Source organism: Flavobacterium sp. (genome assembly GCF_039930565.1).
Taxonomy (GTDB): domain Bacteria; phylum Bacteroidota; class Bacteroidia; order Flavobacteriales; family Flavobacteriaceae; genus Flavobacterium.
Window position 1 is genome coordinate 1 of sequence record NZ_JBDTTP010000020.1, and the last position, 53,244, is coordinate 53,244.

At 34.1% G+C, this 53,244-nt stretch carries 55 protein-coding genes and 2 tRNA genes; 16 read left to right on the forward strand and 41 right to left on the reverse strand.

What is annotated here, in order from left to right; all coding sequences use genetic code 11:
• The 3 genes from ABI657_RS07115 to rpoN form a co-directional block, all read left to right on the forward strand.
• The coding region (locus ABI657_RS07115; RefSeq protein WP_348096551.1) for an amino acid--tRNA ligase-related protein at positions 1 to 185 on the forward strand (185 nt) is incomplete at its 5' end.
• 215 nt (positions 186 to 400) lie between these two features.
• Positions 401 to 796, forward strand: a complete 396-nt coding sequence (locus tag ABI657_RS07120) for a GxxExxY protein (protein ID WP_348096552.1) — start codon at positions 401 to 403, stop codon at positions 794 to 796.
• Positions 797 to 886: 90 nt separating this feature from the next.
• Positions 887 to 2,347 carry an RNA polymerase factor sigma-54 gene (gene rpoN, locus ABI657_RS07125; RefSeq protein WP_348096553.1) on the forward strand — a complete coding sequence of 487 codons (1,461 nt, stop codon included), beginning with the start codon at positions 887 to 889 and terminating at the stop codon, positions 2,345 to 2,347.
• Between the two features lie 76 nt (positions 2,348 to 2,423).
• On the opposite strand, the gene ABI657_RS07130 is transcribed toward rpoN, so the two are convergent.
• Positions 2,424 to 2,867, reverse strand: coding sequence for a hypothetical protein (locus tag ABI657_RS07130; RefSeq protein ID WP_348096554.1), 444 nt, complete (start codon positions 2,865 to 2,867; stop codon positions 2,424 to 2,426).
• Between the two features lie 30 nt (positions 2,868 to 2,897).
• Positions 2,898 to 3,488 (reverse strand): thymidine kinase, encoded by a 591-nt coding sequence (locus ABI657_RS07135; protein ID WP_039115440.1) that lies wholly within the window; start codon positions 3,486 to 3,488, stop codon positions 2,898 to 2,900.
• 235 nt (positions 3,489 to 3,723) lie between these two features.
• Here ABI657_RS07135 and ABI657_RS07140 point away from each other — a divergent pair, with 235 nt between their 5' ends.
• The 6 genes from ABI657_RS07140 to ABI657_RS07165 all read left to right on the forward strand — a co-directional run bounded on the left by ABI657_RS07140 (position 3,724) and on the right by ABI657_RS07165 (position 9,589).
• Entirely contained in the window at positions 3,724 to 4,734 is a 1,011-nt protein-coding gene (locus ABI657_RS07140; RefSeq protein ID WP_348096555.1) for a hypothetical protein, read from the forward strand.
• Positions 4,735 to 4,768: 34 nt separating this feature from the next.
• Positions 4,769 to 5,491 (forward strand): 16S rRNA (cytidine(1402)-2'-O)-methyltransferase, encoded by a 723-nt coding sequence (gene rsmI / locus ABI657_RS07145; protein ID WP_348096556.1) that lies wholly within the window; start codon positions 4,769 to 4,771, stop codon positions 5,489 to 5,491.
• 189 nt (positions 5,492 to 5,680) lie between these two features.
• A complete protein-coding gene (locus ABI657_RS07150; RefSeq protein ID WP_348096557.1) occupies positions 5,681 to 6,025 on the forward strand; it encodes a HopJ type III effector protein in 345 nt (114 codons plus the stop codon).
• Positions 6,026 to 6,110: 85 nt separating this feature from the next.
• The gene (gene recJ, locus ABI657_RS07155) at positions 6,111 to 7,811 is read left to right on the forward strand and encodes a single-stranded-DNA-specific exonuclease RecJ (protein WP_348096558.1); all 1,701 of its coding nucleotides are present in this window, start codon (positions 6,111 to 6,113) and stop codon (positions 7,809 to 7,811) included.
• On the forward strand, positions 7,801 to 9,081 hold the full coding sequence (locus ABI657_RS07160; RefSeq protein WP_348096559.1) for an MFS transporter: 1,281 nt from the start codon (positions 7,801 to 7,803) through the stop codon (positions 9,079 to 9,081). The genes recJ and ABI657_RS07160 overlap by 11 nt, the downstream gene beginning before the upstream one ends.
• A 151-nt stretch (positions 9,082 to 9,232) precedes the next feature.
• On the forward strand, positions 9,233 to 9,589 hold the full coding sequence (locus ABI657_RS07165; RefSeq protein WP_348096560.1) for a hypothetical protein: 357 nt from the start codon (positions 9,233 to 9,235) through the stop codon (positions 9,587 to 9,589).
• On the opposite strand, the gene ABI657_RS07170 is transcribed toward ABI657_RS07165, so the two are convergent.
• The 3 genes from ABI657_RS07170 to ABI657_RS07180 form a co-directional block, all read right to left on the reverse strand.
• Entirely contained in the window at positions 9,586 to 10,329 is a 744-nt protein-coding gene (locus ABI657_RS07170) for a UDP-2,3-diacylglucosamine diphosphatase (protein ID WP_348096561.1), read from the reverse strand. The genes ABI657_RS07165 and ABI657_RS07170 overlap by 4 nt on opposite strands.
• A gap of 105 nt (positions 10,330 to 10,434) precedes the next feature.
• Positions 10,435 to 10,884 carry a 6-carboxytetrahydropterin synthase gene (locus ABI657_RS07175; protein WP_348096562.1) on the reverse strand — a complete coding sequence of 150 codons (450 nt, stop codon included), beginning with the start codon at positions 10,882 to 10,884 and terminating at the stop codon, positions 10,435 to 10,437.
• Positions 10,885 to 11,049: 165 nt separating this feature from the next.
• The gene (locus ABI657_RS07180) at positions 11,050 to 11,814 is read right to left on the reverse strand and encodes an enoyl-CoA hydratase/isomerase family protein (RefSeq protein ID WP_348096563.1); all 765 of its coding nucleotides are present in this window, start codon (positions 11,812 to 11,814) and stop codon (positions 11,050 to 11,052) included.
• A 106-nt stretch (positions 11,815 to 11,920) separates the two neighbouring features.
• On the opposite strand from ABI657_RS07180, the gene ABI657_RS07185 reads away from it, so the two are divergent.
• Positions 11,921 to 11,994, forward strand: a tRNA-Ala gene (locus tag ABI657_RS07185).
• 324 nt (positions 11,995 to 12,318) lie between these two features.
• The gene (locus ABI657_RS07190) at positions 12,319 to 13,215 is read left to right on the forward strand and encodes a hypothetical protein (RefSeq protein ID WP_348096564.1); all 897 of its coding nucleotides are present in this window, start codon (positions 12,319 to 12,321) and stop codon (positions 13,213 to 13,215) included.
• A gap of 358 nt (positions 13,216 to 13,573) precedes the next feature.
• On the opposite strand, the gene ABI657_RS07195 is transcribed toward ABI657_RS07190, so the two are convergent.
• The 5 genes from ABI657_RS07195 to ABI657_RS07215 all read right to left on the reverse strand — a co-directional run bounded on the left by ABI657_RS07195 (position 13,574) and on the right by ABI657_RS07215 (position 17,307).
• Positions 13,574 to 13,750: a hypothetical protein gene (locus ABI657_RS07195; protein WP_348096565.1), complete on the reverse strand. Its 177-nt coding sequence runs from the start codon at positions 13,748 to 13,750 to the stop codon at positions 13,574 to 13,576.
• Between the two features lie 266 nt (positions 13,751 to 14,016).
• Complete coding sequence (locus ABI657_RS07200; protein ID WP_348096566.1) at positions 14,017 to 14,346, reverse strand: YegP family protein; 330 nt, start codon at positions 14,344 to 14,346, stop codon at positions 14,017 to 14,019.
• A gap of 135 nt (positions 14,347 to 14,481) precedes the next feature.
• The gene (locus tag ABI657_RS07205) at positions 14,482 to 15,438 is read right to left on the reverse strand and encodes a lipid A deacylase LpxR family protein (RefSeq protein ID WP_348096567.1); all 957 of its coding nucleotides are present in this window, start codon (positions 15,436 to 15,438) and stop codon (positions 14,482 to 14,484) included.
• The gene (mtgA, locus tag ABI657_RS07210) at positions 15,428 to 16,195 is read right to left on the reverse strand and encodes a monofunctional biosynthetic peptidoglycan transglycosylase (protein WP_348096568.1); all 768 of its coding nucleotides are present in this window, start codon (positions 16,193 to 16,195) and stop codon (positions 15,428 to 15,430) included. The genes ABI657_RS07205 and mtgA overlap by 11 nt, the downstream gene beginning before the upstream one ends.
• Complete coding sequence (locus ABI657_RS07215; protein WP_348096569.1) at positions 16,195 to 17,307, reverse strand: FAD-dependent oxidoreductase; 1,113 nt, start codon at positions 17,305 to 17,307, stop codon at positions 16,195 to 16,197. The genes mtgA and ABI657_RS07215 overlap by 1 nt, the downstream gene beginning before the upstream one ends.
• Positions 17,308 to 17,453: 146 nt before the next feature.
• On the opposite strand from ABI657_RS07215, the gene ABI657_RS07220 reads away from it, so the two are divergent.
• A complete protein-coding gene (locus tag ABI657_RS07220; protein WP_348096570.1) occupies positions 17,454 to 19,355 on the forward strand; it encodes a S9 family peptidase in 1,902 nt (633 codons plus the stop codon).
• Between the two features lie 118 nt (positions 19,356 to 19,473).
• A complete protein-coding gene (locus tag ABI657_RS07225; RefSeq protein WP_348096571.1) occupies positions 19,474 to 21,912 on the forward strand; it encodes a hybrid sensor histidine kinase/response regulator in 2,439 nt (812 codons plus the stop codon).
• Here the strand turns inward: ABI657_RS07225 and ABI657_RS07230 are convergent.
• From ABI657_RS07230 to pdxA, 16 genes are all read right to left on the reverse strand, one after another.
• A complete protein-coding gene (locus tag ABI657_RS07230) occupies positions 21,909 to 23,249 on the reverse strand; it encodes a sigma-54 dependent transcriptional regulator (protein WP_348096572.1) in 1,341 nt (446 codons plus the stop codon). The genes ABI657_RS07225 and ABI657_RS07230 overlap by 4 nt on opposite strands.
• Positions 23,250 to 23,370: 121 nt before the next feature.
• The gene (locus tag ABI657_RS07235) at positions 23,371 to 23,667 is read right to left on the reverse strand and encodes a hypothetical protein (protein WP_348096573.1); all 297 of its coding nucleotides are present in this window, start codon (positions 23,665 to 23,667) and stop codon (positions 23,371 to 23,373) included.
• An 18-nt stretch (positions 23,668 to 23,685) separates the two neighbouring features.
• A complete protein-coding gene (locus tag ABI657_RS07240) occupies positions 23,686 to 23,985 on the reverse strand; it encodes a PepSY-like domain-containing protein (protein WP_348096574.1) in 300 nt (99 codons plus the stop codon).
• Between the two features lie 97 nt (positions 23,986 to 24,082).
• Positions 24,083 to 24,373: a hypothetical protein gene (locus ABI657_RS07245; RefSeq protein ID WP_348096575.1), complete on the reverse strand. Its 291-nt coding sequence runs from the start codon at positions 24,371 to 24,373 to the stop codon at positions 24,083 to 24,085.
• Between the two features lie 27 nt (positions 24,374 to 24,400).
• The gene (locus ABI657_RS07250; RefSeq protein ID WP_348096576.1) at positions 24,401 to 24,697 is read right to left on the reverse strand and encodes a hypothetical protein; all 297 of its coding nucleotides are present in this window, start codon (positions 24,695 to 24,697) and stop codon (positions 24,401 to 24,403) included.
• A gap of 45 nt (positions 24,698 to 24,742) precedes the next feature.
• Positions 24,743 to 25,039, reverse strand: coding sequence for a hypothetical protein (locus tag ABI657_RS07255; RefSeq protein ID WP_348096577.1), 297 nt, complete (start codon positions 25,037 to 25,039; stop codon positions 24,743 to 24,745).
• Between the two features lie 78 nt (positions 25,040 to 25,117).
• On the reverse strand, positions 25,118 to 25,414 hold the full coding sequence (locus tag ABI657_RS07260; protein ID WP_348096578.1) for a hypothetical protein: 297 nt from the start codon (positions 25,412 to 25,414) through the stop codon (positions 25,118 to 25,120).
• Positions 25,415 to 25,765: 351 nt separating this feature from the next.
• Positions 25,766 to 26,668: a leucine-rich repeat domain-containing protein gene (locus ABI657_RS07265; RefSeq protein WP_348096579.1), complete on the reverse strand. Its 903-nt coding sequence runs from the start codon at positions 26,666 to 26,668 to the stop codon at positions 25,766 to 25,768.
• A 54-nt stretch (positions 26,669 to 26,722) separates the two neighbouring features.
• Complete coding sequence (locus ABI657_RS07270) at positions 26,723 to 28,888, reverse strand: alkaline phosphatase PhoX (protein ID WP_348096580.1); 2,166 nt, start codon at positions 28,886 to 28,888, stop codon at positions 26,723 to 26,725.
• A 129-nt stretch (positions 28,889 to 29,017) separates the two neighbouring features.
• A complete protein-coding gene (locus ABI657_RS07275; RefSeq protein ID WP_348096581.1) occupies positions 29,018 to 30,850 on the reverse strand; it encodes a cytochrome c peroxidase in 1,833 nt (610 codons plus the stop codon).
• Positions 30,851 to 31,010: 160 nt separating this feature from the next.
• Positions 31,011 to 32,360: an acetyl-CoA carboxylase biotin carboxylase subunit gene (accC, locus tag ABI657_RS07280; RefSeq protein ID WP_348096582.1), complete on the reverse strand. Its 1,350-nt coding sequence runs from the start codon at positions 32,358 to 32,360 to the stop codon at positions 31,011 to 31,013.
• Between the two features lie 97 nt (positions 32,361 to 32,457).
• Positions 32,458 to 32,943: an acetyl-CoA carboxylase biotin carboxyl carrier protein gene (gene accB, locus ABI657_RS07285; protein WP_348096583.1), complete on the reverse strand. Its 486-nt coding sequence runs from the start codon at positions 32,941 to 32,943 to the stop codon at positions 32,458 to 32,460.
• 23 nt (positions 32,944 to 32,966) lie between these two features.
• Positions 32,967 to 33,965 (reverse strand): beta-ketoacyl-ACP synthase III, encoded by a 999-nt coding sequence (locus tag ABI657_RS07290; RefSeq protein ID WP_348096584.1) that lies wholly within the window; start codon positions 33,963 to 33,965, stop codon positions 32,967 to 32,969.
• Between the two features lie 173 nt (positions 33,966 to 34,138).
• The gene (rpmF, locus tag ABI657_RS07295; protein ID WP_031455170.1) at positions 34,139 to 34,333 is read right to left on the reverse strand and encodes a 50S ribosomal protein L32; all 195 of its coding nucleotides are present in this window, start codon (positions 34,331 to 34,333) and stop codon (positions 34,139 to 34,141) included.
• Positions 34,334 to 34,342: 9 nt separating this feature from the next.
• Entirely contained in the window at positions 34,343 to 34,912 is a 570-nt protein-coding gene (locus ABI657_RS07300) for a DUF177 domain-containing protein (RefSeq protein ID WP_348096585.1), read from the reverse strand.
• 105 nt (positions 34,913 to 35,017) lie between these two features.
• On the reverse strand, positions 35,018 to 36,067 hold the full coding sequence (pdxA, locus tag ABI657_RS07305) for a 4-hydroxythreonine-4-phosphate dehydrogenase PdxA (protein WP_348096586.1): 1,050 nt from the start codon (positions 36,065 to 36,067) through the stop codon (positions 35,018 to 35,020).
• A gap of 57 nt (positions 36,068 to 36,124) precedes the next feature.
• On the opposite strand from pdxA, the gene ABI657_RS07310 reads away from it, so the two are divergent.
• Positions 36,125 to 36,715, forward strand: coding sequence for a riboflavin synthase (locus ABI657_RS07310; RefSeq protein ID WP_348096587.1), 591 nt, complete (start codon positions 36,125 to 36,127; stop codon positions 36,713 to 36,715).
• 30 nt (positions 36,716 to 36,745) lie between these two features.
• Here the strand turns inward: ABI657_RS07310 and ABI657_RS07315 are convergent, their stop codons facing one another.
• From ABI657_RS07315 to ABI657_RS07335, 5 genes are all read right to left on the reverse strand, one after another.
• A complete protein-coding gene (locus ABI657_RS07315) occupies positions 36,746 to 36,961 on the reverse strand; it encodes a hypothetical protein (protein WP_348096588.1) in 216 nt (71 codons plus the stop codon).
• Positions 36,962 to 37,128: 167 nt separating this feature from the next.
• A tRNA-Ile gene (locus tag ABI657_RS07320) sits at positions 37,129 to 37,202 on the reverse strand.
• 144 nt (positions 37,203 to 37,346) lie between these two features.
• On the reverse strand, positions 37,347 to 37,751 hold the full coding sequence (mce, locus tag ABI657_RS07325; protein WP_348096589.1) for a methylmalonyl-CoA epimerase: 405 nt from the start codon (positions 37,749 to 37,751) through the stop codon (positions 37,347 to 37,349).
• 26 nt (positions 37,752 to 37,777) lie between these two features.
• Entirely contained in the window at positions 37,778 to 40,132 is a 2,355-nt protein-coding gene (locus ABI657_RS07330; RefSeq protein WP_348096590.1) for a hypothetical protein, read from the reverse strand.
• Positions 40,092 to 40,967: a hypothetical protein gene (locus ABI657_RS07335; protein ID WP_348096591.1), complete on the reverse strand. Its 876-nt coding sequence runs from the start codon at positions 40,965 to 40,967 to the stop codon at positions 40,092 to 40,094. Before ABI657_RS07335 ends, ABI657_RS07330 begins: the two co-directional genes overlap by 41 nt.
• A 308-nt stretch (positions 40,968 to 41,275) precedes the next feature.
• On the opposite strand from ABI657_RS07335, the gene ABI657_RS07340 reads away from it, so the two are divergent.
• Entirely contained in the window at positions 41,276 to 42,967 is a 1,692-nt protein-coding gene (locus ABI657_RS07340) for an Ig-like domain-containing protein (RefSeq protein WP_348096592.1), read from the forward strand.
• Here ABI657_RS07340 and ABI657_RS07345 read toward each other — a convergent pair.
• From ABI657_RS07345 to ABI657_RS07360, 4 genes are all read right to left on the reverse strand, one after another.
• Entirely contained in the window at positions 42,964 to 43,731 is a 768-nt protein-coding gene (locus ABI657_RS07345; RefSeq protein WP_348096593.1) for an amidohydrolase, read from the reverse strand. The genes ABI657_RS07340 and ABI657_RS07345 overlap by 4 nt on opposite strands.
• 743 nt (positions 43,732 to 44,474) lie before the next feature.
• Positions 44,475 to 45,221 (reverse strand): succinate dehydrogenase/fumarate reductase iron-sulfur subunit, encoded by a 747-nt coding sequence (locus tag ABI657_RS07350; protein ID WP_348096594.1) that lies wholly within the window; start codon positions 45,219 to 45,221, stop codon positions 44,475 to 44,477.
• Positions 45,222 to 45,298: 77 nt separating this feature from the next.
• A complete protein-coding gene (locus ABI657_RS07355; RefSeq protein WP_348096595.1) occupies positions 45,299 to 47,299 on the reverse strand; it encodes a fumarate reductase/succinate dehydrogenase flavoprotein subunit in 2,001 nt (666 codons plus the stop codon).
• An 11-nt stretch (positions 47,300 to 47,310) separates the two neighbouring features.
• Positions 47,311 to 47,979: a succinate dehydrogenase cytochrome b subunit gene (locus tag ABI657_RS07360; protein WP_348096596.1), complete on the reverse strand. Its 669-nt coding sequence runs from the start codon at positions 47,977 to 47,979 to the stop codon at positions 47,311 to 47,313.
• Positions 47,980 to 48,338: 359 nt separating this feature from the next.
• On the opposite strand from ABI657_RS07360, the gene ABI657_RS07365 reads away from it, so the two are divergent.
• Complete coding sequence (locus ABI657_RS07365; RefSeq protein WP_348096597.1) at positions 48,339 to 49,700, forward strand: hydroxymethylglutaryl-CoA synthase; 1,362 nt, start codon at positions 48,339 to 48,341, stop codon at positions 49,698 to 49,700.
• An 88-nt stretch (positions 49,701 to 49,788) separates the two neighbouring features.
• On the opposite strand, the gene ABI657_RS07370 is transcribed toward ABI657_RS07365, so the two are convergent.
• The 6 genes from ABI657_RS07370 to ABI657_RS07395 form a co-directional block, all read right to left on the reverse strand.
• Positions 49,789 to 50,526, reverse strand: a complete 738-nt coding sequence (locus ABI657_RS07370; RefSeq protein ID WP_348096598.1) for an SDR family oxidoreductase — start codon at positions 50,524 to 50,526, stop codon at positions 49,789 to 49,791.
• A 77-nt stretch (positions 50,527 to 50,603) separates the two neighbouring features.
• The gene (locus tag ABI657_RS07375) at positions 50,604 to 51,173 is read right to left on the reverse strand and encodes a Crp/Fnr family transcriptional regulator (protein ID WP_348096599.1); all 570 of its coding nucleotides are present in this window, start codon (positions 51,171 to 51,173) and stop codon (positions 50,604 to 50,606) included.
• Between the two features lie 54 nt (positions 51,174 to 51,227).
• A complete protein-coding gene (locus ABI657_RS07380) occupies positions 51,228 to 51,410 on the reverse strand; it encodes a hypothetical protein (RefSeq protein ID WP_348096600.1) in 183 nt (60 codons plus the stop codon).
• A 75-nt stretch (positions 51,411 to 51,485) separates the two neighbouring features.
• Positions 51,486 to 51,857, reverse strand: coding sequence for a hypothetical protein (locus tag ABI657_RS07385; RefSeq protein WP_348096601.1), 372 nt, complete (start codon positions 51,855 to 51,857; stop codon positions 51,486 to 51,488).
• A gap of 88 nt (positions 51,858 to 51,945) precedes the next feature.
• Positions 51,946 to 52,419 (reverse strand): SRPBCC family protein, encoded by a 474-nt coding sequence (locus ABI657_RS07390; protein ID WP_348096602.1) that lies wholly within the window; start codon positions 52,417 to 52,419, stop codon positions 51,946 to 51,948.
• A 120-nt stretch (positions 52,420 to 52,539) separates the two neighbouring features.
• Entirely contained in the window at positions 52,540 to 53,094 is a 555-nt protein-coding gene (locus ABI657_RS07395; protein WP_348096603.1) for a hypothetical protein, read from the reverse strand.
• Between the last annotated feature and the right edge of the window lie 150 nt (positions 53,095 to 53,244).

A 53,244-nucleotide genomic window follows, 5' to 3' on the forward strand; every position in this document is an offset into this window, starting at 1 on the left:
AAATGAAAGTTATCGGAATCGACGAAGAAGAATTATGGTGGTATTTAGATACGCGCCGTTTTGGTTCTGCGGTTCACTCCGGTTTCGGACTTGGATTTGAGCGTTTGGTATTGTTTGTAACCGGAATGACAAATATTAGAGACGTAATTCCTTTCCCAAGAACTCCAGGAAGTGCTGAATTTTAAAAAAAAATATTGCCACGAAGGCACAAAGACACGAAGTTTTTTTGTTTGCCTTTGCTGGCGAAGTTGTCACAAAGACAGAAAGTCACGAAGTTTTATAATTAGATTTAAATAAATAATACCACGAAGACACAAAATGGGTCATCATGTAGTATTTTTAAAAAAATCTTTAAAAAAACTTTGAGCGTTTGTGCCTTCGTGGCAAACCCATAAAAAATATGCTCTCAGAAAGAACAGAAGAAATTGGAAAAATTATTGTAAATTCTGCATTCAAAGTTCATAAACAACTTGGCCCAGGATTATTAGAAAGAGTTTACGAAGTTTGTTTAGCGCATGAAATAGCTAAAACTGGTTTAGATGTAAAACGTCAGGTTGAAATCCCAATTGTTTATGATGAAATTGAATTTACTGAAGGATTGCGTTTAGATTTACTAATTGAAGACTCTATAATCATAGAAATTAAAGCAGTAGATCAGATAAATCCAGTTTGGCATGCACAAATTATAAGTCATTTGAAACTTTCAAATAAAGATTTAGGTTTCTTAATTAATTTCAACGTTCCTTTGATTAAAAGTGGTATCAAAAGATTCATTAATACAAACAAATTGTATTAAACAATAATAAAGTTAGCGCCTTTTAGGCAAATAAAAAAACAAAAACTTTGCGCCTTTGCGTCTTAGTGGCTAAAAAATTAGTGCCTTATTATGCTAAAGCAATTTTTAAATTTAAAATTATCCCAAAAATTATCTCCACAGCAAATTCAGCTGATGAAGTTAATTCAATTGCCTACGCAAGCTTTTGAGCAGCGTTTGTTAGAAGAAATGAACGAAAATCCGGCTTTAGAGGCTGGACAGGAAGAAGAATTCGAAGCCGATGAATTTGCCAATGAAGACTATGACGATTATGATGATGCCGAATCAGACAGAATCGAAGCAGACGATATTAACATTGACGAATATTTAAGCGACGACGATACTCCGGATTATAAAACACAAGCCAATAATTACAGTGAAGACGAAGAGCGCGAAACTCCTTTTGCTTCGCCAATCAGTTTCCATCAGGATCTAATCAATCAGCTGAATACTTTTATCCTGAATGATGAAGAGCGTGAAATCGCGGAATTCCTTGTGGGAAGTATTGATGACATGGGTTATATACGCAGAAGTATTTCGGACATTGTGGATGATATGGCCTTTACCCAGGGAATTTACACCGATGAGAAAATGGTCGATAGAATGCTGCATGTGATTCACGAACTGGAACCTTCGGGAGTTGGAGCACGCGATTTGCAGGAATGTTTATTATTGCAGTTAAAACATAAAACGCCAAGCGAATATGTTGATCTGGCGATTGATATCATCGAAAATCAGTTTGATGCTTTTACGAAAAAACATTACGATAAATTATTGCAGAAATACAGTGTTTCGAACGAACAGCTTAAAAAAGCGATTCACGAAATCGAAAGACTGAACCCAAAACCAGGCGGATCCTACACCGGAAACAATAAAGTGACCGAAAATGTAGTTCCTGATTTTGCCATCAGGATTACAGATGGAGAATTAGAACTGACCCTAAACGGAAGAAATGCCCCTTCCCTGCACGTCTCTAAAGATTATCAGGAAATGATGCAGACGTATAAAGATTCCCGTGATAAATCTAGTGCCCAAAAAGATGCCGTTCAGTTTATCAAACAAAAACTGGATTCGGCCAAGTGGTTTATCGATGCGATCAGACAACGTCAGGAGACATTATTTGTAACCATGAATGCGATTATGCACTATCAGGAAGAATTTTTCTTAGACGGTGACGAAACTAAACTAAAACCGATGATCCTAAAAGACATTGCAGATATGGTTGGTTTAGATATTTCGACGATTTCGCGTGTAGCCAACAGTAAATATGTGGAGACGCCATACGGAACAAAACTAATCAAGGAGTTTTTCTCTGAAGCGATGAAAAACGACCAGGGAGAAGATGTTTCAACTTTGGAAATCAAGAAAATCCTTAAAAATACGATTGAAGACGAAGACAAAAAGAAACCTTTGCCGGACGATCAGCTGGCTGAAATCCTAAAAGAAAAAGGATATCCGATTGCGCGAAGAACAATTGCCAAATACCGCGAACAACTGGATATTCCGGTTGCGAGAATGAGGAAGAAAATATAATTCAGATTTTCATAAAAATAAGAACCCGACAAATTTTGAAGTTTGTCGGGTTCTTATTTTATATCAGAATTTTAAATTATTTATATTGATCAGAAGTTATTGTAACGTCAAATAAATGTGCTTTTTTCTTATCACTATAATCATAAATCAAAGTATAATTTTGCTCCCTAAATGTTTTTAGACCCGGATTTGCTTTGGCTGTACTAACAAGACTTGCTTCAATATTTTCTTTTATAGTTTGAATCTCGGCGGTTGTTTTCTCGACTTTTACCAATGTTAAATTGTACTGAACAACTTTTTCTTTAGGTAGAGAAACACTGTCCAGACGAATTCCTTCCTGAATTGTCAAGGGGCAATTTTTATTATATTGAACAACCAACTCTGAAATTTCTGTATTTACAGGCACAGATTTTTCAGAAAAAAAGTCATACTGAACCATAGTCCACAATAATACCACAAGTAAAAGAACGCTTACTATTGCAATAGATAATTTATTATTCTTTCCTTTTTTTTCCTGCATTTTATAGTTGTTTATTTAGAGAAAAGAAATTTACTTCTCCTGATTCTTTTTCATGGCATTGTAATATGCTGCACGACTGAGTGGTTCATATTCTTCTGTTTCACCCAACATTACCAGTTTATCATTATCTGTTTTACGGAAACTGTAATTGGCAAGATTTCCTGTTCTGGTACAAACGGCATGTACTTTAGTTACATATTCCGCAGTTGCCATAAGTCCGGGCATCGGTCCAAAAGGATTTCCTTTAAAATCCATATCCAGTCCGGCTACGATTACCCGGATTCCCTGATTGGCCAAATCATTACAGACTGTAATAATTTCATCATCAAAAAACTGCGCTTCATCAATTCCGATAACGTCGCAGCCTTGTGCTAAAATAGCAATATTGGCAGCAGCCGGAACAGGAGTTGAACGAATTTCGTTGGCATCATGCGATACCACCATTTCGTCATGATAGCGGGTATCAATAGCGGGTTTGAAGATTTCGACTTTTTGTTTGGCGAACTGGGCACGTTTTAATCGGCGGATCAACTCCTCGGTTTTACCCGAAAACATTGATCCACAAATAACTTCAATCCAACCAAATTGTTCTTTGTGATTTACTGTATTTTCGAGAAACATTTTGTATTTTTCTGCCTTTAAAAATGAATAGTTTTTATTACTTTGTACTGGTAATAAACTGACGTAGAATTTTGATCATTTACGTTTTTCAAAAGTAGAAAATTTTTATTAAATTGAAGATTCGCAAACACTTATTAACAGAAATAAAATGCTCTGCGTATTTTTGCTTCAGGAATAAAGACATTCAAATACAAAATATACTAAAAACACCCTATTCACTATAATTTCAGTAGTTATGAAAAAAAAATTGGAAGCCGATTTAATCAGCATTGCACATCGAATTTTAAAGATTAAAAATAAATCCGATATCAATCAATTGTATTTGGAAACACAGAAATTATATGAGAAATTAGCGGTTTTGAAATTTGTTGAGGAGAATTTTGATACTGTGAAACCAACAATAGGTCAAACTGAAATTACTTCAGAACTGGAAACTATTTTTGACAAACAGGAAGTGCTTCCTGCAGAAATTCAAATTGAAACTCCAAAGGCGGAAGAAGTTATTAGGCTAGAAGAATCTTATGAGCCTGAAATTATCGAAGACCCAACTGCAGAAATTGTTGAAGAAACTCCTGAGATAATAATTCCTGAGCCAGTTGCGGAAATTCTTCCTGAACCTGAAGCACAAGAACCAATTATTGCTGAAATAGAGGAAGAACCCGTTTTAGAAATCAAAGAAGAAACAGAAACTGCCGAAGAACTCTCTTTTAGAACAATCAGCGATTTAAAACCAATTCCTGATTTTAAACCTGCCTTTGAATTAGAAAAAGAAGAGCCGAAAAAAGAAGAAACAAAAATTGAAACTCCTGTAAAATCAGATGCTGTTCACATTTCGTTTGAAGATATTCTGGGCGTCAATTATGCCGATGCACAATTTGTAAAAGTTGATAGTTACGAAAATGTTGCTGCTGCTCCAACACTAGCAAACAATGACTTTAAAGATAAAAAAGAAGTTATTGAAACCGTAATTGCAGAACCTGCAAAACCTAAAACAGTTCCGCTAAACGAAAAACTAGCCAAAGGTTTTCACATTGACCTTAATGACCGAATAGCTTTTACCAAAAATCTATTTGGAAATAACACCGAGGATTATAGCCGTGTTTTAAACCAATTGCTGACTTTTGACAATTATACTGAAGCACAGGAATTCATTGAAACAATGGTAAAACCCGATTACAACAACTGGGAAGGAAAAGACGATTATGCAGGGCGTTTTCTGGAAATCGTAGAGAAGAAATTCTCTTAGTCTTTTCACTTTTACCTTTCACTAATAAACAAATATGTCTAAATTATATATCGTTCCAACGCCAATTGGCAATCTTGAAGACATGACTTTTCGTGCCATTCGCATTTTGAAAGAAGTCGATTTAATTTTAGCCGAAGACACCAGAACGAGTGGCAAATTGCTGAAGCATTTTGAAATTGGCACGCACATGCACAGCCATCATATGCACAACGAACACAAAACAACCGAAAACATAATTGCAAGAATTAAAGCTGGTGAAAACATTGCTTTAATTTCAGATGCAGGTACTCCGGCAATCTCAGATCCGGGTTTTTTATTGACACGCGCCTGTGTCGAAAATAAAATTGAAGTAGAATGTTTACCTGGCGCAACTGCTTTTGTTCCGGCCTTGGTCAACAGCGGATTACCCAATGACCGCTTTATTTTTGAAGGTTTCCTTCCGGAGAAAAAAGGACGTCAAACCCGATTCTTGGCTTTAGCCGAAGAAACCAGAACGATGATTTTATATGTTTCCCCACATAAACTATTGAAGACTTTAGCCGAATTTATTACTTATTTTGGTGAAGACCGTCAGATTTGTGTTTGCCGGGAACTATCAAAACTGCACGAAGAAAATGTTCGCGGCACAGCAAAAGAAGTATTAACGCATTTTGAAAAAACAGCTCCACGCGGCGAAATTGTCGTTGTGGTTGCCGGAAAAACAATAATTAAAGAACCTAAGAAAAGTAAATTTTCGAAGGATGATGAAGAAGATTAAAAATAAATTTGCCACAGATCTCACAGATTGTTATATATCAGAAAAAAGGTTTACCACAAATTACGCAAATTATCGCAAATTTAATTAGTGGAAATTTGTGTAATTTGTGGTTAAAAAAAAGCGCATAGAAAAATCTTTTTAAATCATTATAATCTGTCGCAAGAAAATTAAACAGACAAAAAACAAATCATGAGCATACAAGCCTTTTTAGAAAAAGTAAAACAAACTCCAACCCAAATAACATTTCCTGAAACGATTGCAGTAATAGAGGAAAACTACAATTTTACTCCAACTGCTTTCCAAAACGGAACACAGCACAATGCAGCCGGAGAAAATTCAGGTTCCTGCAAACTATTTTCTTTTGCTAAATTGCAAAACTTAAGCAAAGAGGAAACTTTAGCCTGTTTTGGCGCTTTCTATTTTGAAGAAGTTTTAGCAGATCCAAATGGAACCAATCATCAAAACATTAGAAATTTCATCAATTTAGGCTGGGACGGAATTCAGTTTGAAGGAAATGCACTGGAATTGAAATAAATTATTTCAGATTTTTGATTTCAGATTTAAAATCATCTTAATTAATCAAAAATCGTTAATCAACATTCAACAATCACAAATCAAAATGCGCTGGACAATCAAACCAAAACCTTCTGAAGACAAAATTAAACATTTGGCACAAGCGTTGAATGTAGAAGATTTTGTGGCAACACTTTTGATTCAACGCGGAATTGAAACTTTCGAAGAGGCCAGGAAATTTTTTCGACCTTCATTAGAACATCTTCATGATCCGTTCCTGATGAAAGACATGGACAAAGCAGTTGCCCGAATTGAATCAGCTATCGAAAATCAGGAAAACATTTTGGTTTTTGGTGATTATGATGTCGATGGAACAACGGCTGTTTCTTTGGTTTCATCTTATTTAAAAACACATTATCCCAATATTGCGACTTACATTCCAGATCGTTATGATGAAGGTTACGGAATTTCGTTTAAAGGGATTGACTTTGCAGATGATAACGGATTTTCATTGATTATTGCTTTAGACTGTGGAATCAAATCCATCGATCATATCGCCTACGCAAAAGAAAAAAACATCGATTTTATCATTTGTGATCACCACAGACCGGGAAATATTCTTCCCGACGCGGTTGCGATTTTAGATCCAAAAAGAGAAGACTGCTCCTACCCTTATGATGAGTTATGCGGATGCGGCGTTGGTTTTAAATTGATCCAGGCATTGGGTCAAAATCGAAACGAAACCATTGAAGATTTGGTTCCGTATCTGGACTTGGTCGCCACAGCTATTGCTGCCGATATCGTTCCGATTACGGGTGAAAACAGGGTTTTGGCTTATTTTGGATTGCAGGTTATTAATAGTGATCCGAGACCGGGAATTAAAGCTTTGGTACATCAAATCAAAAAGAAAGTGTTAGATATTACTGATGTTGTTTTTATCATTTCCCCACGTATCAACGCTGCCGGAAGAATCAAACACGGTAATCATGCAGTGGAATTGCTAACCGAATTTGATTTTGAACAGGCGCAGCAGTTTGCTTCTGAAATTGAACAATACAACTCAGACCGGAAAGATTTGGACAAAAGAATTACCAAAGAAGCATTTCAGCAGATTATAGAAAATCAGGAAGAAGAACGGTTTTCGACCGTTGTTTTTCAGGAAGACTGGCACAAAGGCGTTATCGGAATTGTGGCTTCTCGTCTAATAGAAACCTATTATCGCCCGACATTGGTTTTTACCAAAAGCGGCGATAAATATGCAGCATCTGCACGTTCTGTAAAAGGATTTGATGTTTACAATGCTTTAGATGCCTGTGCCGAACATCTGGAACAATTTGGAGGTCACATGTATGCAGCCGGAATGACTTTAAAAGCAGAAAATTATGTGAGTTTCAAAGACGCTTTTGAAAAACAGGTTGAGGAGACCATTCTGCCAGAAATGCGTACTCCGGAAATTGAGATTGATGCGGAAATTGATTTCGCAGATATTACGCCAAAACTAATTCGGATTTTAAAACAATTCGAACCTTATGGCCCACAGAATATGACACCCGTTTTTATGTCTTCGGATGTGACTGATACGGGTTATGCCAAAACTTTGGGAGCAGATGAGGAACATTTAAGGCTTTTTGTGAAACAAAATAATTCGGAAGGATTAGCCGCAATAGGTTTTGGACTGGGAAAAAAAATAAATCTCACAAAAAACCATAATGCTTTTCAGCTGGCGTATACAATTTGTGAAAACGAATGGAATGATAAAGTTGCTACACAGCTTATGTTAAAAGATATCAGAACAAATGAAGAATAATACAGACAAACGCGATCCCTATCAGGCTTTACGTTTCAGGGAATTTAATATATTTTTATTATTGCGTTTTGCCATGGTTTTTGCCTGGTCAATGCAGTTTATAGTGATTGAATGGGAAGTGTACAGCTTAACTAAAAATCCACTTTCATTAGGATTGATCGGACTAATGGAAGTAATTCCTGCTGTTTCAATGGCGTTATTTGCAGGTCACATGGTTGATCAGCGTGAAAAAAAAGGATTATTGGTAAAATGTATTCTTGGATTCTCCGTAGTTAGTTTTGGACTGTTTTTATTAACCTGGCCAAAAGTCGTTACTGGATGGTCTACAGATGCCATTCTTTATTCAATTTATTTTTTAGTCTTTTTAGGCGGATTGGTTCGTGCTTTTCTGGGGCCAACAATTTTTTCATTATTGTCTTTGATTGTGCCTAAAAAAGCGTATCCAAATGCAGCAACCTGGAGCAGTTCAGTTTGGCAGATTGGTTCGGTTTTAGGCCCGGCTGTTGCAGGATTCTCCATTACTTTTATTGGCGTCCACTGGTCGATGTGTTCGGTGTTTGCCTGTTCGGTTTTTGCTTTGCTTGCCTTATCACAAATCAGTAAAAAACCTATTCTGAATCCTAAAATTGGTGAACCCGTTATGGAAAGTTTAAAAGAAGGATTAAAGTTTGTATTCAACAACAAAACTATTTTAGGGGTGCTTTCCCTAGATATGGTAGCCGTTCTTTTTGGAGGAGCAGTGGCTTTACTACCAATTTTCGCACAGGATATCTTAAAAGTAGGTCCTGAAGGTTTTGGAATATTAAGGGCAGCACCCGCTGTGGGCGCCTTTATTACGATGATGATTTCTGCTTACGTCCCTTTATACGAAAAAGCAGGAATGAAACTGTTAGGCGCTATTTTCGTTTTTGGTTTGAGTATCATTTTATTTGGGGTCTCAACTATTTTCTGGGTTTCTGTTTTTGCTTTGTTTCTAAGCGGATTAGCAGACGGAATTTCAGTAGTAATTCGCCAAACCATTTTACAGCTTAAAACTCCTGATCATATGCGCGGGCGAGTTGCTGCAGTGAATTCGATGTTCGTAGGATCTTCGAACGAATTAGGTGCTTTTGAAAGCGGTTTAACAGCGAAATTAATGGGAACCGTAGTTTCTGTTGTTTTTGGGGGAAGCATGACTTTATTAACGGTTTTGGGTTTTGGAATACAATCCCCAACATTTAGAAATCTGGATCTTCAAAAAGATATGGAAGATCATCAAAATATGGAGTAATCACATTTACCATATAAATAATGTAAGTTTTGCTTTCTTTAAATGAATTTATAATCACTTAAATAATTTAATTTTTTATAACACTTTTATGAATTTTTTATTTAGAATTGATATAAATAATATTTATATTTGTTTTGATAAACAATTTGCAATGAGAGAAGTTGAACAGATATACCATAATAATTTTGGGATGGCTTTTTACTGGAAAAAAGAAAACCAAACCATCCTTGACAAAGTACAACTCATATTTAAGGAAACAGGCTTGTACTTAACGCTGTCTGAATTAAGTTTTTTTTATCAATTGATAGAAGACAGTATTATAGAAAACACTTGCTGCGAATCCTGTCAGTTAAAAAATAACTGCCATAAATTTTTACTTAAAACACCTTGTCAACAAGTAGATTTAGCAGTTTCCATGAAAGAAATAAAATCAATAAAAGATTTAGTTGAAGGGACTTTGTTCCGAATTGACCTTGATGAATATGTCTATGGTGCAGGTAAAAATTAGTTTTCGAATTTTTTAAGTTCGAATGTTTCGCCATCAAAAACACCGTAAGTAAAATAACCGATCCAATCACCTAAATTTACATATTTAGAATCTTCTCCTACAGGAATAATCATCGGTAAATGGCGGTGACCAAAAATAAAGTAGTTGTAATGTTTGGTTTCGAGTTTGCGCTTGGCATACAAAACCAGCCACTCATTTTCTTCTCCGAGAAATTTTACATCATCATCACCGGAAATCAGTTTGTTTTTTACGGATAAATATTGTGCTAAACTTACACCAACATCCGGATGCAACCAACGGAAAAGCCATTTTGAAAACGGATTGGTAAAGACCTTTTTCATTCTTTTATACCCTTTATCACCGGGACCTTTTCCGTCACCGTGTCCAATTAGGAATTTTTTACCGTTAAAGATAAATTCCTTGTTATCATGATAAACGGGAATATTCAATTCGGTTTCAAAATAATCGTGCATCCACAAATCATGGTTGCCAACGAAAAAGTAAATTGGGATTCCACTGTCGCGAATTTCTGCTAGTTTACCTAAAACACGAACAAAACCTTTTGGCACAACGGTTTTATATTCGAACCAAAAATCAAATAAATCGCCTAATAAAAAAATGGCTTCTGCATCGCGTTTCACCTCATCAAGCCAGGCCACAAATTTCTTTTCACGAGGCAAACTCAATTCCGTAGTAGGAGCGCCAAAATGCTGATCAGAAGCGAAATATACTTTTTTCATTTGGTTTTTAGATTGTTAGATCTTAGATTTCTTAGATTTTATATCGCTAGACTTTTGACTTTTGACTTTTGACTTTTGACTTTTGACTTTTGACTTTTAGATTAATTAGTTGTCACTTGCAAACCATTCTGCAAAAGACGATTCGGTTTCCTGAAGTTTTAGGGAGAATAATTTAATTCTGGAAGGCAATCTTGCCACGATTCGGTCAGCGAAATCAACTACCATATTTTCACTTGTTGGCTGATAATCGACTAAAATTACATGGTGTCCACGGTTTTTTAATTCATTTGCCAATTCGATATGAGGCGTAGTCTGATTGAAAACAGTAGCATGATCAAACTGATCGACGATTTCTTCTTTTACAATTTTCTTTAGGTCTGAAAAATCGATTACCATTCCGAATTTTACATTTGACCGGTCCGTAATTGGCGAGCCAATAACCGTTACTGATAATTTGTAGCTGTGTCCGTGAACGTTCTTGCATTTTCCGTCGTAACCATACAAAGCGTGCCCGGTTTCGAAACTAAATTGTTTTGTAATTCTGATATTACTCATCGATTATTTTTTTTTGCAAATTTAGGAAATAGAAGCGAGAAATAGTCTTTAATTACAAAAAGGTCTTGTTTTAAGCTTCTAGCCCTGATGGAAGCGACATCCTTTTTCTCGCTTCTTTAGCGAGGAAAAGATACAGCGTACAGCAGGAAACAGCTCCTGAAAATACTATTTCTTAAATTGCAGTAAAGCGTTTTTGGTAAAATCGGAAAGCACTAATTTTCCTGTTATGGCAGCACGGTCTATTAATAAGGATTCCCAAAGTTCTGTTCCTTCCCAGATGATTTTTTTCATTTCGGTAAGTGCTTCCGGATTGTAGGAACTGAGTTTTTGGGCAAAAGCTTCAACAGCATTATCGAGTTCATTAGCTGTATGAACAGCCGAAAAAAGTTTGTTTTGCAAAGCCCAGTCGGCTGATTTCCATTCGTGTGCTTCAAGCGTCATTTGAGTCATTGCTGACTTGCCAATTTTACGGGAAACGGCAGGTTCAATGACAAACGGACCAATACCAATGGCCAGTTCAGAGAGTTTAACAGCACTTTCGGGAGTGGCTAAAACATAATCGCAGGCAGCAATAATTCCTACACCACCACCAACGGCTTTGCCCTGCACCCTGGCAATTATAAGCTTCGAACAGTTGCGCATGGCATTGATAAGATGAGCAAAACCCGAAAAAAATTCGGTTCCCTGTTCTTCATTTTGTACTTCCAGAAGTTCATCAAACGAGGCGCCGGAGCAAAAAACCTTCTCCCCTTCGCTCTGCAAAATAATTATCGAAACATCTGAATTAGTACTCAGAAAATTAATTTCCGCAGTCAGGCGATTGAGTAAGTCACGAGGAAAAGAATTGCTGGCAGGATGACCAAACTGCACAGTAGCAACAGCATTATGTATAGTAGTTTGTAATGAACCGGTTTTGTTTTGTGAACCCATAAAAATAAATTTAATCGTAAAGTTACAATTTTGAGCACTATTTTTAGGTCTAAGCGATTTGAAATTTGCTTTTTGAAAATTAATTGACTTTATTTGCTGTCGAATTGGGGGATTAGCTCATTTGGCTAGAGTGCTTGCCTGGCAGGCAAGAGGTGACCGGTTCGAATCCGGTATTCTCCACATATTATTACTAAGCACTTATAGCAATATAGGTGCTTTTGTTTTTTCTGCGGGTACAACAAATTTAGTACAGCAAAACACCCTTTAGAATATTTTGAAAATTTATTAAACTCTGTCAAATCTGAAAGCAAGAAAAACTTAATGATTTCAGAGGTATTAGAAAATTGGAATCAAAATATAACTAAAGTAGATAGAGAAAATGGTATCACTTTTAATTACTTTTTAAAAAATAATTAATCTTACAACTTAACAGATTTTTCTTATATTTGAGAGGAATTTCATTCCAAACTTAAAATTATTAATTTTATTTAAATACGAAACTAAATGAGAGAACATTTATTAAAGCCAAGATTTTTTACACCATTCATTGCATTTATATTTTTAATATCATCTTGTGATACTAAAGAAGAATCAGTAAATAACAAAACTCAAACTCTACATAGATTAAGTTCTAATGATATTGCTACAGTTACAAAAGCCATAAGCGAAAAAGATGCTGAAATAAAATCTAAAAAAGTTGGCATATCAAGCAAATATTCTATCGAACCAGTTGCTCCTGAATTACCACCAGAACCTGTTGCTCCTGAATTACCATATGAAGAATATTACGATTTTTTAGCTGGTCAACAAATAAGCATTGAAATTGATGATAGAACAGCACCCATATTAGATCAAACATATGAAGAGAATATCCAATATTTAGATGATTTGAATCTATTTAGCACTGAAGAACTTGCGATTGTAACTGCTTTAAAGGATGATTTAGAAAGCACTAATAATTTTAATATTTCCATATCTAAGTTTGAACATTCAATTTTAGCACTACCCATGACTAACAATAAATTACAACGATTTTATAATTTTATCGATGCTTTAAAAGTAATGAATAATTTTGACCCTTTATTTTTTAATGGAGGAAGTATAACTGGTAAAAGCGGAAAATTATTTGGCAGTTGTTTATCTGCATCTATAGGTGTTGGAATAGCATTTGTAGGCTTAGCTACTATTGAAGTCGGTTCATTTGGCACAGCTACAGCATTCGCTGTTGTAGGATTTGTTTGGGCAAGCGCTGAATGGGGTGCAGCATGCAAAGGTGGTGGTAAAAAATTAGTACCTCCAATGAAGAAACCGATTAAAAACGTTGAAGTAGATTTAATTAAATTAGATCTGAATGGAGACCTTGTAACTGAACCTATTAGAATTTTTATATTACCTAATTAATCTTAAAAGCCATGTTTAAAATAAATTATAAAATTCAATTTTTGTTATTTGTCGTTTGTTTATTCTTCATAGGTTTAGGAATATTCGAAACACTAGATGAAGGACTAAATACCGGAATAGATCTTTTCTGGCAAATTTCTCATTTTGTTCCATTTGTAATGGGTGCAATAATTTTTGGCACTAATTTGTATACCAAGCGAATTGAAAATTTCAAAAATTAGTTTAAAGCTAAACCATCATTAATGGAATATAGGCATATTTATTCTATTCTTTTTTGGCATATGTTGCTAATCCGGTATTCTCCACAAAAAAAACCGTATTACTTTATTGTAATACGGTTTTTTTTTAATTCATGAATTTAACGCTCACTTCCACTATTGTCAAAATCAGGCTCGTCTTCTTCTGATTTCTTAAAATCGTTATTTAACAAATTGGTCAGCTTCTTTTTCTCCTTTTGATTTTTTCTTACAGTAAATACGACAAATATAATCACGCACACTGCCAAAATCCCTATTATTACCCAGTTAATTTCCATAGTTTTAATTTTACCTAAAGTTAAGATTTTAAACTTCCTGAATATTATCAAAAGGTTAAACCTCAATATTATAAAAATCAGGAGCAGAAAATTCTCGTTTTCAAGACCACTTGTTCCGCTGTCCGCTATATCTTTTTAGCCGAAAAAAAGGCGGCTAAAAAGGATGTAGCTTCCATCAGGGCTAGATTAGAGTTTTTGTTTTATACACTACTAATAAAAAAGCTCCCTAAAAAGAGAGCTAATAATTTCACATCACAAATGAGAACCTAAGCCTGATCATCAGTTTCAGCATCCGGAGCATTTGTTTTAACCGATTCGATACCATTATCTCTTCCGGAAGCGCTTTCGTACATTTCGCTGCTTCCAATGATTTGTCCGTTTGAAGCTTTTAAGCTAAAATAGAATTTTCCGTTTGAGGATTCTTTTTTCTCAAATTTAGAATCATCCTGCGAATTGGTTTTTACAGATTCTATTCCGTTTGTAGCGCCTGATTTACTGGAATAACCTTCACTACTTAAAATAGTCTGACCGTTGCCGGCTTTTAAATTAAATTGGAATTCTCCGTTGTTTCTCTTGGTAATTACAAATTTTCCCATGCTGTTTTGTTTACGTTAAAATGATTTTTTATTCTGCATCTATAAAAATACAAAACTTAGAAACACAATTTTCAAAGTAAGGCTAAATTATTGAATCCTAAAATTATAACAAACACGCTTTCAACATAGCTGAAGCTATTTCAACAAACAGGACAAACGAATCGAACCGTAAAAATAACCTGTATTGGTGTCATGAACAGGATCTTTTAATTCTCTTCCGCGGTACATAAAGGAGTATGATATATTAAAGTTATTCTGGCGATACTTTAAACCGGCTTCGGCATTAAAGCGCAACGGCTCCAAATCAAAAGTTACCGGACTGTTGTCATTAAACATACTTCCCTGTATGGTTGCGTCATAAAATTGGTAATTAACACCTGGAGCCGCATAAAAGTAAAATTCCCTGACATTATACTGCACTGCGGAACTTACGGAAGCATCAAACAGATTTGAATCATAAACAGGAAGTAATTTTTTAAACCCTATGCGGGCTAAAAATCCGGTCGAAACGCCTGTGAAAATAGTTCCCAGATTGGCTTCTGACTGAAAATGAAGGTCAACAAAATCATTGTTCGTATTGACAAATAATTTCTTTGAATATAAAACATGCGCCTGTAACGACAAAGCATTATGAAGCTGATTTTCCCAGCCATAAACATCCTTATAGCCAATAATGCGATGAAAACTTTCCTGTGTTTCCCTGCCAAAAGCATTTGGTCCCATATAGCCCAACTGAAAATCAGTTTTTAAAACCGATTCGCTTTGATAAAAAAAGCTGCGTCCTGCCTGTGCAAAAAGATAGCCGGTAAAAGGACGATCGTTTAAAGTAATAGCTTCTTTATTAATAAATCTGGGATTATAAATATATTGTCCGATTCTGAATTCGGTAATTTTTTTATTGATTTTTGGATTATTATTCTTTGACAAAAACCGATAGAAAAGTTCCAGTCCATTGGTATAATACATGTCGTTTTTAGACGAAGTATATAAATCATTGTCGGTAATAAAACCTATTTCAGCACTTTTTCCCTGAGCAAAAGCCAAGGCCGATGACAGTATGAAAAGCAGAAAAAAAGCTTTTTTACTTCGCATTATAATTTATTTTTCCAACAGCGCGCATGTTTCGGATAATTCTTTCTTTGCGCCTGTTGATATAACTGGAAGAACCTGTCGCTTTAAACTTTCTTGGATTTGGCAAAATAGCGGCAATTCCTGCCGCCTGAATTGGTGTAAGACTTGATGCGTCACGACGATACCAATGCTCTGTAGCGGCATAAGCTCCGTAAACGCCATCGCCCATTTCAATGCTGTTCAGATATACTTCCATTATGCGTTCCTTACCCCATATAAGTTCAATTAAAACAGTAAAATAAGCTTCAAGTCCTTTGCGGAAATAACTTTTGCCCTGCCACAAAAAAACATTCTTTGCCGTTTGCTGCGAAATAGTACTTCCACCACGGATTCTGCGACCGCGTTCGTTGCTTTTATATGCTTTTTGAAGCGCCTTGAAATCGAAGCCGTTATGGGTTAAAAAAGTTCCGTCTTCACTTGCAATTACCGCTTTTTGCAGATTCATTGAAATATTCTCAATCGGTTCCCAGTCATGGTCAAAGTACACTTCTTTTCCGTCCAGTTTATTTTCAATTGCCCGAATCACCATGAGCGGTGTAAACGGAACAGGAATAAATTTAAAAAAAATAACGGAACCTATGGAAAGTCCGAAAAACCACAAAAGTGATTTGATGACAAACCATTTTACTTTTTCTCCCAAAGAACGATTGGTTTTCTTTGAAGTTGATCTTGGTTTGTTTGTGGTTGTTTTTTTTGGTATGGGTCTTTTGGTTGCCATTATATTAAATCTGCTAATTCTGTTCCTATTAAACTTCCTATTGCCACTCCCATTCCGCCTAAACGGACTCCGCAGAATACATTTTCAGACAATTGGGATACAACAGGGCTCTTACTATTTCCTACTCCCATTATGCCACTCCATCGATGGGCTATTTGAAAATCCCGGTTTGGTAAAATTACATTTTTAAGTAAATCCTCCAATTTATTTTGTACAATTTTAGTCTGGCCAAATTCGGTTGTGGTTTCGGTTTCAAAATCCAGGTTTCGGCCTCCTCCCAATAAAATCCTGTCGCCAATGTTTCTGAAATAATAATATCCGCGATCGAGATGAAATGTGCCTTTAATATCTAAATCCGGGATAGGTTCTGTTATCAAAACCTGAGCTCTGGCGGGTTTAACTGCTCCATTGGTTAAGGTATTGGCAAATCCATTGGTTGCGAAAAGAATTTTTTTAGAAATAAAACTAAAATCATTGAGCACCACTTCAACATGGTTTCCTCCATCATCATAAGAAGTTACGGTCTGCTGATTTAAAATTAAAATATTGGCGGCAACAGCTTGTTTCAGCAATTCCTGCATCATATTTCCGGTATCAATTTGTGCCTCAAACGGATTGGATATTAAATATTCCTGTATGTCTTGAAATCCAAACCGATCTACTTCTTTAGTAAAAACATCCGATTTAAAAAGTGGTTTTAAAACTTCATTGATAAAAGGCAATTTAGAAATACAGTCACTAAAGCCGCTTTCATCTTCCTTCAGAAACAATTCGTATCCGCCATGCGGCTTAAAATCCATAGCGGTATCTCCAATTCTTTTTCGAAGTAACTGCAAACCCTGCCAACGCTTTTGAATAAGCTGCACAACATCTTCTTCAGAATGCGTTTTCAGGTCATCAATAATTTCCGAAAGGCTTCCGAAACAGGCAAAACCGGCATTTTTTGTACTGGCACCCTGAGGCAGCATTCCTTTTTCCAAAACCAGAACTTTGGCAGCAGGAAATCTTTCGCGCAAGCGTAATGCAGTATGCAAACCTACAATTCCACTTCCTACAATCGTGTAGTCAATATTTGTAAACCAGTTTTTAAGTTCCCAATAACTCAATTCCATTTCTGAATTTTTTATAAAAATACTGTTTTTTAGAGAATCTCAATACGATGTATTTATAATTTATTTAAGCAATAAGCCTCTGCAAAACGTCCCTTTTACTATAATATATTTTGTACTTTTAAACTCTTGAAATTAGAATTTTAATTATGAAAAAAGTATTATTTACAACCTTAATAATGATGAGTTTAAACGCTATCGGGCAAAATGTAATGTCACAGGAATTGTTATGGGAATTAGGAAGAGTGTCGCCGCTGGGAATTTCAAAAGATGAAAAAAATGTGGTTTTTAAAGTCTCAACACCTTCTGTAGAAGAAAACAAATCACAATCAAAATATTACATTATTCCTTTGAATGGCGGAAATGCAACTGAAATCAAAGATGCTAAGGAAGTTCTGAAAGACAAAAACATTTCTCCTGACGGTAAATTTTTAGTGTATAACGAAGAGGTAAAAATAGACAAGGTTTTAGGAAAAGATTTTTATCCGAAGTTAGAGAAATCTGAAGTTCAGATATATAATGGTTTGGATTACCGCCATTGGGACACGTGGAATGAAGGGAAATTCAATCACGTTTTTTATAAAGAAAACAAAGAAGGTGCAACCGGAATTGATATTTTAAAAGGGGAAACATTTGACAGTCCGCAGAAACCTTTTGGTGGTGACGAAGATTATATCTGGTCACCTGACGGAAAAAGCATTTTGTATGTATGCAAGAAAAAAGCAGGAACGGAATATGCTGTTTCTACCAATACCAATATTTACGAATACAATTTAGCAACTCAAAAAACAATTAACAGAACCGAAGACAACCTGGGTTACGATACGGCTCCGCAATTTTCTCCAACAGGAAATTTATCATGGTTACAAATGAAACGTGATGGTTACGAGGCTGACAAAAATGATATTATTGTTGAGTTTAAAGGAATCAAAACCAACCTAACCGCAAATTGGGATGGAACTGTAGATAGTTTCATCTGGAGCAAAGATGGAAGGAACGTTTATTTTGCCGCTCCGGTTGAAGGTACCAAACAACTTTTTGTTGTCAACTTTCCGGGACTGACCAAAATTGCAATTCAGGTGCATCAATTGACAAAAGGAGATTTTGACGTTAATGATTTAGTAGGTTTTTCCGGAGATGATGTTATTGTTACAAGAACCGACATGAACCATGCTGCTGAGATTTTTTGTTTTAATCTGAAGAAAAACACCTGGAAACAACTTTCAAATGTAAATACAGAAACGTACAAAAAACTTGCTTTAGGTAAAATAGAAAAGCGTTATGTCACTACCACAGATGGTAAAAAAATGCTGGTTTGGGTAATTTTACCTCCCAACTTTGATGCTTCAAAAAAATATCCAACCCTATTGTTTTGTCAGGGAGGACCACAGGCTGCTTTATCACAATCATATTCTTTCCGTTGGAATTTCTCATTAATGGCAGCTAAAGGTTATATTGTTGTTGCACCCAATCGTCGTGGAATGCCAGGTCACGGTGTAGAATGGAACGAACAAATCAGCAAAGACTGGGGTGGTCAGGTTATGGATGATTATCTTTCTGCTATTGACGAAGTCTCAAAAGAAAGCTATGTTGACAAAAGCCGTTTAGGCTGCGTTGGAGCGAGTTACGGCGGATATTCCGTATTTTATCTGGCAGGAATTCACAAGAACCGATTCAAAACATTCATTGCCCATGATGGCGTTTTCAACACGCAAAGCATGTTTGGAACTACTGAGGAAGTTTTCTTTAACAACTGGGATTTCGGTGGTGCTTATTGGGAAAAAGACAATGCCGTTGCACAAAAAACATATACTACTTTTAATCCGGCGACTCTGGTTGGAAACTGGAACAAACCTATTTTAATTATTCAGGGCGGAAAAGATTTCCGTGTACCGATTGGACAAAGCCAGGAAGCTTTTCAGGCGGCTCAGCTAAGAGGCATCAAAAGTCGGTTGCTTTATTTCCCTGATGAAAACCACTGGGTTTTAAAACCACAAAATGCTCAGGTTTGGCAAAACGAATTTTTTAAATGGCTCAGCGAGACCCTTTAATTAAAAAATCATATTAGGCCACAGATTAATATTCTGTGGCTTTTTTTATAGAAAGTTTGGCTTTTTAAAACAGAAATATTCAATAAATTGCAGTGAAAACAACACCCGGTAACAATTTATGGAAAGTAAAAAAAGCTACATGCCCATTAAGGTTCTTATTAGCTATGTCGCACTACTGGGACTTGTAGTTACTGTAGCATGGTTTTTATATTCTGAAAATGTGGTTTACAATCAGTTAGAAAATAAAATTGCCCTTGAAAAAACAAAAATATTAAGAGTCAGCAAACTTTTTTCTAATGTGTATAAAACCGAAAGTTTATCGCGTAAAACAATTCAGACCAATTCTGAAAAAGATTTTAAAAGTTATCTTATTGAAACAGACTCCTTAAAATCAAGAATTGATACCCTAAAGCAAATTGTTACCACACAATATCAAAAAACTCTATTGGATAGTGTTACCTATTTATTGTCGGAAAAAACAGAAAACATCAGGCAATTAAAAACGATAAAAAACAAAGCAGAAGACGAGGTTTCTGTAAACACAGCTATAGACGAAATTACCAAAATGGAATTTAAGCTCCGAAAACTGGAAATTCAGGATTTTACCAAAAATCCGAATGACTTGGGAAGTTATCAGCGGAATGTACTTCAGCAATATGTTGATTACCTGAATCAGAATATTCCCGATGACAGTACCAATACTTTAAGCAAACAAGCCTCTGATTCGATTTTAGCCAACTCAAAAAAACTTTTGAGTAATGTAAAATTAAAAGCAGAAAAGAAAAAAGAATCCCTGAATTTTGAAGAAAACAAACTCCTTAAAAACGAAATTGCAATCTCGGAACAACTTCGAAAAGTACTTCGGATTATTGAAAGGGAAATCATTATCAACTCGATAAAAAACAATTCACTAAAAGAAAAGTCACTAAAAAAAGTAAATGAAATTGTGACTGTCTCGGCTATAATCGGTTTATTACTTACAATCGTTTTCTCTATTATCATTGTAAGCGATTATTCTAAATCACAATTGTATAAAAAACAGCTGGAAATCGCCAATTTTAAAACTAAAAATCTGCTTAAAAGCCGGGAACAGCTTATTTCTACAGTAAGCCATGATTTAAAAACACCTTTGAGTACCATTGTTGGCTATTCGGAACTTTTGGATAATTCAGATATTAATACCAAACAATCTTACTTTATCAGGAACATTAAAAATTCTTCTGAATACATTACCCAGCTGGTCCAGGATTTGTTGGATTTTTCTCAAATTGAGGCAGGAAAAATCACAATTGAAAAAGTTCCTTTTTTATTACCCGAAATTATAGATGAAGTGGCCAAAAGTATTCAGACCGTTTATAAAGAAAAAAACATTGATCTAATCATTAATGTTGATGAGAAACTGAATGCAAAAATTGTTGGTGATCCGTTTCGTCTGAAACAGATTTTGAGCAACATTATCGGAAATGCCTATAAATTTACAGAACAGGGTTTTATAAGAATCAGCGCTTATCTGGAGGAAGAACATAATTTTTTTGTCATAACTATTGAAGATTCCGGAATAGGAATTGAGAAAGAAAATCAAAAATTAGTTTTTGAAGAATTTGCCCAGGCCAATGAAAACATCGAAAAAAAATACGGCGGAACGGGTTTAGGCCTTTCTATTTGTCAAAAAATAATATTCATTTTAGCAGGAAAACTGAATCTGGAAAGCACTTTTGGTAAGGGAAGTAAATTTGAAATTACACTTCCCTTGTTATTTGACACCAGTATGCCTGCTGAAAAGAGTGTAAAACCACTCAATACGATTTTGAACAATCTGACTTTTATTGTTATTGATGATGATACCAACTTACTCAATTTGACAAGTGGGGTCCTAAAGCAGGGAAACCATCATGTATTATCATTTAACAATGCTATTGATGCATTAGAGGCTATTGAGAATACTGCTTTCGATTTTATAATTACGGATATTCAAATGCCTGAAATGGATGGATTTTTGTTTGTTAAAAAATTAAAAAACTTACCTGATTCCCTATATAAAAACCAGCCTATTATTGCTTTAACAGGAAGAAGCGATTTAGATATATCCGTTTATACCGGAGCTGGTTTTACAACTGTAATTAAGAAGCCGTATTCTCCTAAAGTGCTACTCGAAACTATTCTTCATGTTTTAGAAAATAATTCAATACCAAGTTTTACCAATGAGCAAATACATATAAAAAAATCCTCTAAAATTTATACATTGAAAGGTTTAAAAGAGTTTCTAGGAAATGATAAAAAAGCATTAAAAGAAGTGCTGAAATCTTTTATTTCAAGTACGGAAGAAAACCTGATTTTTTTAAGGGAAGCAATTAATGCTAAAAATTACAGTGAAATCAATTCTATTGCCCATCGTGCCATGCCAATGTTCAAGCAAATACAGGCTGATGAAATAGTTGAAATCCTGAAAAATATGGAAGAAGAAAACTTAGAAAGCATTGATTTAAAAGCATTGTTTGAATCTTTAGAAACTAAAACCGGTATGCTTTTTACAGTTTTGAAAAAAGAAATCCTTTAATCAATATTATATTGTTTGATTTTATTGTAAAGTGTTTTTCTGGTAATTTTAAGGAGTTTTGCCGCTTCCGATTTATTATTTTGAGTTCTTGATAAAGCATTAATAATAGCTTCTTTTTCATTTTCAGACAAGGAGAAACTGCTTTCATTGCTTTGTTTTTGTGTCTGAAAAAATTCCACTGGCAATACATCACTTTCAATAAAATCGCCCTGTGACAAAAGTGTAGCGCGCTTAATACAGTTCTGAAGTTCACGTAAGTTCCCCGGCCAATTGTATTTTTGAAACACAGCTACTACTTCTGGAGAAAATCCTACAATGTCTTTATTTAACTGCTGATTTGCTTTTTCTAAAAAATAATCAGCAAAAACCATTAAATCTTCTCCTCGTTCTGTCAATGAAGGAGATTGGATCGAAAATTCATTTATCCTGTGATACAAATCCTCTCTGAAATCGCCATTTTTAACCGCTTCACGTAAATCCTCGTTAGTAGCAGTAATAATCCGGATATCAACATCTATTTCCTTATTGCTTCCAACAGGCTTTATTCTTCGTTCCTGAAGCGCCCTTAACAACTGAATTTGATTTTCATAGGAAAGATTTCCAATCTCATCCAGAAATACGGTTCCGCCATTAGCTGCTTCAAAGTAACCAGTCTTATCGCTGATTGCTCCTGTAAAAGACCCTTTTAAATGTCCGAAAAATTCACTGGCAGCCAATTCTTTAGGAATAGCACCACAATCAACAGCTATAAAATTATTGTTTTTTCGATGACTTTGGCGATGGATACTTTTAGCAATAATCTCTTTTCCTGTACCGCTTTCTCCAATAATTAAAACCGACATGTCAGTTGGACTGACCAATTTAATATGTTCTAATAATTTTTTGGAGGCAACAGAAATTCCTTTTACAAAATCATTTTCATCAGAAACTTTTTGAATAGGAACATTTCTCTTTTGTAAAATATCTTTTTTAACTCCGGGAGTTTTTAATGTGTTGGTAATAACCAACAAAACCTCATCCGGATTAAAAGGTTTCGAAATATAATCAGAGGCTCCGTTTTTTATAGCTTTTACAGCCGTATTTACATCCGAGTAGCCTGTCATAAGTACAACAGGAATTTCTGGATTGGAGACCTTAAACTCAGCCATTAATTCAATACCGTCAGAATCAGGCAGCCGAAGATCTGTCAAAATCAGATCAAAAGAACCTTTTTTGATGGATAATCTGGCTTCATTAGCTGAAAAAGCAATAGTTACATCATATGCTTTTTTTGTCAGAAATTTTTCTAACAATTTGCAGAATGAAATATCGTCTTCAATTAATAATATCTTTGGCATGTTTTAAGGACTTTTTTGCTAAAATACCACTATTTAAAGTAGCATTTTCACAAAATTATGCAAAAAAAAGAGACTACCGAAGTAATCTCTTTTCACCAAAACATAAATCTAATTTACCTAATTAAAATTTTAGAAAGTTACCATCTACATCTAGATAGAAAGTACCTGTACTCTCCTCTACTGTAATATCCACTTGGTATTCGCCATACTCATTTATGTAAGCAGCAACAATAACATAACCAGGAAAAGTATCCTCTAATGATTGTATAATAGGAGCCGGAAGATCCGCACTGTCTATTAGGGTAAAACTATCATCCTGCATAGCTGTTTCAATTTTTACAGCTTCATTGTTAACTGTTGATGCATAGGTTGACAAACTTCCTAAGATTATTGCCCCTGATAAGATTAATTTTTTCATAATATTTGTTTTTATAGGTTACTTTTTAATAATATTTCCTGATGCATCTGTAAAAACAGTGTACTTATTATCACCCCTAGAAATTTCAATTTTATATTCCTTCTTATCGTTCACATAGACTTTTTCAAGTTTTGTATTCGGAAAAGATTTTTCAATCGTTGATTTTACAGCATCAGGAATAGCATCTGATTTTATTTCACTGAATTCATCCTGAACTATTATTAACGATTGGCTCATTAAATCAATTATCGGAATTGCAGTTGCATTTACAGATAAACTTCCTAAAACAATTGCTGCAGATAAGATTAATTTTTTCATGGGACTGTTTTTGTTATTTAAAATTATTTTATAACACTTTTAATGATCAGTAGTAAACTATAATTAACTTCTCAGACAATAATTACTATCTGACTTATTATTTTTTGATAAAATTTCCTTGAGCATCAGTATAAACAGTAGACTTAACATCTCTGACAACTATGTCAATTTTATATTCTTTTTTAGCATTTACATATGCTTTATCCAATTTAACGCCAGGATAGGCATTGTCCAAAGCTGTTTTAATGGCAGCAGGAACCGCATCAACTTCTTTATATTCTTCCTGTGTTATAAGTATTGGAATAGTCGAATTTGTAATAACTGTATTTTTTGCTTGCATTGCCAAACTTCCCAGAATGACAGCAGCTGATAAGATTAACTTTTTCATAGCGATTCTTTTAAAAGATTGGTAACATTATTTTTTTATCCAGGTACCATCAGCGTTAGCAAAAAGAGAACCAACTTTGTCCCCTACTGTAACATCTAATTTATATTCTGATTTAGCATTTTTGTATGCTTTTGTCAATACCGCATCTGGATATGCCTTTTTAAGAGCTTCAGAAATTGCAGATGGCAATTCTTCTACTTTAATTTCTGTATATTCTTCCTGAACAGAAATTTCTATAACTGGAGTATTTGTTTTTGGAGTGGCTGAAGCAAAGGTAGTTAAACTTCCTAAAACGATTGCGGATAATAGAAATAAATTTTTCATAATATTTGTTTTTTATTTATATAATTATTTTAAGTGAATAATGGATTATTTTTGAATCCAGGTTCCGTCTGCATTAGCAAAAAGAGAGCCTACTTTATCTGCTACAGTAACATCCAGTTTGTACTCTGATTTAGCATTTTTATATGCTTTTGAAAGTACAGCATCAGGATATGCTTTTTTAAGTGCTTCTGTAACTGCTGCCGGAAGTTCTTCTAATTTGATTTCAGTATATTCATCCTGAATGGAAATTGTTTTTACGATTGAATTTGTTATTGGCGAAGTGGAAGCAAATGATGTTAAACCTCCCAAAACGATTGCGGCTGATAAGAATAAATTTTTCATGATAGTTATATTTTAATAGTGTTAACTTAATTTTAGTATTGCTTATTTGAATTTTCATATGAGAGAATTCATTATTGATTATTTTTGAATCCAAGTTCCGTCTGCATTAGCAAAAAGAGAACCTACTTTATCTGCTACAGTAACATCCAGTTTATACTCTGATTTAGCATTTTTATATGCTTTTGAAAGTACTGCATCCGGATATGCTTTTTTAAGTGCTTCAGTAATTGCAGCAGGAACTTCTTCCAGCTTGATTTCAGTGTATTCCTCCTGGACAGAAATTGTTTTTACAATAGTATTGAAAATAGGAGTTGTTGCAGCGAATGATGTCAAACCTCCTAGAACAATTGCGGCTGATAGAAATAAATTTTTCATAATTTATATATTTAATTATTAATAGTTGTTTTACTCTTTAGGTTATGAAATTATTATGCCGTAACCAAAGATTACTATGCCAAACCATCGGATCTATTGTTTTTATAGGGATTGTACGAAAAATGATTAAAATATCAAATTGTAAAAAAGTGTATACTATTCTAAACTCGTGTGTAAAAAGTACACAAAACGGTGTGTATTTATAATTTGAAAAGGAAAATTTTAGTAGTTTAAAAATCCGTACAGTATATTTGAATACATCGCCATAAAAAAAGCTACACCTATTGAAGATGTAGCTTTCATTTAAATATAATTGTATTGGTTTTTTTTAGAAATACGAGCCTGTTGATTCTAAAAATAAATTGTTGTTTGGGGCATTAGGATTTTGAGTTTATCTATCGTTGCTTTATCCATTGGGTTACCAACTAAGATTAATGTTTTAAGATTTTTTAAACCCCTCATTTTTTCAGGCAGCTCTTTTAGTCTGTTATTGGCTAAATTGATACTTACAACATTTTTTAAATTCTTTATTTTCGAAGAAATATGAGTTATGGCGTTGTCACTTACATTTAGAAATTCTATGTTTTTCGATTCAAATACTGTTTCGGGAATTTGCACAATACTGTTTTTTTGTAATTCGAGATACTTTAATTTTTTTGGCAGCCTCATTTTACCTAAATCATTTATTTGATTAGACGCAAGATTTAAATACATTAAATTTTTTATTTTATATAAGGAATCTGAAACATAACTTATCTGATTGCTATGCAGGTTGATCTCTTCCAGAGAAGGTATACTTAACAAAGCTTGTGGAAAAATACTTAAATTATTAGAGTCAAAATGGACAACTGTCAAATTCTGAAGTTTTGAAATATTTGAATTTATGGAGGTTAAACTATTGAGGTTGATCGAAAAAGTCTTCAGCTTTTTTAATTCCCCTATTTCATCCGGAATAAATTTAATACCGTTTTCGTTTAGATTCAGGATTTCAAGTTGCTTTAGAGTAAATAGTACTTTATCCATTTTTTCTAAATGATTACCCATTGCATTTAGAAAAAAAAGAGAATCCATTTTTATTAGACCGGAAGGAAGATTGTATAATCCTTTTGCCCTGAAACTCATACTATATACGGGTTTATTGACAAGGAGTGCCTCATCAATATTGGTATACGTAGGATATTTAACCGGGTCGATCTGTGCTTTTGCATTGCAGATTGAAAAAACAATGCTAACAAATAAAAGTAATTTTTTCATAAATATAAAAGCAGCCGGAATTTAATTCCGGCTGCTAAAATTTAAATTCGTTTATTATTTTTTTAGAAGTTTTACAGTTTTTTGAAAACCATCCGCTTCTATATTTAAAATCAGCATGTTTGAAAATTGAAGCTGTGATGCTAAATCTATTTCCATAATTGAACTTGTTTCTGAAAAGCTCTTTTTATAAACAATCTGCCCTAACATATTGTAAGCAGTAACTTCAAGATTGCTAAGATTTTCTGAATTTATCTGTACAATTCCAGAAGTAGGATTAGGCGATACAATAACATCATTTTGTGTTGGAATATCAATAGTACCTAAAGAACCATTTATACCTAAATTTTGTTTAAGCGCTATAACTATCGTTGCTGATTTTCCTTTGTAGTTAATCGTATTTCCTGTAGCATCAACATCTGTTGAAATTCCTGAATCCGGATGCTGAATAGAAAAGAATCCAAATTTATGATCCGGTGTAAAAGTAAGTCCGGTAGGTTCTGAACCAGCTGGCATAGAAGCAAAAAGCTTTACTTTAGGATTTGCCTGAGTATGATCTGGCGCTACTACCCAAATATAATTTTTTCCACCATCCTGAAGCACCCAAAGATTTCCTAACTCATCAAAAGTCAAGTTATCATTTCCGTCTCCCCATGTTTCAGATTTAACTCCTTCTGCCGTATCAAAAGAATATACTGTTGACAATCCACCTACAAAAACTTCTACTTCTGAAGCTGTTGTTCCATTATCTTTTAAACGATATACTTTGTTTAATCCTTTTGCTGTAAAGTATACTTTACTGTCTAACGGGCTTATTTCTACATCTTCTATTCCGTTGAATTTAGTACCTCCTAAAGATTCCGCCAAAGAAGTTGTGTTATTTTGATCCGCCTGTGTTTTATTAGGAACCTGAATCCAAGTTGCTGTTGTGCCTACAGGATTACCGTTGGTTATACCCTGATCCAATTTTAAAACATACAGGTTTCCTGAAGAAAGGTCATTTGGAGTATCCATCATAAATTTATAAACCATATGAGTTCCTCCGTCTTCACCATAATAAGCTATTGTTCCAGCATCATTAATCACTACGTTTTCGTGATTCATGATTCCCATTTGCCAAAGCTTTCCTTTGGTTCCATTGGTATTTTTAGAACTAACCTCTGCAGTTGCCGGATCAATTTCAACTAACCAGCCATAATCTTTGTAACCATCACCATTTATATCATTACCTGTTACAGATTCCTCTGCGGTAACTATGGTTCCCCATGGTGTAACTCCACCAGAACAGTTTCTGATGGTTTGCACCAAACTTGTTCCTGAAAAATCTACTGCTCTTGATTTTGTTAGTCCCCAAAGTTTTGTTGCAGCATCATAATTAATTTCTGCTATTGTAACGCCACCAGGATTTGTTTCATGATTTACTGAAAGATAACCATCTGTACTGCTGGACACACCATTTGTTTTTTTGGCTACATAACCGGTAAAATCATTCTGACCTCCAACGAATCCTCCTCCGTCAGTATAACTATCACCTTCTTTAAGAATCATTTGATATTTATGCTGTGTTGGAATAATCAATTTTGGAGTCTGTGCTGTAGGAACAATAGAAGTAAAACAGCTGATATGATTTCCGTCATTGCAAGAAGTATCCGGGGGTATAACTACTGGTGGAACTGTGTTTTTAAGATAAGCATCCATTCTTAAATCAGAACTGCTTGCTCCTCTGTTATGCAGTTCAATCGAAATTCTGTTAACTCCCTGAACAAAATTTGCTTTCGGAATAGAGAAAACATTGTAAATACTTTCAAACGCTGCGTCAATTGTTGTACTTGAAAGTGTATTATAGTCAATAGCGCCTGCCGGCATATTATCTCTTACTACCTCTACCCCATTCAAAAAAACTATAATTCCGTCATCTCTCATTACTCCCAATTCCATAGTGGCAGTAAGATCGGATAAATTAACAGTAAAATCTTTAGTAAAATAAGCCGTATTTAAAGGCTTAGTAATAGTTGTTGTCACAGGATCTCCATATCCTAATGGTCCGTTTCCTGAAGCCCATGCAGAAATATCAAAACCTGGATTTTTCCATTGATCGGCTAACTGTGCACCTTTGTCATCATAGCTCCATGATGAAGCTTTATCAAAAACTGTAGTCTGAGCCTGAATTGCTGAATTTGTGATTAATAAAAGAGCTGCAATTGAAAGTAAATTTTTTTTCACGGTATAGTATGTTTTGTTATACTATGCGAAGTTATTTTTCTATTACCGACTTTGTATTAAGCCTAATTTAAATAAACATGTTGGCAAATTAGCAAATCTTAAACTTAATGTTAACCCCTTAAGCTTAGGTTAATATTGCGCTTTACTCACATCTGTCAAAGAATTAATAAAAGCAACAAGCTGTTTTATTTCCTTTTGATCAAGATTAAGTTTATCGGGTGATAAGGTTTGGTTCTTAATTTCTAAACCCATTCCTTCAGCTCCGCCTTCGTTATAAAAGGCGATGACTTCTTCTAAAGTTGTAAAGGCGCCATTATGAAAATATGGTTTGGTAAGCGCTGCATTTCGTACTGTCATTGTTTTAAAAGAATTTTCATAAATCCATGATTTTTCTTTTTGCACGTTGCTGTTTATTCTCCCTTTATCGTCATCTATTTCAACAGGAGTTATTTGCAATGGATGCTTTGTTACTCCTAAAACTTCAGATTCATTTTCATTAAAAAACGGAGGTACTAATCCTGAAAAATGTGGAGCAAAATGACAGGTTGCGCAGGCCGCTTTTCCCATAAAAAGATTAAAACCTTTTTTGGCATCTTCAGAAATTTCTTTTTCGTTTCTCATAAATTTGTCAAAATCACTATTGAAAGAATATAAGGAAGCGACATAAGAACTTAGTGCTTTAGAGAAATTTTGTTTGGTAACATCTCCATTTTTAAAGGCCTTTTTGAAAGCTTTTTTATATTCAGGATTTGTTTTCAGCTTTTTGATGATACTTTCATAACTGGTGTTAAATTCCTGTTCATTATAAATTACATGTTCTACCTGCTGTTCCAAATAATAAGCACGCATATCATAGAAGAACCTTTTAGCAAAAACAGCATTGTATAAGGAAGGTGAATTTCTTAAAACCGTTTTGCCTTCTACATTACTTAATGATTTCGTTTTTAAATCGGTAAAAGCATTCTCGGGTAAATGGCAGGAGGCGCAACTCATTTTAGCACTATTGCTTAAACTTTGATCATAGAAAATCTCTTTCCCTAAAGATCTTAATTCAGCATTGTCTTCAGAAGGTTTTAAAAGTGTATAAAAATAAGGATCCAGGAAATCATCATTAAAAAAGTTTTTGTTATTAATGTTCCATCCTGAAATTTGTTTTAAGTCATCCGGGTTTTTATCCCAGTTCCCCAGCTCTTCATATAAAGGCTGAAGGTGTTTTTTATAAAACTCTATTCGGTCAAAAGTTTCAAAGTTTTTGTTTTTAGAAAGATAAACTATACTTCCGGACAATAGGGTTTCGGCTTTTTGAGTATCAAATTTTTTAAAGTAATCATCATTTTTAATGTACTTGTCAATTCCCGTTAAGGCATGTGAAGCTTCTTCAAAAACATTTAATGATCCGGGCGCATCAAAACCTGTAACACCCATTGTATAAATCCTAATTAGTTGTATTCGTAGCGGTAACGTTTTATTATTTCCCTCCAAAATACCATTCTTTATTGAACTCAGATAAAAATCAGTGTAGCTGTTGTAGAGAAAATCCGTGATTTCAACAATTTTATCCTGCTGTTCGCGAATTTCATCTGAGAAAATAAGTTCATCCAGCACCTGTAACCCTTCTGGAGGCAATGTATTCGAGGCTGTTCCTGTACCTTCTATATGAAATAATGGTGCAGCATTAAGATGTGTTTTAGAAAATTCAGGATAATGATAAGCAATGTAAAATTCTATTTCCTTATAGGAATTTCTGGTTTCTTTGAATGATAATTGTAAATCTCCTATTGAAATTTTATTCTTCTGAAAGAGATGCACATCAGATTTTAAAACCGATAATTTATCATTAAAATTTTTTAATCCCTGATTAATTGCAGTATTTGTAGCTATATATTCTTCTTCGGCAGGATTAAAAGACATTATTACAAAACCTATAAAAAGAGCAACAACAAGTAAAAAACAAGATTTCATGATTTTTTTTATGTGCAAAAGTATCTTCTTTAAGCTGCTCCAATTTTAAATTTGGATTAAATAATCAGTAGCTCATGGTTAAAAAATCATTACGGATTAAAATCTAAGGTTAACTTTCAAGGCATAAAAAAACCTCATTTTTCAATGAGGTTTTAGTTCTTTATTCTTCTATTGGCTTCATCTTAAAAGTGTCCATAAATGCAGTAGTGTAATCTCCTGCAATATATCTTGGATCATCCATTAATTGTCTATGGAAAGGTATTGTAGTTTTTACACCTTCAATGACAAATTCATCCAAAGCCCTGCGCATTTTGCTGATTGCTTCTTCACGAGATTGCGCTGTAGTAATTAACTTGGCAATCATTGAATCGTAATTTGGCGGGATTGTATACCCTGAATAAACGTGAGTATCTAAACGAACTCCATGTCCTCCTGGCATGTGAAGCGTAGTAATTTTTCCTGGCGAAGGACGAAAATCATTATAAGGATCTTCGGCATTAATACGGCATTCTATAGCGTGTAGTTCCGGCAAATAATTTTTTCCTGAAATTGGAATTCCGGCAGCTACCATAATCTGTTCGCGGATCAAATCATAATCAATAACCTGTTCTGTAATTGGGTGCTCTACCTGAATACGGGTATTCATTTCCATGAAATAGAAATTCCTGTGTTTGTCAACCAAAAATTCTACTGTTCCTGCACCTTCATATTTAATATATTCAGCAGCTTTTACAGCAGCTTCTCCCATTGCAGTACGCAATTCATCTGTCATGAAAGGTGAAGGAGTTTCTTCTGTTAATTTTTGGTGACGACGTTGAACGGAACAATCTCTTTCAGAAAGGTGACATGCTTTTCCGTATGAATCTCCCACAACCTGAATTTCAATATGACGTGGTTCTTCAATAAGTTTCTCCATATACATACCGTCATTTCCAAAGGCCGCAGCAGCTTCCTGGCGTGCACTTTCCCAAGCTTTTAAAAGCTCTTCTTCTTTCCACACAGCACGCATTCCTTTTCCACCACCACCGGCAGTAGCTTTAAGCATCACCGGGTAACCAAATTCTTTGGCTAATTGTTGTGTTTGTTCAAAAGATTCTAATAATCCGTCAGAACCTGGTACACATGGAACCCCTGCAGCTTTCATTGTAGCTTTAGCAGAAGCTTTATCTCCCATTTTATCAATCATTTCAGGGGCGGCACCAATAAATTTGATTCCGTGTTCCTGACAAATTTTAGAGAATTTAGCATTCTCAGAAAGAAAACCGTATCCCGGATGTATTGCGTCTGCATTTGTAATTTCTGCAGCAGCAATTATATTTGACATTTTCAAATACGATAAGTTACTGGGAGGCGGACCAATACAAACCGCTTCATCAGCAAATTTAACATGTAAACTTTCTGCATCAGCTGTAGAGTAAACTGCTACAGTTTTGATTCCCATTTCCTTACATGTACGAATTACACGAAGTGCAATTTCTCCTCTATTTGCAATTAATATTTTTTTAAACATCTTCTTTAAATTAGATAATTAGACAATTTGATTATTGGATAATTAGATTTTAGATACTTCCGAAAGTTCTAAAATATAAGAATCTAATGATCTAAAATTAAGATGGATCTACCAGGAATAATGGCTGGTCAAATTCTACAGGAGACATATCGTCAACAAGAATTTTTACAATTTTTCCTGAAACTTCTGATTCGATTTCGTTGAATAATTTCATCGCTTCAATTACACAAAGAACATCACCTTTTGAAATAACACTTCCAACTTCAGTAAACATTGGTTTGTCTGGAGATGGTTTTCTATAAAAAGTTCCAATAATTGGAGATTTTATAGTAATATATTTTGAATCTTCTGCCGGAACAGATGCTTCGCTGGTTACGTTTACAACAGCTGGAGCAGTTTGTGGAGTAACTGCTTGTGCAAGTTGTGCCTGTGCAGGCAATTGCTGTACATAAGTGGTTTCAGTAGTATTTCCTTCTAAAGTTGTTCTGATGGTGATTTTTACATCATCCATTTCTAACTTTACTTCTGCAACTCCCGAATTTGCTACAAATTTGATTAGGTTTTGAATTTCTTTTAAATCCATAATGATTCGTTTTTAGTTTTAATTTATTTTGTATCGTAAGCCCATTTCAGATAAATAGATCCCCAAGTGAATCCTCCACCAAAAGCGGCAAAAATAATATTATCTCCTTTTTTGAATAAATGCTCAAAGTCGTTTATTACTAATGGCAATGTAGCTGATGTTGTATTGCCATATTTTTCAATATTCATTAATACTTTTGAATCATCAAGATTCATTCTGCTTGCAGTTGCATCAATAATACGTTTGTTTGCCTGATGAGGCACTAACCAGTTGACATCTTCATTAGTCAGATTATTCCTTTTTACAATTAATTCGCTTGCATCAGCCATATTGGTTACCGCATATTTAAAAACGGTTTTACCGTCCTGCATAATATTGTGCTGCCTGTTTTTAACGGTCTCTTCTGTAGTTGGTATTAGAGAACCTCCAGCAGGAATTTTTAGAAAATCGCGCCCTACACCATCGCTTCTTAAATATTCATCCTGTAAACCTAAACCTTCATAATTTGGTTCGAACAAAACGGCTCCCGCTCCATCACCAAAAATGATACAAGTTGATCTGTCAGTATAATCTACAATTGATGACATTTTATCAGCACCAATCAACAATACTTTTTTGTATCTGCCTGACTGTATGTATGCGGCTGCAGTTGACATTCCGTATAAAAAACTGGAACAGGCTGCCTGTAAGTCATAGGCAAATGCATTTGTTGCTCCAATTTCTGTTGCAACATAAACTCCTGTTGCTGCTACTGGCATATCTGCTGTAGCTGTTGCCATTATTATCATATCGATCTCTAAGGGATCAATATTTGCTTTTGCTATTAAATCCTGAGCCGCTTTTATGGCAAGAAACGATGTTCCTTTATCAGCATCTTTAAGAATTCTTCTTTCTTTAATTCCGGTACGGGTAGTAATCCATTCATCATTCGTATCGACCATTGTTTCTAACACTTTGTTCGAAAGCACGAAGTCAGGAACATAAGCTCCAACAGCGGTAATTGCGGCTGTGATTGTATTCATTATATTCTATTATTTATTTACAAATACAGCGTATTTGTAAAAATTTTAAAAGACTTGAAAATTACAAAAAATAATTTAAACGTATTGTGGTAAATTTCCTTAAAACGAAAAGTTATATCCAACAAAAAAAACTCTCACATAGTGAGAGTTCTCATATCATTTAAAAAAATGTATTAAGCAACCGCTTCAGATTTATCGATAACAACTTGCCCTCTGTAATACATTTTACCTTCATGCCAGTAAGCTCTGTGGTATAAATGCGCTTCTCCAGTAATAGGACATGTAGCGATTTGAGCTACTGTAGCTTTATAATGTGTTCTTCTCTTATCTCTTCTTGTTTTCGAGATTTTTCTCTTAGGATGTGCCATTTTACTATATTATTTATCCGTTAATAGTTTTTTTAATTTGTCCCAACGCGGGTCAATATCTTCTTCTTGTTTACTCTCTTCTTTAATTTGCTTCGCCTGTTGGCTATCGCTCGGATCTTTAACTTTCAGTTCATTCAGCTTAATTAAGGCTTCTGTTTGCAGACTACCATCTTTAACTCCTGGATGAACACGTTTTAGCGGAACCGAAAGTGCAATCATCTCATAAATATATTGTGATACATCTAATTCAAATTCTCCATGCGGCAGGATCAGCAATTCTTCATTATCATTATTGAATTCATCTCCAAAACGAACAATGAGTTTCATTTTCCCTTTTAGGGGCAAATCAAAATCTTCACTGGTCAAATCACAAGGCACATTTACTGTTCCTTTGTGTTTGAAATTCAACTCTAACAGGTTGCTTCCTTTTTCTAAAACTAAATTTACTTTGATATCCGAATTTTGAAACTCTTCATAATCAAAGTTCTCAAAGAACTCTTTATTTATCTGATACTCAAAATGGTGTTTTCCTAACTTTAATCCCACGAAAGGAATTAAAAATTCTCTTGTTTTGCTCATCTCAACATCAATTTGACCAATTCATCTCTAAAACCAGATACCTGAATTGGGGTGCAAAGATATAAAATTATTATAAAACTAATAATCTTATTGACCTTTTTTTGTTTATAACTGTTTTTCTTTTATTTTAAGGGGTTTTTCATTAATCTCCTCGTATTGATAGCGCGAGCGATAAATATCAATAGCCAGATAAACTGCCTCTTTAAATGAGTTGCAATCTGCCATATCTTTTCCGGCAATATCGAAAGCTGTACCATGGTCTGGTGACGTTCTGACTTTATTCAGACCTGCAGTGTAATTTACTCCATTTCCAAATGATAATGTTTTAAAAGGAATCAATCCCTGATCGTGATAGGTTGCCACAATTGCATCATATTTTTCATATTGACCGCTTCCAAAAAAACCATCAGCAGGAAATGGTCCAAACACCATGGTCCCTTTTTCAAATATCTTTTTCAGAACGGGCTTTAAAATCAAATCGTCTTCTTTTCCAATTACTCCTCCATCTCCAGCATGAGGATTTAAACTCAATACAGCAATTTTTGGTTTCACAATACTAAAATCCTGAATCAAAGATTTTCTGATTGTTTCAATCTTTCTTGTAATTAATTCTTCCGTCAAATAGGAAGAAACTTCATTTAACGGAATATGATCTGTTAGTAAACCAATTCTTAAATTGTCCTGAACCATCATCATGAGAGCATTTCCTTCCAACTCCTGATTTAAATAATCTGTATGCCCCGGAAATTTAAATTCTTCTGACTGGATATTATATTTATTTATTGGAGCCGTTACCAAAACATCAATTAAATCTTCTTTTAAGGCTTTGGTTGCTGCTACAAATGATTTTATCGCATATTCACCTATTTTCTCATCGTTTGTACCCAAGTTAATATCAACACCTTCTTTCCAAAGATTATAAACATTTACTTTTCCAGTTACAATCTGATCTAATTTGTCAATTCCATGAAACTGAATTGTTGAGGTAAAGCTTTTTTTAACAAAAGAAAGAACCTTGGCATTTGCAAAAATAACCGGCGTACATAATTCCAACATACGAGAATCTTCGAATGTTTTAAGTATAACTTCGCTTCCAATACCGTTTAAATCTCCTATTGAAATTCCAACAATTATATTTTCTGCTTTTTTATTCATGACCTCAGGTTATTTATTACTAATTTTGATGTGCAAATTTAGTAAAATAAAACAACAATGTTTACAGGAATTATAGAAACCCTTGGAAGGATTCACGAAATACAAAAAGACCAAAATAATCTTCATATAACTGTCGATTCTTCTATTACAAATGAATTAAAAATAGACCAAAGCGTTTCACACAATGGAATATGTCTGACTGTTGTTGCAATAAAAAATTCTTTTTATACTGTAACAGCGATTGACGAAACCATTTTAAAAACAAATATTGGAAGCTGGAAAATAAACGACATCATTAATCTTGAAAGAGGGATGAAACTGGGTGATCGACTTGACGGACATATCGTACAAGGCCATGTAGATCAAACTGGAACCTGTACTAAGATTGAAGAAGCAAACGGGAGCTGGAATTATACATTTGAATATGATCATAACCTCAACAATATCACTATAGAAAAAGGTTCAATAACTGTTAATGGAGTAAGTCTTACGGTTGTTAATTCAAAAGCAAATGAATTTAGTGTTTCAATTATACCTTACACTTATGAAAATACAAATTTCAAAAATTTTCAACTGGGTACAAAAATCAATCTCGAATTTGATGTAGTCGGAAAATATATTGCCAGGCTTTATTCAATAAACAAATAGAGAGACAAGGATTAAAAACAAAAGCTTCAGTTATACTGAAGCTTTTGTTTTTAATCTGCTTTTATAAATTACTCTTATACCGAATAAGAAACCTAAAACCAAAAGAACTATTAAATTATCATCAATAGGTACAGCATTCGGGTCAGGAGGTCCTCCCCCCGGCTCTCCTGGACCAGCCTGTAAGTTTAATACCGCACCAAACAAAAACAAAACTACTATTAAAAACTTGTTTATTATTTTCTTCATACCAATGTAATTATCTGTAATTCAGAGTTATTATAACCTAATATTTGTTTTATAAAAAAATCAACATACTGTTCATTTATATATACATATGCAAATTTATAAATTTTCCTTAATAAACAATATTAAAATAAAAAAAAGCTTCATAAATAATTATGAAGCTTTGATTGTGGTCCCACCTGGGCTCGAACCAGGGACCACCTGATTATGAGTCAGGTGCTCTAACCAGCTGAGCTATAGGACCGGTTTGAGGATGCAATATTACTACTATTTTTTATTCACTGCAAATATTTTTAGGCTTGATTTTTATTTAATTTAAAAAGAAGCCTTTCCCTTTCAAAACAGGATTGATTTTCAATGGATTATTTAATAACTTAAAAAAATATTTTTATTTAATTTCCTGACAAAGCTCTACTAAAACGCCATTTGTGTTTTTTGGATGCAAAAAAACCACCAATTTATTGTCTGCACCTTTTTTTGGCTGCTCATTGATTAACACAAAACCTTCATTTTTTAAGCGGACTATTTCTGCCATTATATCTTCAACATCAAAAGCAATATGATGAATTCCCTCTCCTTTTTTTTCTAAAAATTTTGCAATTGGACTATCTGGATTTGTCGCCATTAAAAGTTCAATTTTATTAATTCCTGTCTGAAAAAAAGAAGTTACAACTCCCTCGCTTTCTACCGTTTCTGATTTATAAGCAGGAACTCCCAGTAATTTTTCGAATAAAACATTAGCGTCGTCAATATTTTTGACTGCAATTCCGATATGCTCAATTTTATTAACCATACTTTATTTTATTTATTATTTTCAAATTATTGATTGTTGTAAGTATTAAAATAACCACATTCAGTAAGTACCTCCTGATAATATTGGGTATCCGAATAGTCTTTCTTCAAAGCTTTAAAACCATTCCATGCCATAAAATTTATATTATCATCCTGAACTTCCCAAACACTATTTGTTGTTTTGTACTTATCATTATAATATTGATTCCGTTCACATTTTGACATTAAATACAAACATTTTGCCTTTTGCTCTTTTGTGGCTGCGGCTTCAAATGCTTTTTGATAATACATTTTCGGCAAATCGCAATTGGTTATCATTTCCTCCATTGCATCTCTAAAGGAATATGGGCTTGAACCGTACCCTACAATATGCATTTCATAAAAAACCCTGCCGTTTCCAAAATGCGAAATATTGTAAAACGCATTTCCAAGCAGTAAGTTATTGGTATAAATATCTTCCTTTTGTGCTGCTTTATCCTGCATTGTTTTTATTGTCGTCAAAAAATCCAGAAATGAATATTTCTTTTTTTGATACGCGGCATGTTCGCAATCATGGCAATCTTTGATATTTCCATTAAATGGATTTCCCAAAAACGCTGTATACTGAACCGAATCGGTTTCTTTTAAAAACGCTATGGCTTCCGGAATTTTATTTTTGAAAGTCGCCTTAATGGCCTGGAAATAATTAATTTCCTGCAATTTCAACTGATAAATTCCAGCACCAATTTTCTCTATTTCAGATTTATCAGATTTTTTCAAAAAGGCTTTCATACCCAATAAATTTTTTTCATTATCATAAAAAGAATTTCCATCTCCCCAATAATAATCTGTTGAATTCCCAAACAATTCTGCCATAACAGGATCGGATTGTTCCCTGTAAAGAGTCGCTAAATAATTCCTGCTCCACGCTGAAGCGTTTTGATAACGGAATTCATCTCCTTTATACGTTTTTGGAAGTTCCTGATACAGCCAGTTCAAATCAGCTAAAATTGTTTTTTCGTTTTTTGAAGTAAGCTTGTCAATTTTACTCATATCGTTTACAAATCGCAACAGACGCAATTGATAAACTGAAAGTTCGGTTTTGGGCATTGTCTTTTCAGCCTTGTTAAAATTGATGTCGGCTTGTGCATAATCCGTTTTTAAAATTTGCAAATAGCCCAGAGCAATATCCCATAAATACGGCTGAGTGGTATTTTGAGCAGAAGCTATTTTAGCCACCAGATCAAAAGCTTTTGCATCAACTTTATTTTTATTCTGAGATTTATTTTCTGTTACCGTCTGATTTTTTGCAGGCTGATTATCTACTGAAGATTTAAAAGAGTCATCAATACCTTCTTCCTGTTTGTTAATTAACCGGGTCAGCAAATAATCCAGATGTTCGCTTTTTGGATTCAGGTCATAAATTTTTTCAATCGCCTGAATTTCGTCTTTGTAAAATCCGTGAATGGCCCAAAGCGCCGCTTTTTCTTGATTATTTTTAGCCATTGCTAAAGATTTATTCCAGTCGGATTCATTTTTTGGATGAAAACTATAGGCCGTAACAATACGCATTTCAGGAAATTTATCAAAAACTAAAGCATACAAATAATTAGCGACTGCATATTCTTTTTCTTTATAATGAATTCCTGCCACATACGCCAAAGCCCTGTAATACAAGCCGTTTTTAGGGACATTTTTTTCTGTTTTATTAAAAAACGCAATCGCTTTTTGTTTATCGCTGCTATAAAAATAGGCCTTTACGGTTAAAAACCAATACCTGTTTTTCAGGAATGGATCTACTGTAGTATTGTATACATTTTCGATAGACTGGATCATTTTCAAATCATCAAAAGTTTTAGCCACAACAGGGTCATAACTCCAGTAATCCGTATTGATGGAAACCGTTTCTATCTTTTGTGCCAAATACAAAAACTCAATAAAACTCTTCGTTTTAGCATCTTTTAAATTAATTTTTTTACCCCATTTCAAGGAAGCGGGATTTGCTTTTTTTGTTTTGAAAAAAGTATGAAGCTGTGTGATTTCTACTTGATTCTGTGCCACTTTTTTTTCATCTGAATAGTATCGTGCAGTTACATCTCCAATTAAAAAATAACGTACTGTTGCCGTATCGGCTTTTGTTTTCAGATACTCAGTCCAATCATATTTAATGTCCTGATTGAATCTTGAATTATGCTGAGTATCAAAACCAATTTTGTAAAAAATATCACCCGACAAAAAAAGAGGCGAATAAGATTCGTCGACGAAAGTCTCTGGCGTAAAATTGGATTTATAACTAAAATAATCCCATTCATCACCGCCTCCGCAGGCATAAATTATTCCATAAATAAAAAGGAAAGAAGCACTAGAAATAAGAAACAACTTCTTTAAAAATATTTTTTTCATAGTTTTTTATATTGAATTCATCTAAATCGTAAAAAATAATTTCGTTTGGTTTTTGCGGGCTGTTATCATTTAAGTCATCCGCCATTTCTTTTAAATCTTCTGAAGAAACAGCTTCTATTTTCAATACATCATTCTCTTCATAAAATATACCATTCTTATAATTAGAATGCCTGACTTTAAAAAAAACACCTGTTTGTTCAAAATTTTTATCCTCTTTAAGCGCACTAACATTTAGTTTAGATCGCAAACCAATAACTTTTTGATTTCGAATATGAACCGCCCAGGAGTAAACTGGCAATGCAAAATCCAAATGTAACGGATACTTTTTCAGGCTTTTCAGGTATTTTTTTGCCACCTTTCTGTCATAAACAGAATTTAGCGAATCTGCTGCAATTGTTCCCATATTATAATACATTAAAACTCCTGTATCAACATTTGGTATTTTGGTTTTCTTAAAATATTTTACCTGATGTAAACGTATGGTGGCGGAGATTTTTGTATGTGAAATTTTCTTAAATAACTCAATAAATTTTAAATAATTGTCTTTGCTCACAAGCGTCCAGTCGCAGTCAATCTGAATTTGCCGGCAGAAAATTTTATTTTTAGCATTAATTTCTTCAACAAGGCGAACGGTTTTTTGAGCCAGCTCTTCCAGATTAATCCCGGATTTAAGCATAACTTTATTCTGTATAAAAATTACAGGAACAATATCAAAATCCTGCCCTTTTTCCTGAAAACGAATTGGTGTAATGGGAATTGCTTCATGGGTTTGAGGAGAAAGACCAACATCAAAATAACGAATATAAAGTTTCCTCACATTATTATCTTGCAGCATACCCTTCTCTGTTGGAGATAACTTGAAAATGGTTTTCCAATAGTAAAATGAAATTATGGGTTCATTCTTTTTACTGCACGAAACCAGCAAAAAAATTAGTAACACCAGAAAGACATTTTTTTTCAAAACGCAGAAAAATTAAATTATCTTCAAATGTAAGAAATTATATCACGCCTGTAAATTTGTTCGGATTTTCTTTTTTATTTATATTAAAAAAAGGAAACAATTATAAAACCCAATTAAACGATAAAAAATTTCAATTAAAGCAAATATAATTGTTATTTTGTGCAATAAATTCATGAATCGTTATGTTGAAAAACAACTTCAAATATATTTTTTTATTTCTGGTATTTTTAATGATAAGTTGTGCCAAACGAGGCAATATAACCGGAGGTTTAAAAGATACGCTGGCTCCTGTATTAAGATCGAGTTCTCCGGAAAATTTCAGTACCAATTTTAAAGCAGACGAAATCATATTGACATTTGATGAATATGTAAAACTAAAAAATGCCAACAAACAGTTGATTATTTCTCCTCCAATGAAAAATCAGCCTATTATTACACCTTCAAATGCAAGTAAGTTTATCAACATCAAAATTCTTGACACTCTGCAGCCCAATACAACCTATAGCTTTAATTTCGGACAAAGTATTACCGATAACAATGAAGGAAATCCATACAACCAGTTCAAATATATTTTTTCTACCGGTTCCTACATCGATTCTCTTGCACTTGAAGGCAGAATTAAGGATTCTTATAATAAAACAGCTGATAATTTTGTGTCAGTGATGTTATATGAAGTAAATGATACTTTTAAGGATTCTGTTATTTATAAAGAAAACCCACGATATATTACCAATACTCTGGACAGTCTGACTTCATTTCGATTAGAAAATTTAAAAGCAGGAAAATATATGCTGGTGGCTTTAAAAGACAAAGGCAATAATAATAAATTCAATCCTCACGATGATAAGATCGGATTTATAAAACATCCTATTACAATCCCAAATGACACTGTATTTGAAGTAGCGCTATTTAAGGAAAGACTTCCGTTGAAAGTCTTCAAACCTATTTTAGCATCCGGAAACCGATTATTGCTTCCCTATGATGGAAAACAAAATTTTAAGGATTCAAAACCTAAAATTGTCATTAAAAACAATACAGAAGTTCTAGAAACTATAGTAACGCAATTTCCAAAAAAAGATTCTTTACAGATTTGGTACAAACCATTAAAGGCAGATTCCTTATCTGTGGAAATCAGTAAGGAAAACTATAATAAAAAGTTTACTCTTAAAATTAAAAACCAGAAAAAAGACACGCTGAATGTAACCGCATTACAAAACGGAATACTACATTTTAGAGACCGCTTTACTTTAGAAAGTACTACACCATTAATAAAATTTGACAAATCAAAAATAAAATTAATCAATAAAGATTCTGTTGATGTAGATTTTACTACCGAATATAATGAATTCGAACAGAAATTATATGTGGATTTTAAAAGAGAACCTTCAGAAAAATATAACTTTACATTTTTTCCAGGTGCATTGACCGACTTTTATGAAAAGTCTAATGATACTCTTTCATATAAGTTAAGCACAAAAGAACTTGAGGAATATGCTAATCTCAAATTGAATTTACTTAATGTAAAACGTTTCCCTATTATAGTAGAATTAACGAATAAAAAAGGAGATGTTGTCATCGCCAGTGAATATTCTGAAGGAAATACCAACATTGAATTCAATCTTTTGGAACCAAATGTTTTTACTGTACGGGTTATTTATGACGACAATAAAAACAAAATCTACGACCCTGGAAGTTATTTGGAAAAGCGATATGCAGAAGAAGTCAATTATTCGCAAAAAGTAGTCGATGTACGTGCCAATTGGGACTGGGAAGAAACTTTTGATTTGAGCATCCCGTATAATCCGGAACTTGAAAAGAAAGAAGATGAAAAGAAGACTAAAGACGAACAAAAAAGAAAGAAAACTGCTTTTTAATTTTGCATTTCAAACACATCCCTGTCATTCAGGAAATTTAATCTTTTTCGGGTTTTCAACATTGCATTTTTATCTAATTCAACTATAAAAACGCCTTCATTTTCCTGTGGTTCCAAAATTGGATTCCCAAGAAAATCAATCACTTGCGAGCAGCCATTATATTCAAGATTATTCGCATCATTACCAATTCTGTTTACTCCAATTGTATAACTAAGGTTTTCGACAGCGCGGGCTTTAAGCAGTATATTCCAGGCATTTATGCGCACAGTTGGCCAGTTGGCAACATACAAAAGCAAGTCATAATTTTCGACATTTCGGGCAAATACCGGAAAACGTAAGTCATAACAAATTTGCAGGCAGATTCTCCATCCTAAATATTCAACAATTTGTTTGTTTTTCCCGGCTGTATACACTTTATCTTCTCCTGCCAGGGTAAACAAATGTTTTTTATCATAAAACTGAATCTTTCCTGAAGGGAAAACAAATAGAAAGCGATTATAATATTCTTTATTCTCCGAAATAATTAAGCTTCCCGCAACTGCACAATTTTTATTTTTAGCCAAAGCCTGCATCCAAAGAACAGTTTCGCCCTGCATGGTTTCAGACATTTCTTTAGCATTCATGGTAAATCCCGTAGAAAACATTTCAGGAAGAATTATAAGGTTAACTTCTGAATTGATCTGAGATATTTTAGATCCCAACTGATTTCTGTTCTTAGAAATATCTTGCCAATAAAGATTGGATTGAATAAGTGCTATTTTCATTTCTGTAAATTTATATAAAGATAAAAAAGAAGACTAGTTTTATCTAAAATACATATCATATTTGTACTAAAGGCTAATTTGAATAAAATGTGGCTTTAATGAAAATATTTCTAAACCAACAAAATTGATTATGTATTTTAGATTTCTGAATTGCTTTTTGGACAGATAAAAGTTGTTTAAAAAAAACAAGTTCAGCAGAAAGAACTTAAACGGCACATATTTTTGAATGTGCTATTAACAAAAAAGCAGCTTCAAAAAAGAGTACTATTGAAATATTGTTTATTGGTCAAAATCAATCAACTTCATTAAAAAAAATGAGACATCTAAATAAATATTACTGCTTAAAATCATCATAACCAAAAGTGAACAAGTATATTTATACAGTTTCAGAGTTCAATATAGCCTTACAGAATAACCAAAAAACCAAGAAATTAAATTGTCTTGAATAACCGTTGAAGACGAGCCAAGATCCAACTAAAGTCGACTGCGCTTTTATGTCTGTTAATGTTTTATGTTTTCCTATTATAAAATATTTTATTGCAAATAAGATTAGCTATAAATTAAATAATTGCACTGATATTTAAAGAATGTCTTAATGTGGAGAATGAGATTTAAAACATCCAATAGTTAACTGAAATTGGATTTAATAGAGCAGAGACTTTTGTTAGAATTATATCGGACCAAAAACAAAAACGCATTCAAATTAATGAATGCGTTTTTCTATAAACTAAGTTTTATTTTAGTTATCCTTTTAAACTTGCAGACAAATACTCACGGTTCATACGTGCGATATTTTCAAGAGAAATTCCTTTAGGACATTCTACTTCACAAGCTCCGGTATTGGTACAGTTACCAAAACCTTCTAAATCCATTTGGTGAACCATGTTTAATACACGTTCTGTAGCTTCAATTTTTCCTTGTGGCAACAAAGCATATTGAGATACTTTTGCACCAACGAACAACATTGCCGATGAGTTTTTACAAGTGGCTACACAAGCTCCACAACCAATACAGGCAGCAGCATCAAATGACTTATCTGCATCATCCTTATTAATCGGAATTGTATTGGCATCAATTGTATTTCCGGAAGTATTTACCGAGATAAATCCTCCAGCATGTTGAATTCTGTCGAAAGAACTTCTGTCAACAACTAAATCTTTAATTACCGGGAAAGCTTTTGCTCTGAATGGCTCGATAAAAATCGTATCACCATCTTTAAACATACGCATGTGTAACTGGCAGGTAGTAACTCCTCTGTCTGGTCCGTGTGCTTCTCCATTGATAAATAAAGAACACATTCCGCAGATTCCTTCACGGCAATCGTGATCAAATGCTACCGGCTCTTCTCCTTTGTTGATTAATTGTTCGTTAAGAACATCCAGCATTTCAAGGAAAGACATATCCGGTTCAATTCCGTCAATTGGATAATCAACAATTGCTCCTTTATCCTGGGCGTTTTTCTGACGCCATATTTTTAATGTAAGTTTCATACTTTTTTAGTTTGAAAGTCATAAAGTCGAAAGTCGAAAGTCATTTGACTTTGAGGCTTTTGTCTTTTGACTAATTGCTATTTGTAACTACGCTGTACTAATTTGATGTTTTCGTAAATCAGAGGCTCTTTGTGTAATACGGCATCACTTGGTTTTCCTTTGTATTCCCAGGCTGCTACGTAGGCAAAGTTTTCATCATCACGAAGTGCTTCACCTTCTTCAGTTTGGTATTCTTCACGGAAGTGACCTCCACAAGATTCGTTACGGTGTAAAGCATCTTTCGCAAACAATTCTCCTAACTCAAGGAAATCGGCAACACGTGTCGCTTTTTCCAATTCCTGGTTGAATCCGTTAGCAGTTCCAGGAACTTTTACGTCTCTGTAAAACTCTTCACGTAAAGCAGCAATTTCAACGATAGCTTCATTCAAACCTTTTTCATTACGAGCCATACCTACTTTATCCCACATAATTTTTCCTAATTTCTTATGGAAATAATCTACAGAATGTGTTCCGTTATTATTGATAAATCTGTCGATTTGATCTTTCACTTCTTTCTCTGCTGCTACGAACTCAGGTAAATCTGTAGAAATTTCTCCCATTTTAATATCCGGAGCCAAATAATCTCCGATAGTGTAAGGCAATACGAAATATCCGTCAGCCAAACCTTGCATCAAAGCAGAAGCTCCAAGCCTGTTGGCTCCGTGATCAGAGAAATTAGATTCTCCAATTGAAAAACAACCAGGGATTGTAGTCATTAAATTATAATCAACCCAGGTTCCTCCCATTGTGTAGTGAACCGCAGGATAAATCATCATTGGCGAAGTATATGGATCTTCATCAACGATTTTGTAATACATTTGGAACAAGTTTCCGTATTTACTTTTTACAATTTCAGCTCCTAATTTAGTTACTAAAGCTTTGTCATTAGCATCTAAGCCTTTTACAAAAGCTGCTTCTTTTCCGTAACGTTCGATTGCGGCAGCAAAATCAAGGTAAACTGCTTCCCCTGTTTTGTTAACTCCAAAACCGGCATCACATCTTTCTTTCGCAGCACGCGACGCAACATCACGAGGTACCAAGTTACCAAAAGCAGGATATCTTCTTTCAAGGAAATAATCTCTTTCCGCTTCAGATAAATCAGTTGCTTTTTTACTTCCTTCACGGATTGCTTTTGCATCTTCCAATTTTGCAGGCACCCAGATACGACCGTCATTACGTAACGATTCAGACATCAAAGTCAGTTTTGACTGGTGATCTCCTGAAACCGGAATACAGGTTGGGTGAATTTGTGTGTAACAAGGATTGGCGAAAAATGCTCCTTTTTTATGTATTTTCCAGGCTGCTGTAGCGTTACTTCCCATCGCGTTTGTTGACAGGAAAAATACGTTTCCGTATCCTCCTGAACCAATAACTACGGCGTGAGCAGAATGTCTTTCAATTTCTCCTGTGATCAGGTTACGAGCGATAATACCTCTCGCTTTTCCGTCAACGATTACTAAATCGAGCATTTCGTGACGGTTGTACATTTTTATTTTTCCACGACCAATCTGACGGTTCATTGCAGAATAAGCTCCTAACAATAATTGTTGTCCGGTTTGTCCTTGTGCATAAAAAGTACGGGAAACTAAAGTTCCTCCAAAAGAACGGTTATCTAATAGTCCTCCGTATTCACGAGCCAATGGCACCCCTTGAGCCACACACTGGTCAATAATATTAGCAGAAACTTCAGCCAAACGGTGAACGTTTGCTTCACGGGCACGGTAGTCACCTCCTTTTACAGTATCGTAGAACAATCTGTAAACCGAGTCACCATCCCCTTTATAATTTTTTGCTGCATTGATACCACCTTGTGCCGCAATTGAGTGCGCACGACGAGGTGAATCCTGAAAACAAAATGCTTTTACGTTATAACCCAATTCAGCCAAAGTTGCCGCAGCTGAACCTCCAGCCAAACCTGTACCCACTATAATAATATCTAAATTACGTTTGTTTGCAGGGTTTACTAAATTAATATGATCTTTATAATCTGTCCATTTGTCCGATATTGGGCCATGTGGAATTTTTGAATCTAATGCCATTATAATTGATATTAATTATTGATGAAATGATGAACTAAAGCGATAATTACAAAAACTGCAGGTACTACAACCGCAAACCCATAACCCACTTTACTTAAGAATCGCGAATATTTATTGTGCATCCCCATAGATTGAAGAGATGAACCGAATCCGTGCCAAAGGTGAAATCCTAAAAGCACAAAAGAAATGCAGTATAATCCTGTACGGATCGGATCATGGAACTTATGAACTAACTCGCCATAATATCTTGTAGCATCAGGCGTAGCTCCTACTACATATTTATAATCAATTTCCGGGAACCAAAAATCATAAAAATGCAATCCAAGGAAAGCTAAAATAACCAATCCGGAAATAATCATATTTCTGGAACTCCAGGAAGCATTTGCTGCTCCGTTGTAATTTGCATACGGAATTGGCCTTGCAGCTCTGTTTTGGATAGTCAGTACAAATCCCATAATAAAATGGAAAATTACTCCGATCGCCAAAACGGGTTGCATTACATATTGTATAAGCGGATTGTAACCCATAAAGTGAGAAGCCTCGTTAAAAACGTCTTCACTAATAATAGAAATAAAATTTAAGGAAACATGCAGCGCTAAAAACGTGATTAAGAATATTCCCGAAAGAGCCATTGCCACTTTCTTTAAGATGGAAGCATTCAACTGTGCAGATTGTGCCATAAGTGTTTAAGTAGTTTGTTTTAAAAAATTAGACAAAAATAAAGCAATTAGACATCAACTACAACCATTTCGTTGTTATTTATAATCATTTTAAAATAGAATACGTATACGTACTTTTACGTATAAAAAAAACAAATAACACATTAATTTATTATAAAAATTTTCAAAAGTATAATTATGGGGTTTATTTAAGAAAATATACAACCCGCAAAAAAATAACAAAAGTTTGCTAAATTATGATTTTAAGCAATCTTTTGACTTATTATCGTCAAAAGTGTCTTAATACTCCAATATTATGAGATCAAAAAGTTGTCATCTCACAAACATAATTTTACCTTTATCAGCTTAAAATTTCAAGAATGAAAACAGGAATTGATGCTATCTCCTTTGATGTAGCCAACATACACTTACCCATTAAAACTTTGGCTCTCGCCAGAAATATCGAACCGGAAAAATTAGAAAAAGGACTCGGTTTAATTAAAATGACTTTGCCGGACGTTCATCAGGATGCTGTTGTTTTTGGAGCGAATGCCTTAACCAAATTAATAATTGAGAATCAAATAAACCTAAATGAAATTAGCCGCATTTATGTTGGAACTGAAAGCGGTATCGATAGTTCGAAACCCATCAGTTCTTTCTTAATCAGTTTAATGGAGCAAAAATTTGGCGAAGATTCACTTTCCGAATGCGATGTTGTCGATTTTACTTTTGCCTGTATCGGCGGAGTTGATGCTTTGCAGAACTGTATTGATTTTGTAAAACTCCATCCATCCAAAAAAGCAATTGTCGTTACGACTGATTTTGCCAAATACGATTTAAATTCAACCGGAGAATACACACAAGGCGCAGGAGCTTTGGCAATGCTGGTAACTTCAAATCCAAGAATTATTGCTTTTGATGACAATTGGGCAACGAGCACAAAAGGTGTTTTTGACTTTTTTAAACCGTACAGAACTATTTCAAAAGAAGCAATTACACAAAACAGCAGCAATGATCCGTGGTTTGATAATTTAGAAGCCGAAATCGAAATCCATAAAGACCAGCCGGTTTTTGATGGTCAGTATTCCAATCAATGTTATATGGATCGTACACGTTCTGCTTACTTTTCATTCAAGAAATTAAAAAATACGACCGAAACTTTATACAATACCTGGAACAGCATCATCATGCACCTTCCCTATTCTTTTCAGGGGCGACGAATGTTATCTGAAATCTACGCTTTAGATCATGCTGATAAAATCATTTCCGACACTATCGAGCCGGCAGATTATCAGAACAAAATCAAGGAAGTTGGAAAATCTGATGAATACAGAAAGTTTGTAACAGAGAAATTACAGCCTGCAGAATTGGCTTCTTCTTTAATAGGAAACTTATATACAGGTTCCATTTTCATGGGATTATTATCGACTTTGGCTCATTATTATGATACAAAGCAAGAAGTTTCCGGAACTAAATTCGGATTCCTGGCTTACGGAAGCGGTTCTAAATCGAAAGTTTTTGAAGGAACAATTCAACCGGAATGGCAATCTGTTTTAAACCAGACCAAACTTTTCAAAAATCTGGAACAAAGCACAGAAATTGATTTTGAAACTTATGAAAGCCTTCACAAAAAAGAACAAAAACAGAGCGTTCGAACTCCTAAAAACGAATGGGTTTTAGATAGAATTGAAAAAGAGATTCCTAATTTAATTGGCGCACGCTATTATAAATGGATTGATTAAATAACAAAACCCGAAACAATTTAGTTTCGGGTTTTGCATTTTATTACCGTAAATGAATTCGAAAATCTGCTTTATCCAATCATTTTTTTTACCATGGACTTTCTTCAGTTTCATCTTCAATATCATTACTGAAAAATTTTCCTGTAGGTCCGTTTTCATCTGTTAAAGTATGTTTCACTATGAAACTTCCTGCACTTTCAACTGTTCCCGGTCCGTTATGGTGATTAAAATCTGTAGCTGTATAACCCGGATCAATCACATTTACTTTAAAAGGCAATTCTTTTAACTCATACGCCAATGCAATTGTGTAAGCGTTCAAAGCTGCTTTTGATGTTCCGTAACTTGCTGTTTTAATATCATAATATTTCCAGCTTGGATCACTGTGTAATGTTAGCGAACCAAGTCCCGAAGTAATATTACTAATCCTTGGTTTCTCAGATTTTTTAAGCAATTCCAAAAACACCTGCGTAACACTTATTACTCCAAAAAAATTCGTATCAAATACTTTTTGAATGTCTTCAATAGAAGTATTTGATGCAAGTTGTGGATTTGTTCCGAGGATTCCCGCATTGTTTATCAAAATATCTAATTTGCCCTTTTCGCTTTCAACAATATTTTTTGCTGCTAAGATTGAACTCGGATTTGTAACATCAATTTCAATAGCCTGAATATTTTCAAAACCATTTTCGTTTAATTCTTTTACTACTGCCTTACCTTTCTCAAGATCACGGCTTCCTAAATAAACAAACAATCCTTTTTTCGAAAGCTGTTTTACGACTTCCAAACCTATACTTCTATTGGCTCCTGTTATCAATACTGATTTCATTTTTTACTGTTTTAAATTAATCATACAAAGGTGATTCGTTTAAATATGAAATCATTTGCCATTTGGCAAAAAGCAATTTATCGAATGTTTTTTCTAATTCTGCTCAACGAAGATTGTGTCATACCTAAATACGAAGCGATATAGGAAAGCGGAATACGATTGACTAGATTGGGATAAATTTTCAAAAACATCAAGTAGCGCGTTGTTGCATCTTCAGAAACCAAAGGACTTCTTCTTTCTACTTTTTGTCTTAATGCTCTTGAAATAATTTTACTTACAATTGCCTGCCACGGAATAATAATATCCAAAAGTTCTGTCCAGTCTTTTTTAGAAAAAACCAGAAGTTTGCAATCGGTAATCGCCTGCACATACGAATTGGAAGAAATTTCATTGTCAAAACTCTCTAAATCTACGACCAGATTATTTTCTTCGATGAAATATTTGGTAATTTCTTCGCCTTTGTTGTTGTAATAACAAACTCGTATGATACCTTCCAATACAAAACCGACCTGCTGCGCAACTTTTCCTGCTTCCGAAAAATATTCATCTTTTGGAAGTTGGAGTTCGACTGCCTTTTTTGTAATTAAGTCAATTTGCTGTTGGTTCAAATTGCCAAACTGCAAAGTATAATCTATAAATGCTTTCATGCTGCAAGTTAATCAAAGTTATTTTTACGTGATTTGTCATTTGGCAAAAAATAATCAATCCTTTTTATCCTGTTGTTCTGTTTGAAAATGATTTCCTTTAATCGTTCGGTCTTCCATATTCATTCCGTTTGACATTCCGAGCATAAAGGCTGTTATGATTAGAATCAGTTTTCTTTTTATCCAAAGAAGTGGTCGTCTGGATTTCTCCAAACGTGTTTTGTTTTTGTGTTTATACATTTGTAAATGATTAATGATTATACATTATTGAATCATCTTATGCGTGATGCGCATAAATACTTAGAGAAGAAATTTCTAAGCTTTGTATAAACTTTTATATAAATTGTTTGAAGTAAGGAGTTCATTTACAAAAACAGATTGTCTTATAAATGAATTGATATGTTGATAAAGAAGTGTTCGCAATTTTAAAATAAGCCGAATTTGAAAACCACAAATAACTGAAATTCCCAGTGAAAGTAAAGGAATTGAAAACGTAGTTTGTACGCGGGAAGTAAATTGACCTAAAACATATACCCGGGAATTCTTAAAATCTAATTCCCGTCTAAGAATTACATAGGAAGATTGGTAATAATCTGCTGATTTTGCCTGAGAATCTAAAGTACCATCATTCGCAATCAGGGCAAAAACCAGAAAGAGAGAAAGAAGGCATTTTAGATATTTATTCAATTATAATATGTTTGCAGAATTTCAGGAGTCAAAAATACTTTTTATTGTTCAGGTATGTTTACAAATACGCTTTAAATATTTTAATCCATTACGAATTTGATTCTCTTTTCATTTTTGACAACTCCATTTCGAGTTTATCAAAGTTTTCTTCATTTTTATCAACTACAAAAGGTTTTAATTTTTCACATTCTTCGGCAGTATCGAAAATCATTTTGAAAACAACTTTTGTCGAATTCTCAGACACTTCATCAAAGGAAGCAACAACCTGAAAAAGCGGTTTTGAAATTCGTTTCCAGGCTATGAGACTTGGTTTTTCTATTCTTGTAAATTCACATTCGTTAGGATAATTTCCTTTTTCAGGTCCGTGCATAATAAAACTCCATTTCCCTCCGGGTCTCAGATCAAATTCGGTAAAGGTATTTGTGAATCCTTTTGGTCCCCACCAATTTTTCAAATGATCCGGATCAGACCAGGCAGCATAAACAAGATTTCTTGGTTCGTTTATTATTCTGGTGGTTATAATTTCACGATCAGGTATTGCTGAAATGATTTCTGATGCCATTTGTATATAATTTAAATTATTTTATATCAATGAGATAAAGTTAATAAATCATTTTACACATCAAAATCTCATATATGATTTCTATTGAGAATACTGCAAAAAAATATTGATCTCAAACCATTACTTTTCTATTTCTTTTCTATGAAGAAGCAATACCAATCCCAATGAAAAAACCAGACAACTCAACAACATTAAAATCCCGTTTTTTAATATAAAGAATGAAAAGCCTACCAACGGCGCACCAACTATTACCATCAAAGCACTTATAGTATGTGTTTTGATAAAATTTACTGCATGTACCGCCAATCCGACAAAAAGCAAAGAAGGTCCAACAACAACAAACGGAAACAAAATGGACGGTGTATTACTTAAATGTTCGCTCAAGGCGGATCTTGCAGCTTCATTATCTCCATAACTCCACATGATAAAATCGATCGTGCAAAGACCAATGTGAGCAACAACTCCTAAAGCTGTTAAAACAGAAGCAACCGAATTTAATCTGTTTTTTGGAAACACATTATTGAATGACAACAACAAACATGCGCCAATTAAATTGAACCAATGTGCAAAATCAACCGGTTTTTTGAAATACTCAAAAGCAGCACTGTTGGAAAACATAATATAACTTAGAACAAAAAAGAACAAGCCAATTAAGCAAATGGTTTTTGGTTTCATGATTTTAGTTTGTTGCAAAGACTTGTGGTTTTGGGGTTACAGGTTTTTATTTTTTTTTATTCGTTTGACGTTACAAACTGTGTGGGCACAGATTACAAATCATAAGTGTTCGAAACCTTAAAATTAGTAATTTTACAAGAAACTATGAAA

Excerpts from the sequence above, each read along its gene's own strand:
- ABI657_RS07395 (WP_348096603.1), bottom strand. The coding sequence starts at position 53,094 with ATGAAACCAAAAACCATTTGCTTAATTGGCTTGTTCTTTTTTGTTCTA.
- ABI657_RS07230 (WP_348096572.1), bottom strand. The coding sequence starts at position 23,249 with ATGCCAAAGATATTATTAATTGAAGACGATATTTCATTCTGCAAATTG.
- rpoN (WP_348096553.1), top strand. The coding sequence starts at position 887 with ATGCTAAAGCAATTTTTAAATTTAAAATTATCCCAAAAATTATCTCCA.
- ABI657_RS07120 (WP_348096552.1), top strand. The coding sequence starts at position 401 with ATGCTCTCAGAAAGAACAGAAGAAATTGGAAAAATTATTGTAAATTCT.
- ABI657_RS07215 (WP_348096569.1), bottom strand. The coding sequence starts at position 17,307 with ATGGAATTGAGTTATTGGGAACTTAAAAACTGGTTTACAAATATTGAC.
- ABI657_RS07365 (WP_348096597.1), top strand. The coding sequence starts at position 48,339 with ATGAAAACAGGAATTGATGCTATCTCCTTTGATGTAGCCAACATACAC.
- rpmF (WP_031455170.1), bottom strand. The coding sequence starts at position 34,333 with ATGGCACATCCTAAGAGAAAAATCTCGAAAACAAGAAGAGATAAGAGA.
- ABI657_RS07335 (WP_348096591.1), bottom strand. The coding sequence starts at position 40,967 with ATGCTGCAAGATAATAATGTGAGGAAACTTTATATTCGTTATTTTGAT.
- ABI657_RS07165 (WP_348096560.1), top strand. The coding sequence starts at position 9,233 with ATGAGAGAAGTTGAACAGATATACCATAATAATTTTGGGATGGCTTTT.
- ABI657_RS07235 (WP_348096573.1), bottom strand. The coding sequence starts at position 23,667 with ATGAAAAAATTAATCTTATCAGGGGCAATAATCTTAGGAAGTTTGTCA.
- ABI657_RS07255 (WP_348096577.1), bottom strand. The coding sequence starts at position 25,039 with ATGAAAAATTTATTCTTATCAGCCGCAATCGTTTTGGGAGGTTTAACA.
- mce (WP_348096589.1), bottom strand. The coding sequence starts at position 37,751 with ATGGTTAATAAAATTGAGCATATCGGAATTGCAGTCAAAAATATTGAC.
- ABI657_RS07135 (WP_039115440.1), bottom strand. The coding sequence starts at position 3,488 with ATGTTTCTCGAAAATACAGTAAATCACAAAGAACAATTTGGTTGGATT.
- ABI657_RS07265 (WP_348096579.1), bottom strand. The coding sequence starts at position 26,668 with ATGAAAAAATTACTTTTATTTGTTAGCATTGTTTTTTCAATCTGCAAT.
- ABI657_RS07190 (WP_348096564.1), top strand. The coding sequence starts at position 12,319 with ATGAGAGAACATTTATTAAAGCCAAGATTTTTTACACCATTCATTGCA.
- ABI657_RS07340 (WP_348096592.1), top strand. The coding sequence starts at position 41,276 with ATGTTGAAAAACAACTTCAAATATATTTTTTTATTTCTGGTATTTTTA.
- pdxA (WP_348096586.1), bottom strand. The coding sequence starts at position 36,067 with ATGAATAAAAAAGCAGAAAATATAATTGTTGGAATTTCAATAGGAGAT.
- recJ (WP_348096558.1), top strand. The coding sequence starts at position 6,111 with ATGCGCTGGACAATCAAACCAAAACCTTCTGAAGACAAAATTAAACAT.
- ABI657_RS07250 (WP_348096576.1), bottom strand. The coding sequence starts at position 24,697 with ATGAAAAATTTATTTCTATTATCCGCAATCGTTTTAGGAAGTTTAACT.
- ABI657_RS07180 (WP_348096563.1), bottom strand. The coding sequence starts at position 11,814 with ATGGGTTCACAAAACAAAACCGGTTCATTACAAACTACTATACATAAT.
- rsmI (WP_348096556.1), top strand. The coding sequence starts at position 4,769 with ATGTCTAAATTATATATCGTTCCAACGCCAATTGGCAATCTTGAAGAC.
- accC (WP_348096582.1), bottom strand. The coding sequence starts at position 32,360 with ATGTTTAAAAAAATATTAATTGCAAATAGAGGAGAAATTGCACTTCGT.
- ABI657_RS07330 (WP_348096590.1), bottom strand. The coding sequence starts at position 40,132 with ATGAAAAAAATATTTTTAAAGAAGTTGTTTCTTATTTCTAGTGCTTCT.
- ABI657_RS07315 (WP_348096588.1), bottom strand. The coding sequence starts at position 36,961 with ATGAAGAAAATAATAAACAAGTTTTTAATAGTAGTTTTGTTTTTGTTT.
- ABI657_RS07205 (WP_348096567.1), bottom strand. The coding sequence starts at position 15,438 with ATGCGAAGTAAAAAAGCTTTTTTTCTGCTTTTCATACTGTCATCGGCC.
- ABI657_RS07355 (WP_348096595.1), bottom strand. The coding sequence starts at position 47,299 with ATGGCATTAGATTCAAAAATTCCACATGGCCCAATATCGGACAAATGG.
- ABI657_RS07245 (WP_348096575.1), bottom strand. The coding sequence starts at position 24,373 with ATGAAAAAGTTAATCTTATCAGCTGCTGTCATTCTGGGAAGTTTGGCA.
- ABI657_RS07260 (WP_348096578.1), bottom strand. The coding sequence starts at position 25,414 with ATGAAAAATTTATTTCTATCAGCCGCAATTGTTCTAGGAGGTTTGACA.
- ABI657_RS07360 (WP_348096596.1), bottom strand. The coding sequence starts at position 47,979 with ATGGCACAATCTGCACAGTTGAATGCTTCCATCTTAAAGAAAGTGGCA.
- ABI657_RS07375 (WP_348096599.1), bottom strand. The coding sequence starts at position 51,173 with ATGAAAGCATTTATAGATTATACTTTGCAGTTTGGCAATTTGAACCAA.
- ABI657_RS07345 (WP_348096593.1), bottom strand. The coding sequence starts at position 43,731 with ATGAAAATAGCACTTATTCAATCCAATCTTTATTGGCAAGATATTTCT.
- ABI657_RS07350 (WP_348096594.1), bottom strand. The coding sequence starts at position 45,221 with ATGAAACTTACATTAAAAATATGGCGTCAGAAAAACGCCCAGGATAAA.
- ABI657_RS07300 (WP_348096585.1), bottom strand. The coding sequence starts at position 34,912 with ATGAGCAAAACAAGAGAATTTTTAATTCCTTTCGTGGGATTAAAGTTA.
- mtgA (WP_348096568.1), bottom strand. The coding sequence starts at position 16,195 with ATGGCAACCAAAAGACCCATACCAAAAAAAACAACCACAAACAAACCA.
- ABI657_RS07195 (WP_348096565.1), bottom strand. The coding sequence starts at position 13,750 with ATGGAAATTAACTGGGTAATAATAGGGATTTTGGCAGTGTGCGTGATT.
- ABI657_RS07150 (WP_348096557.1), top strand. The coding sequence starts at position 5,681 with ATGAGCATACAAGCCTTTTTAGAAAAAGTAAAACAAACTCCAACCCAA.
- ABI657_RS07140 (WP_348096555.1), top strand. The coding sequence starts at position 3,724 with ATGAAAAAAAAATTGGAAGCCGATTTAATCAGCATTGCACATCGAATT.
- ABI657_RS07290 (WP_348096584.1), bottom strand. The coding sequence starts at position 33,965 with ATGAATACAATCACAGCCGCAATTACCGCTGTTGGAGCTTATGTTCCT.
- ABI657_RS07390 (WP_348096602.1), bottom strand. The coding sequence starts at position 52,419 with ATGGCATCAGAAATCATTTCAGCAATACCTGATCGTGAAATTATAACC.
- ABI657_RS07170 (WP_348096561.1), bottom strand. The coding sequence starts at position 10,329 with ATGAAAAAAGTATATTTCGCTTCTGATCAGCATTTTGGCGCTCCTACT.
- ABI657_RS07310 (WP_348096587.1), top strand. The coding sequence starts at position 36,125 with ATGTTTACAGGAATTATAGAAACCCTTGGAAGGATTCACGAAATACAA.
- ABI657_RS07275 (WP_348096581.1), bottom strand. The coding sequence starts at position 30,850 with ATGAAATCTTGTTTTTTACTTGTTGTTGCTCTTTTTATAGGTTTTGTA.
- ABI657_RS07175 (WP_348096562.1), bottom strand. The coding sequence starts at position 10,884 with ATGAGTAATATCAGAATTACAAAACAATTTAGTTTCGAAACCGGGCAC.
- ABI657_RS07225 (WP_348096571.1), top strand. The coding sequence starts at position 19,474 with ATGGAAAGTAAAAAAAGCTACATGCCCATTAAGGTTCTTATTAGCTAT.
- ABI657_RS07220 (WP_348096570.1), top strand. The coding sequence starts at position 17,454 with ATGAAAAAAGTATTATTTACAACCTTAATAATGATGAGTTTAAACGCT.
- ABI657_RS07160 (WP_348096559.1), top strand. The coding sequence starts at position 7,801 with ATGAAGAATAATACAGACAAACGCGATCCCTATCAGGCTTTACGTTTC.
- ABI657_RS07380 (WP_348096600.1), bottom strand. The coding sequence starts at position 51,410 with ATGTATAAACACAAAAACAAAACACGTTTGGAGAAATCCAGACGACCA.
- ABI657_RS07200 (WP_348096566.1), bottom strand. The coding sequence starts at position 14,346 with ATGGGAAAATTTGTAATTACCAAGAGAAACAACGGAGAATTCCAATTT.
- accB (WP_348096583.1), bottom strand. The coding sequence starts at position 32,943 with ATGGATTTAAAAGAAATTCAAAACCTAATCAAATTTGTAGCAAATTCG.
- ABI657_RS07130 (WP_348096554.1), bottom strand. The coding sequence starts at position 2,867 with ATGCAGGAAAAAAAAGGAAAGAATAATAAATTATCTATTGCAATAGTA.
- ABI657_RS07240 (WP_348096574.1), bottom strand. The coding sequence starts at position 23,985 with ATGAAAAAATTAATCTTATCTGCAGCAATTGTTTTAGGAAGTTTATCT.
- ABI657_RS07370 (WP_348096598.1), bottom strand. The coding sequence starts at position 50,526 with ATGAAATCAGTATTGATAACAGGAGCCAATAGAAGTATAGGTTTGGAA.